This window comes from Streptomyces sp. AK02-01A, from assembly GCF_033795305.1.
In the GTDB taxonomy this organism is placed as follows: Bacteria; Actinomycetota; Actinomycetes; order Streptomycetales; family Streptomycetaceae; genus Streptomyces.
Map to the genome: position 1 here is coordinate 55992 of NZ_JARBAE010000024.1, position 55799 is coordinate 111790.

A 55799-nucleotide genomic window follows, 5' to 3' on the forward strand; every position below is an offset into this window, starting at 1 on the left:
TCAGTTGGGTACTGATAGTGATGTAACGCACCACGCATCGTTGGGAGTCCCATGCGCAACCGTCACGCCCTCCGTTCCGCCGTCACCGCCGCGGTGATGACCTCCGTACTGGCCCTGGGCACGAGCACGGCCTTCGCGAGCAGCTTCCTGAGCTGGGAGGGCCCGCAGGACACCGGCCGCGCCAAGCAGATCACGCCGTGCGGCTGCAGCAACATCGATCCCAACTTCCGCGCGGCCTACCGGTTCGACCACACCGGCCAGGACGCGACGATGTACAACAGCAGCGGTTGTCGGGGGGTGAGCCATTACACCTTCAGGGGCGACTCGCACAGTGCCAAGCCGTTCGGCTGGCGAAGCATCTTCATCCACTGCTGACCGGTTCCGCTGACCGGTTCCGCTGATCGGTTTCGCTGACCGGGCGACACGGTCGGCGGAGCGGCGGCGGTGAGACGAGTGCCTGGCGCGGCAATGGCCGGCCGCTCCCCATCCGGATCGGCAGGGGACAGCCAGGTGACCCGTCTCCGCATCTGGTCCGGGCTCTCCGGCGCTCATTCGCCGAGGGCCGTACGGACCACGGCTCGCCGGGTCCGGCCGTCATCCGGCCTGGACCCGGACCGGCGCCTACGGCCCTGCTCCTCCTCCAGGGGGCAGGGCCGTAGGTGTCTTCGCTGCGCCGCCGGTCCATTGCGGCTGACGGCACGCGCCGATCCGAGAAGACCGACCGGACGGGATGTGGCGCCCGCGTCCTGGCCCGTCCCGGAAGACCGTTCCAGGAGCATGGCGTTTCCGCAGGTCAGAGGTCGTTTTTTCATTCCAGCGTCCCATTCTCCCGGTGGATGGTTGCCGCCAGGACGGTGCGGGCCGAAAGCTGTGACCAGACAGCGGCACCGGCCCGGGAAGCGCTCGTCGCTCCAGCGACCGAGTCCCGTGCCGTCGTCACACTTCTGTCTCTCCGAGCCCGCCGCGCCGTCGCAACACCGCGTCCGGTGTGGGCAGCAGGCTCGATCCAACCGACACGGGAAGAAGAATCATGCGCAAGCACCGCATCCGTACCACCGCCCTGGCAGCCACCGCTCTTGTCGCCGCCCTGTCACTGACCGCCTGCCAGAACACGGACACAGACGCCGCGAAGGCCTCTTCTTCCGCTCCCGCCGACGGCGCGGCCACCACAGCCGGCCCGTCCTCCGACGCCACCGGCCCGGACACGTCACAGGACTCCGGCACAGCGGGCAAGGAAAGCGCGAACAAGGGAAACGGCAGCAGCACCGGTACGGGCAGCAGCGCCTCGGGCAGCGGTGGCGCCTCCGGCACCAACGCGGGCTACGCCAGTGGCGGCTCCGGCAGCGGTGACAAGACCGGTTACGGGCAGAGTTGCGGCGCCAACGACATTTCCTGGAGCACCAAGTCCGAGAGCCAGGCCGGCGGATACATCCTGATCATCGCGAAGGCCAAGCGCGGCATCACCTGTGTCCTGCCCAGCGGGCTTCCGACGGTGGCCTTCGGATCCGACGGTACCGAGGCGCACCCGGCGGAGCAGGTCGCCGGTGACGCGATCACACTGACCGGAGGCCGCACCGTCTACGCGGGAGTGAACCCGAAGACCACCAAGGACAACGGTGGCAAGGAACTGGACAGCATCATCGTCGCCGTCGGCAACGACGACCCGAACCCGGTCTCTCTGCCGGTCGGCACGATCACCGTCGACAAGCCGATCGTCACCAACTGGCACACCTCGGTGGCGGACGTCGTGCCCTTCCTCTCCTGATTCTGAAACTCCTGAAACTCCTGAAACTCCTGAAAAGACTCGCGATGAGCAGACCGGAACCGTTGCGGCCGGCACAACGGCCGCAACGGTTCCGCCCGAGGGCTGCGTTGTCTCTCCCGGGCGCGGGTCGTGGTGGCAGGTGCTCCGGCATGATCGATCCGTGGAGCATCGATGGGACGGGCGGAAGTCCACGGGAGAAAGGCGGTAGATGGATATGCCCAGGGGCTGGGAGTGGGACGACACGCTGTTCCTGGGCGCGGCGCCGTATTACCAGCGCGGGAGACTTCCGTACGCACCCGGGCTCGCGGACATGCTTGCCGAGGTGCTGACACTCGACGGCCGCGGCCGTCTGATCGATGTGGGCTGTGGGCCCGGCACACTGGCTCTCGGTTTGGCGCACCTGTTCAGTGAGGTGGTCGGTGTGGACCCGGACAGCGGGATGATCGCTGAGGCCGGACGCCGGGCCGCCGAGGCAGGAGTGACGGACAAGGCGCGATGGGTTCGGATCCGCGCCGAATACCTGCCGGCGGGCCTCGGGACGTTCACCATCGCGACCTTTGGCCAGTCCTTTCACTGGATGGATCGCGATCTGGTGGCGGCGACCGTCAGGGACATGCTGCGGTGGGCCGGTGCACTGGTCCACATCGCGGACCTGAAGACGGAGACGCGAGCCGTCGACGGTCTCCCGCATCCGGCTGTTCCGTATACCGCTGTCCAGGATCTGATCAGGCAGTATCTGGGACCGGTCCGACGAGCCGGCCGTGGAGTACTGCCGCACGGAACACCAGGCGGAGAGAGCGCTGTTCTCAGCCGGGCGGGCTTCTCCGGCCCGGAGCGGTATGTCGTGCCCGGAGGGCAGGCGCTGGAACGCACCTGCGGTGATGTCCTCGCATGGGTGTTCTCGCTGTCTTCCTCCGCGCCGCATCTCTTCGGCACGCGGCACGGCGACTTCGAGGCGGACCTCAATCGGCTACTGCGGGATGCGTCGCCTTCGGGCCGCTTCTCCGAGCGCCGGCCTGGCACCGAGATATTCGTCTGGCGCAAGAACCCGGCGGCGGCCGGGCAGCTTCGCTGAGACATCCACCGTGTCCCGTCTCTGCCGACCCGCTGACCTGCTCCCTGTCTCAACTGATCCGGTCTGGTTCGCTCGTCGTGTCAGACGGTCTCGTTCTGGTCCGGTTCGCCGCGAGCGGTGGGAAAAGGCGGTGGACAGAGACCGCGCGAGCGGCAGACTTGCTCCATGACCGCATCGGACGCCAAGGCTGACCTTCACTTTTACCTGCAGTCCGCCCGCGATGCCCTGCTGTGGAAGCTCGAAGGGCTCTCGGAGTACGACATCCGCCGTCCGCTGACGCCGACCGGCACCAACCTCCTGGGCCTGGTGAAACACATGGCCGGCGTGGAGCTGGGCTACCTCGGCGACACCTTCGGACGGCCGTCCGGCGAGCCGCTGCCCTGGCTCGAAGACGCCGCTGAACCCAACGCGGACATGTGGGCCACCGCCGGTGAATCGCGCGAGCACATCGTGGAGCTCTACCGCCGGGCGTGGGCGCACGCGGACGCCACGATCGACGCGCTGGCTCTGGACACGACCGGCAGGGTGCCGTGGTGGCCGAGCGGCAGAGACGAGGTGACGTTGCATCACGCCGTCGTGCGCGTGATCGCTGATACGCACCGGCACGCCGGGCACGCCGACATCATCCGGGAACTCATGGACGGTGTGGTGGGGATGAACAAGGGCAACGACAGCATGGCGCCGGGCGATTCGGCGTGGTGGGAGGAGTATCGAAGCCGGCTGGAGCGCGCGGCTCAGGAGGCCGACCGTAACGTGTGACGCCGGACCGGACAGAACGCGTGACGCCGACCGCCTGAGATGCCTCAGGTCGAGCGAGACGCCCGGTGTTCGTCCGTCTCGCTCGACCTGATGTCTTCTGTCACGATCCGTCGGGTTTGTGGGCAAGGAAGAAGGCTTGCCGGCCCTGCCGGGGTTTCTCGCTCTCGTCAGGTTCGCGGATCAACTGGGCGTCCAGGACGAGTCCGGCTCTGCTCATGAGGTCGGCGACGTGATCGGGAGACATCCAGTAGACATCGAGCGACAGTTCATGGCCGTATCCCCGGTCCAGATGCCGACGCAGGTCTCCAGCCTTGAACGCCAGGAGCATATGGCCGCCAGGGGCCAGCACCCGGTGGCACTCCGCGAACACGGTCGGCAGCAGCTCCGGTGGTGTGTGGACGGTTGAGTACCAGGCGACGACGCCGCCGAGAGCGTCGTCCTTCAGGTCCAGAGCGGTCATCGATCCCTCTTCGAACCGAAGTCCTGGGTGCGTTCGACGGGCGACCGCGATCATCTCGGGTGACAGATCGATGCCGAAGATGTCCACGCCCAGAGCGTGGAGATGGGCCGTGACGCGACCGGGGCCACAGCCGAGCTCGGCGACCGGCCCGCTGTCTGGCGTCCGCACGGATTCGGCGAACGCGGCGAGCATCGCGCGGTCCAGCGGTTTGGTGTTCAGTTCGTCGCGGAGGAGTCTCTCGTAGTCGATGGCGACGATGTCGTAGGCGGTCCGAGTGGCGTGCAGATAGGTCGCTTCGGTCATGGCGGAGGACTCTAAGGGCTGGGTGGCTCCCGCCGGTGGCCTCATCCGCCGGATTCGGCGTGAGGCAGAGTTCAGCGTGAGGCAGAGAAGAGAATGGCCCTTGTCGCGCAACGAACACTGCCCCGGCCGCACGGAGGCTCGTCACCCACCGCGCTGAGACATATGGCGGTGTGACGCGCGAGGGGGAGGAGGATGTCCGTATGCGGCGGACGAAGAAGGAAAGGGGCGCACTCGCTCCTTTCCACTCTCAACGTATAGCGCACTGGGGGGCTTGCGGCAAGACCCCGGTCGTGCCGCAGAATCGCCGACCGAGGCCGGAATCCATGGAAATCGAGACTCGCGACATGTGCGTGGTGCCACCTCGGGCGGAGCGTGGACCGTCATGGCCAGCGGGGTCGGCACACCGTTCCAGACGCCTCACCGCGCGCAACGCCGCAAGCGACCTCATATCGGAGCTGATGAGTGAACCCCCTGACTACCAGCGCGTTTGACCTTCCCGACCATCTCTCGCCCAAGGCCGACCCGACGCTGATCGCCGGCGATGAGCAGCACTTCGCGGCCATCGCGGAGTGCCTTGAGGAGTCGATCGCCGATCTGTCCGACCTCCTCGCCGCCGAGCGCAGGGCTCCCGGCGGCGCGGGCCGGCAGGCGATGGACCGGGACATGGAGATCCACCGGCTGACCGCTCGCCTGCGCGCACTGCGTCGCTTCGGTCTGGACCTGTGTCTCGGACACATGGTCAGCGCGGACGACCCGGAGCCCGTGTACGTCGGACGACTCGGCCTTACGGACCGCACGGGTCGTCGGCTGCTGCTCGACTGGCGCTCTCCGGCGGTCGAGCCGTTCTTCGGAGCCACTCACGCCAACCCGATGGGTCTGGCGAGCCGCCGCAGATATCGTTGGACCCGCGGCCGGATCAGCGACTACTGGGACGAGGTGTTCACCTCGGACGGCTTCGCCGGGCACGCCGCGCTCGATGACCAGTCCGCCTTCATCGCCAGCCTGGGCGGCAACCGGTCGACCCGGATGCGAGACGTGCTCGGCACCATCCAGGCCGACCAGGACGCCATCATCCGCGCGGGATCCCGTGGCGCGCTCGTCGTCGACGGCGGTCCGGGTACCGGCAAGACGGTCGTCGCTCTGCACCGCTCCGCCTACCTCCTCTACTCCGATCCTCGCCTCGGTCACCGCCGGGGCGGCGTACTGTTCGTCGGTCCGCACCAGCCCTATCTGGGCTATGTCGCCGACGTCCTTCCCAGCCTCGGAGAGGAGGGCGTGCAGACCTGTACTCTGCGGGACCTCGTCGCCGAGGGAGCCGCGGCAGCGATCGAGGCCGATCCGGACGTGGCCCTCCTGAAGTCGTCCGCGAACCTGGTGAAGGCGATCGAGACGGCCGTCAGGTTCTACGAGGAGCCGCCCACCACGGGGATGACGGTCGTGACCCACTGGTCCGACATCCGGCTGAGCGCCGACGACTGGGCCGTGGCGTTCGAAGCGGCGGAACCCGGCACGCCGCACAACGAGGCCCGCGAGCAGGTCTGGGAGGAACTGCTCGCGATCCTGGTGGACAAGCACGAAGGTGATGTCTCGCCGGACCTGCTCCGCAAGTCGCTGCGGCAGAACCGGGAGCTGCTCACGGCCTTCAACCGCGCCTGGCCGCTGATCGAAGCGGCGGACCTGGTCAAAGACCTGTGGTCGGTACCCGCCTACCTGCGCAAGTGCGCTCCCTGGCTCAGCCCCGACGACGTCCGGCGGCTGCGGCGCGCGGAGAACCAGCCCTGGACGGTGTCCGACCTGCCTCTCCTGGACGCGGCGCGGCAGCGGCTCGGCGATCCGGAGGCGTCACGGCGTAAGCGCCGGCACACCGCCGCCGTCGCCGCCGAAAGCGAGCGCATGGCCAAGGTCGTCGACGCCCTGCTGCAGACGGATGACGACGGCGAAGGTGTGGTGACGATGCTGCACGGACAGGACATGCGGGACACCCTGGTCGACGACACCGCACCGACCGGCATCGAACCGGACCTGCTCGCCGGCCCGTTCGCGCACATCGTCGTGGACGAGGCTCAGGAACTGACCGACGCGGAGTGGCAGATGCTGCTGCTCCGGTGCCCGTCGCGGAGCTTCACCATCGTCGGGGACCGTGCCCAGGCCAGGCACGGCTTCACGGAGTCGTGGCAGGAACGGCTTGAGCGGATCGGTCTCGACCGGATCAACCTGGCCTCTCTGAGCATCAACTACCGGACGCCGGCGGAAATCATGGCGGAGGCCGAGCCGGTCATCCGGGCCGTGCTGCCGGACGCCAATGTGCCGACCTCCATCCGCAGCAGCGACATCCCCGTCGTCCACGGATCCGCTTCGGAGCTGAGCTCGATCCTCGACACCTGGCTGGCGGCACACGCCGACGGGATCGCCTGCGTCATCGGCGATCCCGCATTCCGGACGACGTCCCGCGTACGGTCGCTGACTCCGGAGCTGTCGAAGGGACTTGAGTTCGACCTGGTCGTCCTCGTCGACCCGGAGGCGTTCGGCAAGGGCATCGAAGGAGCGGTCGACCGCTATGTCGCGATGACCCGCGCGACCCAGCAACTCGTCATCCTCACAAGCTCCTGAGCCGGCCGCGCGCGGCTCGGACGTTCCGGGCGGCCTGCGCATCCGACGTCATCGGGCACAGGATGTCGGGTCCGGAGCGGTAGGCGCTGCCTAACGTGGTGATCGTCAAGAGGAAGGGTCCCGGGCATGCTGGAGCGGCGGGGCGGCAAGCCGCCCGCGCGCCCCGACGAGCCGCGTCCTGTCTCGGACGAGCCCGGGAAGTGCGGGCTCTGACCTGGGAGGCCCGGACGTGGCTGAGACGTTGGGGGTCCGATGTCTCGGAAGAGTCCGGGCCATTCTGGTGTTCGCCGTCATTCCATCGAGGTGATCGAGGTGTTTGACAGCGAACCCGGCCGTTCAGGCTTCCTTGTCAGCGAACCTGGCCGCTCTTCGGTCCGATGCCTTTGATCCTGTGATCGTGGTGGGCGTTTCGTCCGGGGCGAAGGAGCCGCGGAAGGTGAAGGCGTGCGGTGCGGAGTCGTGGTCGTGGAGGTGCTCCAGCCTGGAAACCCCGTCCCGCCAGGTGGGTGTCACACCGTCGGAGACCCACCAGAACACGTAGTTCGGGCGCCCTGTCCTCTCGAACCAGTCGTAACGCCTGTTCAGCGCCTCACGGTGCAGACCGGTGTAGACGGCGTCGAAGGCGGAGCGCAGGTCGGTTTAGAGCGAGAGGGTCGTGGCCAGTGCGGTGGTTTCCGGCGTATGGCCCTTTCCGTACCACGTCGGCACGGCGAATTCTCCCCATGCGCCCCAGTCCGCCTCGAAGAGCACGCCCCGCTCATCGTCCGCCGCTTCAGCGTGCGCGAGGTATCCGGGGTGCTGACTGATCTTCCGGTAGACGGTCCCGCCAACCATCCACCTGCCGACAGCACCGCATGCGCTGCTGTCCTCGCGATCGCGGAGCGGCTCCTCAACAGCTCCCGGCCGGCAGTACAGCAACTGATCGCCGACCTCCTCGAAGCGGCCACGAAGTCGGACCCGCGCAGTGCCAACGTGATGCGACTGAACAACCGGTGCTCCTGGCTTTAAGAGGTCTGCTCCTACGTCACCCATCGCGGCACTACGACAACCGATCAGTGGGTGACCGATAGGCCTCGTGGCTAGGCTGAGGGTGATCAATCGCCAGCTTTGAAGCGCAGTCATGTGCCTGGCGCGACACCTGCATGGCGGGCATCCTCCGGCCTGCGGAGGAAGATCCTGCGATGTGGCCGCTCGATGTCCGTGACGACGATTGTTATCTCGTCGCCGACTTGGAAGGCCTCCGGTGGACCGGCCGCAGGCCTGCCGTGGACCTCCTTGAAGGGCACCAGCCCGACGACTCCGTCCCCGATGTCGACGAAGGCACCGAAGGGAAGCGCCCTGATGACGGTCCCTCGCAGCGCCTGACCCACCATCGTGCGGTCGGCGAAGGCCTGGAAGGGGTCGGGCTGGAGTGCACGCAAGGACAGCCTGGCCTCCGCGTTGTAGGTGTCGAACTGGAGGAACTCGCAGGAGACACGTTGTCCGGCCTCGACGACATCGGTGGGAGCGTCGATGTGTCGCCAGGACAGCTCGGGGATCGTGATGAACCCGACGCCGGGCAGAGTGGGATGGCCGGGACCGTCGTCTAGCTCCACGAAGATCCCGAACCGTTCGATCGCCGCGACGGTGCCCGACAGGATCTCGCCGCGGTGCAATGACTCAAGGAACGCCCAGAGTTCTGGGCTCTCAGACTGCCAGTCCATGTCCGCCACCCTGGCACACGGCGTCGAACCGACGGTGCCGCGAAGCGGCAACTGGCTCCACTAAATCCGCTGCCCGCAGCCAGGTGAGCTGCCTCAGCCGACGATGGCTTGATCGTCCGGGCGGTCCACCTCCGATCAGTGGTGGGAAGAGAAGGGCATAGCGTCAGCCCATTCCCAGAACGCGCCGGCTTCGGCCACCTCGCGTTCCATCGCCGCGAACAACTTCGAAGGGTTCGCCTGCGGAGGGACATCGACCGCCACGTGGCGGTCTCCGTTCCATTCGCTCAGCAGACCGGCGGCATCGATTTCGGTCTTGATCCGAGTGGTTGCTTCAGTCACCCGCTCCGGGTCCGGACCAGCCGCGAGGAGCATCCGCAGGACACGATGCTGCGAGAGCCCCACAACCTCACTGACCTGCTCGTCCTCCGAGAGGACCACGTGATCTCCGAGAGCCAGTCCATATGTGCAGAACGGGATGCAGGCGATGGAGAAGGTGCCGTCGTTGAGGGGTTTCAGCCAGAGCTGTTCCATCTGGCCATCCAGCCCGAACGGCGCCAGATCCGCGTGGGCGATGTAGTTGCGCTGGGCCCGACCGACTGGCTCATCGTGGACGATGAACACTGGCATGTGATCCGCTCCCTGATCGGCTTCGCAGTAATAATGCCGTCGCCGTCCAGCGGCACGGTCAGGGGCTCGATCGAACGGGCCAGGGTTGGCCGTCAGGTAACTCTGTGCGCGGGATCAGGCCCCGCTGCGGTCGGGTACGGCTGCGTACTCCTGCCACTTGTTCACCAGGTGGCGGGCTTCGTCCAGGGCGGGATCGCGGCGTCCACCAGGTGCGTATGCCGGAGACCTGTCCACGTGCAGCGGCACGTGGGCGCAGTACCAGGCCCGTTTGGCACCCGCTTGCTCGGCGTCCGTGCCCGTCAGTAGATAGCTGAGCAGTGTCGCCATGACCCGGCGGCGTCCGAATATGTAGACCTCCGGCTCGACGAACCAGCGGCAGAATCTCGATTCGGGGTCGTAGACGGCCGCGACCATGAGCCGCGAGCAGTCACAGAGCGCTGTGACGTAGCACTTCATCTGGCGGATGGGCGGTCGAGTTGGCGGGGCTGGGGGCATGAGATGGCGGTCCGCTGAGCCGGGACACGATAGTTGGAACCTGGCCATGCATGTTGGAACCGGGGGTCACGCCCCCGGGCGAGCCTGGATGTCGGTGGCATCGGGTTGGATGAGCATGTGACTGTCTATGACGTAGCCCACCAGCTCCCCGCCATCGCCGATCTGCGGGACCTGTGCCGCTCACTGGCGATGCTCGATGCGATCCTGAGCCCCGATTGGGAGGGCCGGTACTACTCCTTCAACGCCGGTTGGGCTGAGGGCGAGGAGATGGCCTCGATGCGCAACGGGTCGGGAGACGAGTACTCGATCGTGTTCTCGGCGGTCGGGGCCTATGTGCGGGGCTTCGACCACGAATCGCCGATGAGCCCCTTCGGCAACGACGGTGAGCCCTGGCCGGGTGTGATCGACGAGGTCCCCGAGCTCTTCAGGGCCTTCGTCGAGGAGCCGGCGTTCACCGATGAGGAGGGGGTGCCTGTCGTGACGGCCTGCTTGTGGCGGGGACCGACGGACGTGCGGTGGCACCACGGGACGATCGACTTTCCCGAGGGTGCTGTCGATCCTGACGGGGCGACGAGCCTGTTCGGCCTCCTGGTCGACCGGTCTCCGGAAGCGTTCCAACGCTTCGCTGAGGACTACTACGAGGTCTCCATCGACCTGGGGGCGGTGAGCCAGGTCCATGCCTTGCGGCCGCTGAACCAGGAACTCGTATCGTTGCTGAACCCTGAGGTCAGCTTGACGGACCTGGCCCAGGACATCTCCGAGATCGGCTATCCGCAACTGGAGCAGGAGTCTGCCTGACCACTGTCGATCTTTCGGATGAGGTGCTCGGCGTGCTGGAGCAGGAGCCCGCGTAGTGCCGTGAAGTGATGGATACGGCCTGGGCGGGCGAGTTTGCCCCACGTGCTGCTGCGCTGGTTGAGCCATGCCCGGCGAAGTTCTTCGGGCTGTTCTGCCTCGATCGTCCGTGGCGCGAAGAGCGGCTCGCCGCGTGTGACCTGTGCCCAGACGAACGCGGATGCCTCTTGGCGCTTGCGGTCGTCCAGGTTGGGCTGGACGTGACCGGGGACGGGCGGTAGGCAGCTGGTGATCTCCAGCCAGGTGTCGCGGGTCAGAGCCCAGTTGTGCAGTGCTTCGCGGCCTCTGCGGTAGTTGATCGGGGCGGTGATGGCGTCCAGGTCGCAGGCCAGGTTGCGCAGGGCTCTGGTGAAGTCCGTCGACCCGTGGTCGTGCATCCACCGGTGGAACCCGGTTGTCGTGCTGTATTGGCCGCCTTTGGGGTTGATGCCGAGGTAGTCGGCTGCGTCGCCCATGGCTCCGCCGGCTGCCCACTGGACGAGGAGGACGGCTCCGAGACGGCGCATGGACTTGGCGTAGGGGCAGGGCTCAAGGAGGGCGAGGTGCTTGTCGAACCAGTCCCGTTCCATGAGTGCGGGGACGTTCTCCGGTCGGTAGCCGTCGGTGCGGTCGGGGACTCTGGTCCCGCGCGTGCTGGTGCGCCGGTAGGAGCGGGTGCTCGGTGCGGCCGCCTGCCGCATCCTCTCCGAGCACGAGAGCCTGTGCCGGTCGAAGACCTGCGTCCAGGGGGTTCTGCTGGGCCTCCCGTCCCATGCGTCCCGCGTGTGCCGGGCCAGTACTTCGTCGAGGTCGGGGGCGTCGAGCAAGGCCGACGCGGCGGTCAGCAGGCCGGCTGTCGCGATCGCGTCCCTGGGCGGCCTGTCGAGTGCCTGCTTCCCGCCGGCTCCGAGCGCCTGGACGTGTTCGTCGACTGCCTCGCGGGCCCGGGGATCGAGCATGTCCCGACTGTTTGGCCAGGTGGTGCAGAGCAATGAGGTGATCACGCGCAGGTCGGTGAACCGGGAGGAGGACTCCTCGGCGGGTCGGCCGGGGCTGAGGAGGTCGAGCAGGTCCCGCTGCGTCTTGAGCATGCTGGTGCCGGGACGGAGCGGTCCAGCGGGGTCGCGCCGCTCCAGCCGGGCTCCGCAGGAGCGGCCTGTCCGGCCTCTTCCCGGGGCTGTGTCCGGGTCGTCGGAGAGAGCCGGGAGCCGGCACTGGCCTGGGTGGAGGGGGCCGTCTGCGGCCTGGGCGATCAGGTGGGGAAGTGTCCTCTGGAGTTCGTGGCCCTGTGGGCAGCCGTGCTGGAGGAAGACCTCGTGGATGGGGCAGGCGAAGGTGATGGGCAGGTGCCAGGTCGTCTTCCAGATGCCGTCGTGCTGCCGCAGGGGGCCGCTGTCGCCGGCGAGGCATTGCGGGCAGTAGCGGGGGAAGTCATTGAACAGCCAGTCCTCCCGCGTTCCCCGGCGGTCGGGGGTTGAGAGTGCCCGGGCGATGGAGGGATAGCGGCCCTGCCAGGGAAGGAATGTCAGTCCTGCGGTTTCGTCCTCGGTCAGTCGGGTTGCCCGGGCGAAGCGGTCGACGTCGAGGTCGAGCAGGAGCCGTCGTCCCAGCGCCGTCTCTGTGGGCCCTTTGATGCCGGTCAACCGCGCCAGCCGGATGGGCGAGATGCGCAGGCGGTGGGCCAACCGCAGGAGGTAGCCGCCGAGCGATTCGTCGGGCAGGGGGTCCAGGGCCCGCCCCAGGGGACGCTCGTGCCGGGGGTGCTCAGCCATCGGCGGCCTGCTGTTTGCCGTGGTCGTCGAAGACCGTGTTGTGTCCTCGTCTGGGCTTCTTCGGCGGCTGGACGTTCGGTGGAATCTCGGGGACCTCGCCGGGGTCCAGATCGGCGAGGTTGCCCAGGCGGATCGAAGTCCTGGCCAGCAGTTCCGGAGTCAGCCTCTCCTCTCGGCTGGCGATCGCCTCGGTGCAGCCGTCCTCGATCAATCGCCGCAGCAGGCCGACGATGCCGTGCGTGCGCCGGAACAGGTACTCGGGCATCTCGCCCCTGGTGAGCATGCCGTCGAAGGAGCGGAACAGCCGCAGCTGGTCCTCGATCCCGGCGAGGTGGTCCAGGAAGGCGGTGATTCCGGCCGGGGTGGTGTAGTCGAACGGGTCGAGGTCGACCATGTCGAAGCGCCGCTCGGTCTGGGTGGAGGCGGCTTCGTTGTGGCTCTTGCCGCGTTTGACGTCGGGGAAGACCCACTGCTTGGTGCGCGGGTCGATGTAGGCGCCGCGCAGGAGACCGGAGTTGGGGATGTCGACGCCGATCAGCACCAGCGTCACATTCTGGTCCATCAGCTCGCGGACCAGGCCCAGGGTGTCCTGATCGTCACCGCGATGGAGCCGGAGTCGGGTCACATCGTCGATGAGCAAGGCGGTGGTCTCGTGGTCCCTGACCGCGTCGCGGACCGAGCGGATCAGGTCGTCCAGGTGCTTGGGGTGGGGGTCGCCGTAGATGTCCAGGATGGTCTTGCACAATGCCTTCGGCGTCGCCCGGACCGGCAGTCGACAGTAGGCGACCGGAACGAACACATCACGGGTGCCGGGGAGTTGGAGCTGGTCAGGGAGGACCTGCTGGTGGACCGAGCGCCATAGGTCCTCGAAGATCGCAGCCGCGTTGCAGGCGGTCTCGGTCTTGCCCTGGAAGCCGCCGCCGTTGACCATCAGGCCGTCGCGGGTGCCGGGCATGAACTTCAACGCGTTGTTCTCCAGCCGACCGCGCATCAGGTCGGAGACCCGGATGCTCATCGGTGTCTCCTGCAGGCGCATGTTGACGTGCGTGGCCGTGCGGTGCAGGTTGTGCAGGCCGCGACGCCGGGGAGTGAGATCGGAGTATTCCTTCAGCGAGAGCCGTGGGGCGGGGACGAACGTGTCGCGGATCTGCCTCCACTGCTGCCAGCCCTCCCACCTGGTGCGGTCCGGGGGCGGCCCGACCCGCAGGAACGGGACGATCGGACTCTCGTCCTCCTCTGGCCGGTCGGCCACTGCTGCCCCTCCCCGTCGCTCCGGTCGTCGTCGGGCAGCAGGAAGACGTTGCGCTCCCGGAAACTGGACCCCAGCGGTGGCGGGATCTTCGGGTGTCGGGGACGGCGGCCTCCCGCCTGCGGCGGCGCTCGGCGTCGAGGCTCTCCTGGGTCTGCCGAGCGCGTTGCGGCCACTGCAACGTGGCCACCGTCGTCTGTTCCTCGGCCCGGGCGGGTGCCGTGGCGGGGCGATCGCTCTCGGCTGCTTTGGCCTGGGCGACCTCGCGGGCGTGCTCGGTGCGCTGCGACTTGTTCAGCTGGGTGGGCCACTGGCTGACCGGGATCTTGGAGCCGATCAGTTCCAGCAGCACCGGCAGCAGTTCGGCGTCGGTCTTGGGCTTCATCCCGCAGGCGTCGGCCTTCTTCAGCAGGTCGTGGACGCGGGCGTCCCCGAAGGCCGGCATCTGCCCGACCGCCGGCAGGCCGGTCCAGGGCAGGGAGTGCCAGGCGTGGGTGATCGGATCCTGGAAGAAGACGGACCGCCGGTCGCGCGGGTCGCGCCGGATCAGCCACCGGCCCTTGTGCGTGCCGCCGCGTGTCGAGCGCTGGCCCCGGTAATCGCGCAGGGCTTCCTGGTCGTCGTACCAAAGTCCGCGGATCTTCACCCCGCGTCGGGCGTCGATGCGCACGTAGTGCGGCGGCAGCAGTTCGTAGAACAGCTCCGGGGAGGGGATCTCCATCGCGAGGCCGGCCTGCGCGAACGAGGCCGCGAACAGGGAGTTCGGGCTGTGGATTCCGTCCGGGTCCCAACTGGGGGCGTATTCGCCCAATTGCCGCCTTTGCCAGACTGAGACGGTCCAGGTCGCGATCAGGTGTTCCATCTCGTCGACCGTCAGCACGGCGTCGGCCGCCGGATCGACGCCGCGGTCGGCGATGTCGACCCCGGTATAGCCCGTCAGCAGCTCGAACAACAGCTGCCGGCAGGTGCCGAACGCCCGTTCGCAGGCGGCCTTGTCCTGCGGGCGAAGGACGCGCGAGGGAAGGATGTTGCAGCCGAGAACGCGCTGCACTTCGACGAGATGATGGTTCCGGTAGACGGACCCGTGATCGGTGGTCACCGTCTCCGGGGCGAAGAACGGCAGGCCGGCGACCTTGTGCCCGGCGAACTCCGAGACCACGGCCGCGGGCAGCCCCGGATAGGGCCACTCCAGTTCCTCACCCCAGTCAGCGCGCATCGGCAGCGGCATCATCACGTCCCGCAGCAGCATCGCGGCGTCCACGGCAGTGTCGGAGACCAGCGTGAGCCGGAACGCGACCAGCGAATGCGTGTATGTATCGAGGGCGATCGTCAGGTGGGGCTTGACCGGGTCGCCGAAGACACCGTCGCGGACCATGACCGGCAGGACCGTGGTGTCCAGGGCGACGACCTGGCCCGGCCGGTGGACCACCACGTGTCCGTTCTTCATCGGCAGTTCGGCCGACCGCGCGTAGCGCTGACGCGCGCCGCCAGAGCCGAACCACTCCTTCCAGACCCGGCAGAGTGTGCGGTAACTGGGGACCTCCGTCGCGGCCTCGGGCTCCTCGCCGGTGTCCGGGTCCTTCGCGTCGAAGGTCTCCCGGACGTACTGCCGGATCAGGCGGTCCTTCGTCCGCATGGAGACCTTCGCCCCGCGCAGGGTCTCCTCGCGGACCGCGAGGATCGCCTCACGCACCTCCTCCGACACCGTCCGGTGTCCGCCGCTCTCCCGCAGCCAGCGGTCGTCCGCGCATCCGACCAGGCCGAACCTCCGGCGCCCGGTCTCCCAGCGGATGAGGGTGTGGACGCTGACTGCGTCCAGTCCCAGCAGCTTCGCCTGCTGCCGGTCCAGGGCTGCGAACTCGGCCGTCCTCGCCCGGCGCCGGCCCGTCAGCGTGGTGGTGTCCGGGTCGTACTCGGGCTTGGGTTCGCCCGGTCCCGGTCGCAGCGGGTCACCGCTGCGGAACCCGGTCGCCACTTCCAGGAGGTGGGCCATCCTCAGCTCGACGAGCTCCAGCCGGCCCTCTTTCAGGTCCTCGACGGACTTGGACTGGCGTCCCCGGTCGGCGCCAGCCGAGGCTGTTCGCGAAGAAGGCCGACAACCCGGGTGATTGGCCAGGAACCGGAAGCTCACCTGCTGGCGGACACCATCGGAGGCGACAAGCTGAACCCGGCCCAGGTGCGGCTCGCGCCGCTCGACCGTCCACTCGGTCCCGTCCAGGACCACTGCGGCCCCGGGCGAGAGGTCCAGCACCGTCCCGGTCGACCTCACGCCACCGCTCCAGGGGCCGCCACCACAGGCGAGCGGTCGGCCAGCGGCCGGGCGAGGTCGACGCCGAGCCGCCGGTGCCAGAGCAGGTGCAGCAACTGAGCCCGGGCCAGGGGTTCGTAGGTTGCCGCGGCTGTGAGTTCGCCGAAGGTCAGCTCCTTCCGCGCGGACGCCAGGAGCGCGGGTCGCAGCCCGAGCGGGTCGGACAGCGGTCGCCGCTGGGAGGAGAACGCGTCCAGAGACGAGGAGACGTGGTCGCGCCAGCGGGCGACCACCATATAGTGCCAGCCGCAGGCCAGGGCGACCTCGGCCGCCGCCGCGAAGGACTCCCGGTCCCTCTCCTTGATCAGGGATTCCGGGCGAACGTCGATCAGCCAGACCCCCTGCCGTGTCACCGCGAGGAAGTCCGGCGTGTGGCTCCTACGTTTGTCCGCGGTGCCGAACCGCAGCCTCATCGGCTGCGAGACGACATCGACCAAGTCCCCGGCGAAGTCCAGCGCCAGCAGCAGCCGGGCCTCCTCCAGGCTCTCGGCCCCGTGGTGACGGCCGGTACTGACCATGAACTGCAGGCCGGGCCGGTGGCGCTGTTCCCGCTGCCAGGAGAAACAGCGAATCGGATCACCATCCACCATCGGCGCCCGGACGAGGTCGCGCACCGGACAGCACACCTGATCCCCGCCGGTCTTCCACGTCACCGTCCACCGCTCGGGCCAGCCCTCGCCCAGGTCCAGGCCGACCCGGCCAGCCTCCACAGAGACCGGAACGAGGAGTTCGTCCCAGGCAGCGCGATGCGACCACAACGGCTCACCCCTCATCGTTCCCACCCCGCCGAGGACTCTCCGCGTGCGCTCGCTCGGTTCCATGCCCCCAGGAAAGCCGCCACGGACGCTGCGGGCCCGGGATGTCCGGAACTGGTTCCAACATGAATGGCAATTCATCGATGGTTGCAAGAAGCGTGGCCAGATGGTTCCAACAAGCGTGTCCCGCAGGATCAAAACCGCCAGGTCACCACATCGCACCGGTTCCAACTATCGTGTCCCGGCTCATCCGCTCTCTCACATGCGCCGGGCCGCCCCGGAAACCGGCTCCGGTTCGGCTGCGCCGGTGGAGTGTGCGGAGGGGTGGGTGACGGCCCATGCCGCCTCGATCATCCGGAAGGTCTCGTCGAGCGCGGCCTGCGGATCGGCCGCCTCACGGGCCAGCGAATAGGCGTCGATCACGAATCTGGCGATGGCCCGGCAGGCCGTGGTGGTCCGTGACAGGGCGGGATCGGCGGCCATGGCTGTTGCCAGTGCCTCTGCATGGCGCAGCCTCATGGACTCCTCGTACTCCCGCAGGGCGGGTGATGCGTCGATCATGTGCCAGATCGGGGTGGCGCTGTCCGCCGTGCAATGTCGCACCAGGGCCTGGACCTCGCGGCGCAGCGCGGGGATGAGCGGCTCGTGTGCCCGGTCGGTGACCGCCCGCGTGAGGCGTAGCTCGAAGTCTTCGTCCTGCTCGAACACCAGGGCCTCTTTCGAGGCGAAGTGGGAGAAGACCGTGGTGACGGCCACGTCGGCCTCGGCGGCCACGTCACGGATGCCCACCGCGTCGAAGCCGCGTTCCAGGAAGAGCCGCAGGGCGGTGTCGGCGATCTTCTGGCGGGTCGCGGCTTTCTTGCGCTCACGGCGCCCGTTCGGCACGGTCATGCAGTGACACTACCAGATACGAAACCACAACGGATTCGAAAGGCTATCCGTTAGTGTTAGTGTCTGCCGCATGAGGAAAGTGAGCTTCGCCGAGTTCGGCGGTCCGGACGTGCTGCAACTCGTGGACGCCGAGGAACCCCACGCGGGCCCCGGTCAGGTACGTATCGCCGTGCGGGCGGTGGGCGTGAATCCCGTCGACTGGAGGATCCGTGAAGGCCAGATCCTGGGGGCGCATCCGATCGAGTTGCCTTCCGGAGTCGGGCTGGACGCCTCCGGGGTGGTGGACGAGGTCGGCGAGGGCCTAGAGGGGGTCGAGGTCGGCGACCATGTGTTCGGCGAAGGATCAAGCACCTATGCCGAGTTCGTCGTGCTGTCGGCCTGGGCCCGTATGCCCGGGGGGCTGACGTTCGAAGAGGCGGCCGGGTACCCCTCCGTGGTGGAGACGGCGCTGCGCGTCGTCCGCGAGGTCGGCGTGCGGTCCGGACAGACACTGCTGGTCAGCGGAGCGTCCGGGGGAGTCGGATCAGCGGTTCTGCAGATCGCCCGCGACCGCGGCATCGTGGTGATCGGCACGGCTGGGGCCGCGAACCAGGACTATCTGCGCGGCTTGGGTGCCCTCGCCACGACATACGGTGAGGGCTGGGTCGAGCGAGTGCGGCAGCTCGGCCATGTCGACGCAGCTCTCGACCTGGCCGGCTCGGGTGTGATCCGCGAGCTCGTCGAGCTGACCGGGGATCCACAGAAGGTGATCTCCATCGCCGATCTCGGCGCGCCGGCGCTCGGTGTCCGGTTCTCCGGCGTAGCCGGGAGCGTGCCGGAAGCGCTCGCCGAGGCCGCCGACCTCATCTCGCGGGGAAAGCTCCGGATCCCGGTCGAGAAGTCGTACACGCTGGCCGAGGCCGCGGCGGCGCACATTGACAGCCAGGCCGGCCACACTCGCGGGCGCCGGGTCCTGATCATCTGAAAGCCGGCCCTGCCCTGCCCGCCGACTCATCTGCTCGGCCCCGCCAACTCGGCCACGCCTCCGCCAGATGAAGTGTCCTGTCCCAGATAACTGTGGGCAGGGCGAGGTTCTGACCTGCGGTGCTTACGGTTGAGTGGGACAGCTCGGCGGTCGGTGCCCCACTCAACCGTGGGCAGCGTGATGGTTCACCCGCGGAGCCAAGCCAGCAGGCGTCGTGGAGTCGGTCGCCATGTGCTGGCTGGCATGGATCGGCGGACCGATTTGGCCTTCCTGACTTGTTGGGCGAGTCGGTATTCGTCCGCCTCGCGGATGAGTTCGTGAGAGCGGATCTGGTGCGACTCGTAGTGCATGCCGCTCGCTCCTACTGCTGGAGCTCCATGACGTCGGCGACCACGCAGCTGACGTTGTCGGGGCCGCCGGAGCCGTTGGCGAGGGCGACGAGTTCGCGGACCGCCTGCTCGGGGTCGCTGATGTCGGAGAGCACTCGGCGGATTTCTTCGGTCGGCACGACGGTCGACAGGCCGTCGGAGCAGAGCAGGTAGCGGTCTTCCCGCTGTGCGTCGTGCAGACGCATGTCGGGGGTGCCGTCGACTCCTTGGCCCAGGGCCCGAATCAACAGTGACCGTTGGGGGTGGGAAACGGCCTCCTCCGGGTTGATGCGTCCTTCGTCGACCATCGACTGCACCATGGTGTGATCTTGAGTGATCTGGAACAGCTCTCCGTCGCGCAGGAGGTAGACGCGGGAGTCGCCGATGTGGACGAGGGCCAGCTGTGAGCCGGTCCAGAGCATCGCGGTGAGTGTGGTGCCGGCCTCTTCGGAGGAAGGGCCGGCTCCGGAGACGCCGTGCACGGCCTGCTTGGCCTGGTCGATCGCGTCTTCGAGGACGTTGAGGAGATTGCCCGCCGGGATGCTGTCGGTTTCGAGGCTCTTGAGCGCGTCGACAGCGGCGGCGCTTGCGGGGGCACCTCCGCTGCCGTAGCCGTCGGCGACGGCGAGCAGGCGGGACCCTGCGTAGACGGTGTCCTGGTTGCTCTCGCGGACAAGGCCGGTATCGGAAAGGGCGGCGTAACGGATGCCCAGGGGCTTGGAGATCGGGGACATGGCAGGGTCCTTCCAGGAGAGGTGGTCGATGAGGAAGGTGGCCAAGTCCCGCCGTGCGGCGATGTCGGCTTCGACCTGAGACCAGAACGCGCGGATCTCTTTGGCTGCCGGACCTGCATCCAGCGTGCAGACCTGCTGGATGCGGGCGAGAGGCATCCCGAGCCGTCGGAGCCAGGCAACCAGCCGGGCCTGATCCAGTTGCTCCGGTGCGTAGAGGCGATAGCCGGTCACCGGGTCGACGCGAGCGGGAGTCAGCAGGCCGAGCTCGTCGTAAAGACGCAGCGCCTTCGGCGACAGCCGGGACGCCTTCGCGAACGCCCCGATGGTCAGCAACCCCATGCTCGTTCCTCCTCATGCCAGGCACGTCGCCTGGCCCCACTGATGCTGTGGGCTCCCCCAAGGTGAAGGTCAACCAAAGGCTCCGTTTGGCCCGTCTGAATGGTCTCCCATTCGGTCGGAGGCTGCGTGACCAGCCGAGGACGCTGGTCCACCGTTGGGCTCGCCGGGCGGGCCCAAGAGGGCTTCGATCTGTGTTGCTGTGGCTGTGATGGTTGTGCTCAGCCATGTGCGGCTGGTGCCTCGGAGGGGCGTCTGCAGAGGGAAACGGCGGTGGAACTCGGCGAGGGCGTGTGTGGCGGCGAGGAGGTCGTCGCTGAGAATGGACCGTCTCCGGTGGGCTGATGCGAACAGGCTTATCAGGGTGATGTGTTCGGGGTATCCAGCTGCGATCCGCCAGGGGGCCGTCTTGTCCGGTTCGACTGTCGGTCCCTTGACTCGGACCAGGTCGTGGAGGAGTTCGACCCGGCGGTTGAGTCGGTAGTGGCGGTGGGCCAGGCCGCTCCAGAGCTTGCTGGTGGCTCCCTGGCAGACACCGGTGACGGTCGGGCCGTAGCGTCGTCGGAGCCGCCAGTAGCGGTGTTGAGCGCGGATGACGTCGGGGGTTCGGGACAGGTCGAGCTGCTGCTCGGGAGCGAAGACGTCCTTGCCGATCCAGAGGTTGTGGCGAAGACGGACATCGTCGTGGACGAAGCCCAGACCTGGGCGGGGAAAGTCCAGCCGGTTCGTGCGACGACGCAGTGGCGGCAGGCCCAGCGGAGAACGTGGATCGTCCGGAACGGCGGGCGGGGCCGGGCGGCGCCCTTCTGTGTAGAGGTCGGAGATCGTGTGGGCCAAGTGCTGTCGGGACTGCCCGCTGAGGATGCAGAGAGCATCGGCGCTGGTCAGACGAGACTCCAGCCAGCGTGACGGGGCCCGCAGCCGGGCTAGGGGGACATGGTTGGCTTGGGACAACCGAGCCCAGTAGGACGATTCGCATTCGCCGGGGAACTGCGGCAGGCCGATGGGCAGAGGACGGATCAGGGCCGGACCACGAAAAGCCGGGAACCGACGCTCGGGCCGCACCGACTCGAACGCCACCGGCCACAGCCGCCCCAAAGATCCCCGCTCACGGACCCCGGCCGCGCTGACGTACTCCAGCCCAACGTCCTCCGCCGACACCTCGCGCACATCCACCCGGACCTCCGGTACGACGCCAACCAGCCACTTCGACCGTAGAAGCGCCGTGACGCCGTACCTACACAAGTCCGGAACACTCCAGAACTTGCCTACACATGACTGGGACCCTGCCGTGCATGCCTACAGGAGCGGGACTGCCCACACATCGCAGAGACAGGACAGAAGTGTCCGTTCCCAGAAGATCTGAGTCGATGAGGTGCTCCTGATCTGCGCCTTGTCATTTCAGCTGGGACCCTTGGGAGCGTGGAGGGCCCAGTGGATCTGAACAGCGGTGAGCCTGTTCGGGCGTGAGGTCGGGCCGTCCCAGTAGTTCTGTCGGCCGAAGGGCTCTGGCCTGGGTCTTCTCAGTTCCACTGGGAATCATCTCGTAGGGCGTTGTGGTCCTCCGGCGTCATCACCAGCATCAGTGATCTCCCCAATGAGTCGGTCCAGCGGAAGAGGGCGTCGTTGGAGAAGGTGTGGGAGTGACGCTTCTCGCGGAGAGAGGGGACGTTGAGTCGGCGCTCGGCTTCTGCGTAGACAGTGTTGATTGTGCGCCGGTGCTGGCTGAGGTTCGCCCATCGGCGAGGCGCCCGTCGTGCTCGCCAAGCAGGGTCAGCCACCATGCCGAGCATGGTCACGAACTCCGGGTAGGTGGCGATGTACTCCCGCTCGTCGACGCGTCGCCTGATGATGTTCTCGTAGACGGCGTCCTTGGGAGGTAGCTGAGCGAGACGGTCGTTCCAGCGTGAGAGCTGGTGGGGCTGCTTCTTGTTCAGAAGCCAGGACCGGACCATGTGCTGCGTTTCCTTTGTCGCTGCTTCCAGGGTGTCGGGGAAGCGGCGGGCGATTCGCTGGTGTCGGTGTTGAGCGGTGACGAGTTCTGGAAGGTGGCCGACGCGGTATTGGCGGTTGCCGTCGAGCCAAATGCCGTGTCGGCGGCATAGCTGGAGATCGGCGGGGCGATGCGCGAGGACTGGTCCGGTGATTCCACGGCGGTGCATGCAGTGCGAGCACGCGACGTAGAGACGCCGCCGGTAGCGAATCACCTCGCCTCCGGTACGCGCCTCAATCCGGGAGATCGCTGGCAACAGCATCCGAAGGGTCTCGTGAGTGAGACCCGTCAGGAGTGCAAGCCGCGGCAGAACCATCGGAGTCCAGCGCCATAACGTGTCCGTCGCTTGCCGATCAACGCGTTCTTGAAGGGCGTCAGAGTCTTGGCCAGTTGGCCCGACGTCACGTGGTTGGCGGCGGCGAGGCGGTGCAGATACCAGCCGAAGACCTCCCCGTGGACCGGCGGCAGAGGAAGGGGCAGGAGCCGGACCGGGGCTTCCCAGGGTTCCATTACTCAGGCCGCCTTCGGCCTGCGGGCGTACTTGGCACGGGGGCGATCGGGCCGGGTCTTCTGGACGGCGTGGTCGAGCTCGATCTCGTCGAGCATGCGCTTGGTGATCTTTTCTGTGCCGGTGTCGATGGCGTCGACTGCAGCTTCTCGGACGAGCTGCGAAAGGCTTCCGATCAGCCCGCCGGTGCGTTCGTGGAGGTAATCGGTGATGGCGACCAAGGTGCCGGGACGATGAGCGTGTAGTCGCAGGGAGTTCTCCATGGTCGCCACCAGGGCCTGCCAGCGGTCTCTGTCCGCGCGGTTCTTGTGGCCGAAGGGCCGGGAGGGGATGACCGTGTAGCGGCCGGCGATCTGCTGCCCGCGGGTGCCCTGGAACAGACTGCTGGTCTCGACGTCGAGACCAGCAAGCACGAAGGTCGCCGCGATCCGTTCCGAAAGGCACTTCAGCTGATCGGATGCCTCGGCTTCGTTGCGGGTTGTCAGGTCGAGGTTGTGGATCTCGTCGACTTTACCGACTGCAGGAGCTCGGATACCGGCTCTGAACTGCGACGATTCAAAGACTATATGTCCGCGACGGCGGCCGACCACCGTCTGGTGTCGCCCGATGGGGTGGTTCTCAAGTTTGCGGAGTCGGTTAGGGTCTGTCCGGTGAGTCGGCAGGGTCCCCTTGCCTGCCTTCTAGGCTGGTGCCATGGACAACGGGCTCGCTCACGAGGAAAGCGCCTTCATCAACTTTCGACGCTATGTCCCAGATCCGAAGGAGCACGGGTTTCGGTGGGTTGACATCAAGCAGCTCCGCTTCTCCGCGGAGTCGGTGGATGATAGAGGGCTGCTTGCCGCACTGATTGGGCATGAGCAGTTCCGGGACGGCTATGCAGGTGGTGGAGTGCTACCTGACGGGTCCCGACACGGTCCGTATTGGCTTCGGTTGATCACTCCCGGCCTGTATGAGCCCGTCAGCCAGGAGAAGGCCGTGCAGATCCTGCGGGAGTGGGTGGATCCGCTCTGGGACGTACCCACCGAGCTGGAGGCAGATCTGCAGCGGGAGGTGTTCGCCCGCCTGGCCGCAGCCGATGGCATCTACTACCTCAGCGAGCTCGGTGATGAGGCAATTCATGACTGGGGACGCGTGCACGACTACTTCCACGAGTTCGTGGTCATCGACCGCTCGACTGGGCGGATCACGCTCTTCGTCGCCGCCGACGACTGAGGCAACCACGGGGCATCCTGACTCACATCAGTAGTGGAGCCACAACCGAATCGCCGCAAGAGTGACCCTGCCCTCGGCCGCTCCACCGAAGGGTGAGGCGGCCGAGGCCGTCGCGAGTCACAGAGCTGCGATCTGTGCTTCGAGGTCGGCGACGCGGCGGTCCTGGAAGCGGAGGTTGGATCGGGCGGCTTTGAGCCGCTCGTCGAGGGTGCGGTTGTCGGTGGTGAGCTGGCGGACGCGCTGTTTGAGGGTGGTGTTCTCGGTGGTGATCCGTTGGATGGCTTCCTGGGTCCATTCGGCTTCCAAGTCGCTTATTTGACCGAGGAGTTCACCGATCCGGGTGCGCTGGGCGAGGATCTCGGTGTGGGCGGCCTTGAGGGCGTCCTCGGCGTTCAGGGCGCGTTCGCGCCAGGTCGCCTCGCGTTCGTCGTCCTGCTCGGCGAGCATCTGGGTCCGGCGGTCTCCGGACTTGGCCATCGTCGCAGCGACCGCCGCTCTGGCCTCGGCGTTGTCGTAGAGGAAGGTGCGGGAGACGTCCGCGCGGCGGGCGACGGCGGCGACGCTGACCTGGGCTTTCTCGCGTCGGAGCCGGGCGATCGCCTGGTGCACGCGCTCAAGGGCGGCTTGGGTCTTGCGGCGGCGGGCGGCCAGGGCCGCCGCGGTGCGGGGGTCGGGATCAGTGGTGCTGTTCATGCGCCCTCCTGTTCGGGGTTCTCGCCGTCGGCTGTGCGCGTATCGCTGTACTCGTCCGGCTCGTCGCTGCCCGCGTCAGCGAGGTCGGCGGCGCGGAAGGCGGTGGACCACACGCGGTGGAAGTAGTCCTGGGGTTTGCGCAGGTCCAGGGCGAGGGCGTCGTCGAGGAGGCCGAGGCCGGCCAGGGCCTTCTCCAGGCCGTCGATGGCGCGGGCGGTGGGCTCGAAGTAGCGGTGAAGGTAGTCGGCGGTGGCGTCGTCGGGGGCGCCCTCGGCCAGAAGCCGCCATTGTTCACGCTTCCGCCGCCAATACAGCAGGTCGGCGCCGGACAGGACGAACTTGTCGCAGTTGTGGCAGTCGAGGTTCCAGGGGCAGGCGCCGCCGTTGACGACGGGCTGGAAGGTGCAGAACCCGCCCTCGGCCGGGGTGCTGCGGCGGGACAGGTCGATCGCCAGAGCCTGGGCCTGCTGCCGGGTGAGCGGGGTGGTCTCCCCGGCCAGGAGTTCGCCGGGCTGGGCGGCGCCGGGACCGGCAACCCAGACGTGCTGGAGCACGTTCTCCAGATCGGAGCTGGTCAGATGGACGTAGTGCTCCGCCATCCGGTCACTGACCTGCCCCAGATAACGGCGGATGTGGGTCAGGGCGGCGCCGTGCCGCAGCAGGCTGGTGGCCAGAGTATGACGGGCCTGATGGGGGACGTAGTGGCCGAGGTCCATCGCGTCCACCCAGGGCCTGAACCGGCTGTAGAACCACTGGTGGGTCAGCGACACCGTTCCGTCGTGGCTGCGGTAGGCCGTGGGGAATAGGGCCAATCCGGCGCGTTGGGTCCCGGTCGGCCGGTAGCCGTAGCGGGCGGTGAAGCGGTCCAGGGTCTTGCGCTGGCGCTCGGCGAGGATTTCGTAGAGGCGTTCGGGTATGCGGATCGCGGCGTCATAGTTGCCGACCTTGGTCTGGTCGTGCCAGAACATCGCGAGCCCGCCGTAGCGGCCGATGCAGTCCCACCGCACCTTGATCACCTCGCCGATGCGGCGGCCGGTGATGACGGTGGTCTCCCAGATGTCACGGGCCCCATTGTCATTGAGGTCATAGGCGGCGGCGAGCTCTGCGAGGTTGGCTTCGGCAGCCAGCGCCTGAGCGACTTCGTCGGGGAAGGGCCAGCGGGCGGTCCTGCCCGTGGTGGCACCGGCGGTGGGGAATCCGGTGATGAACTCCCTGTCCAGGCCCAGCTTGTCGGCGACGCCGGTGTCCAACGCGTCACGCAGCAGCTTGCGGATCGCGTTGAACACCACCGACCGGGTGGTCGTGGTCACGATGCCCGCAGCCCCGCCAGGCCGTTTGACCGCCAGCGATTCCAGTCTTTCGCGTTCACGGTGCCGCTGATCGGCGACGAACCGCTGGGCGTGCTCACCTCGAAGGACGGTGGGGTCATGACCACCGTCCGGAGCCTCAAGCTCCAGGAACACCCCCAACTCCAGCGCAGCCCGGCGATAGCCGTCGAACGGGCCACCCGATCTCGGACAGTGCGGCGACCGCAGCAGATCAGCCAGATAGTCCCAGGTCAGGTCCTGCAACGAGCGCTGCGGGATACTCGTCAGGTCGAAATGGCTCATGCGATGCGGGAACAACACCCCGAAGTGTTCGGTCTCCAGGAAGCCGGCCTCCCTGGCTTCGGCCGGAGTGAAATAGACGAGTCTCAGCTCGTGCAGGATCTCCTTGGCGATCGCGCCGGTGGCCGCAGAGGAACCGCCGGTCCCGAACTCGAAATCGACCAGAGAGTTCACCCTCGAGTTCCCGACACGTGGCCACCAGGGCGCGGATCCAGCCCAGATCCCATCGAGAGGGCCGGGTCCTCTGGGTGTGGACGAACAGCCCCCATTGGATCTCGGCTCGCACCAGGGGCCGCAGCCCGCGCAGATTGATCTGGCCCGGCCAGTGATGCGCGGAAACGGCAGCGCACCAGCGCCGGAATGCCGCCTGGTCGCCGTACTCGATCGGGACCGTCTTCCCGAATTTCTCGTATCGCTGCCACCAACTGTCCGGCATCGCGGCCCCGCCGGGCCTGCCGTCACGGCGGTAGCGGCTGCCGTGCCACGAGCACAGCCCCAGCGGGGAGTCGGCCAGATCCGGGCAGACGACCGCGCTGCAGGGACCGTAGCCGGGGCACGGCTGTTCGCCGCTCACCCAGGCGGCGAAGGAGTAGCTGTCGCCTCCCTCTTTCTTGAGCGCGGTCCACCGGCTCAGATGCCGCTGGCAAAGCCGCAGTTCATTGTGTGCGGCGGGCCGTTCAAGGCAGATCCGGCAGAAGGCCGCTTCCGTTCCGACATGCCGGTCCAGCCCCTGGGCGGCAACAACGAAAGCGGCTTTGCCCACGCCGCGTTCGCTGTCACCGGCCCACTGCCGCTGATGCTCCGAGCACAGGTCCGACCCGCCCGTCCGGGTGCGTTCACAACCAGCGACGACACACTCCCACCGGTAGATCGCGTGGCCACGCGGGATCACGATGATGTCGGGCCGGTAGACCGGGTCGAAGGACGGCCCGCCGATCAGCGCGGTCAGGATCTCCAACCGGTCGCGGCCGACCCGGTCCGGGCGCTCGGTGAACAGCGGCCGAAGGTACTCCTGCCGCCGCATCACGCCTCACCCCAGACCGCGCGCAGTGCGGCGTCGAACGCCGGGTCGTGGACATCGACGTGTCCGTAGACCTCATCCACCATCGCGGCCGATGCCCAGCCGCCGGCGTCCCGGGCGATCAGAGTGTTGCCGTCGGCGGCGTCGAGCACCGCGGACGTAAACGTGTGCCGGAAGGCATGGGGTTTCACGAGCCCCAGACCCGCGCGTTTCCCTGCCCGGCCGAGCATCCGCCGGGCTCCGACCGGCGCCCAGGGTTGCCCGGCGTCGGTGCCGTGCATCTGGACCAGGAGCATGCCGTGTCCGACCCCGCGCGGGTACTCGGTGGTGATGTACTCGAAGTAGGAGTGCACCATCGCCGGGCTAACTCGCTTGATCAGCCCGCCGGTTACCGCCCCGCGCTCGACCCGCCAGGGGTGTTTGGTCTTGGCCTCAGCCCGGTTCGGATTGTCGGGCCGGTGGCAGACGTGCAGGTGCGGGGTGCGGCACTCACCGCAGGCCGCGTTCTCCCGCAGGTGCAGGTCGACCAGGTGAAGCCCGCAGAGCTCACCGATCCGAAGCCCTCCGTCGGCAAGCCAGTCGACGACCAGCCGGTCCCGGGCGGCGTTCACCGTCTCCAGCAGCCTCTCCCTCGCCCCGTCCGGCAGCATCTTCGGGTGCCGGCGGTGCGGCCCCGAGGGCGCGAGCGGATTGGTCGGCAGCGTGTTCTTCACATGCCCGAGGAACGAGCGGCGCTTGTCCACCCGCGACGGCAGCCGGGACTGATCGAGCTTCTTGCCGAGCTCGCCGTTGACGCCGCGAGAAGCCTGCTGCAGGTAGAAGCCCTTCAGGCAGGCCGCCGCGGTCGACAGCGCCGAGCGGCCGTAGGGGCGCTTGCCCACCCGCCACGGTTCCCCGAGTGGCATGCGGACCTCGGCGCCGACGATGCCCATGTACCGTTCAAGGTCCCGAAGTTGGACCGTGCCGAAGCCCAGGCACTCGCGCTCCAGCCACCGCAGGTGGTCCACCAGGTAGTACGCGTAGGTCTTCTGTGTGCCCGATCCCTCGTGCTCACGCAGGAACCGGTCCGCCTCCATGTGCAGCGTCCCCTCGGGCCAGACGATCGTCCACGACCGCCGCCCTCCTTCCGCTCGATCCGCTGGACCCTCAGATCCCCAACCACCACGTGCCGTACCACTTGTCCTCCGTACCGACTCCAGAACATGACAGACGTCCCGGACACGGTCGGTAAACAAGCCCAGGACGTGCTGGTCACAGTCCCAGACGGACAACACGGGCAGGACTACGGGCGGTCGGTAAAGTCGACCAGGACGAGCGTGGTGCCGAGCTTGCCGAGCAGGTCACAGACGGCGTTGGTGATCTGGACCTGGCTCATGCGGTACTCCAGCGGGATGCCGAGGAATCGGGCGAACTCGCCTGCGAGCATCTTCGGAGTGGCGGCCGGGGGAACGGTGACGAAGACGACCGGCAGTCCGCCCACGGAGGCAGGGTTGCGGCGCCGGGTGATCTGTTCGACGTTCTTGCCCAGATGGGTGATCGCCGTGGTCTTGCCGGTGCCCGCTGAACCGGACACGATCAGGCCGCGCCGGGCGGAGACCTGGTGACGGTTCAGCACGATGCGTTTGCGGCCGGTGGTGACGACGCCACGGATCGTGGGGGTGTTCACGATGACGGATCGTGTGTGGTAGTCGATGCGTGCTTCCCTGTAGGACTCCAGTTCGTCCTCGTCCAGGACGGTGCCGGACGGGAGGGACGGCGGAGGCTCCGGGTTCTCGTCGACGAACGCCCGCCAGCCTTCCTTCGTGGTCAGCGATGCTTGAGGATTGGCGATGTCCTGTGGCGGGGCCTGGCTCACAGGCGGCTCCCGTCAGTGAAAGCGTCGAAGAGGCCGAACGGGATGACGTTCGATGGCTGCTCAAGGCCGGTGGTCTCGTCCTCGGCGTCTTCCGGAGCAGGTGCCTGCGGCAGCGCGGCGACGGGCCGAGGGGGTTCCAGGGCGGCGCGGGTGCGGGCCGCGATCCGGCGGTCCGGCCCGCTTTCCGCCCGACTCAGCAGTTGGTCTACTGCGGCGGCCACGGCGGCCTGGTCGGTGTCGTCCCGGCCTCGCATCGCGAGCAGGTCCCGGGCCCGGCGCCAGGTGAAGTCCGCGAACGGCGCGGAGACCAGGTGCCGGTGTGTCCACGGAACTGTGATCCACTCTCCGGTGCGCGCGTCGCGTACCCAGACCTGGGACAGGTCGTAGGGGTCGTAGTGGACTTCCCAGAGCCCGCCTTTGGCGGTCACTCCCGAGGAGCGGCGCCGTAGCGGGTTCAGTCCGGGGCAGTTGTAGGTGCGGTGGTCGATGCGGATGCCGTAGTCGTTGACCGACCGCCAGAGTGCTGGCAGCAGCTCCAGGTAGTCGGGGCCGCTCAGCGGCATCGGCAGGTAGCCGGTGCGGGAGACCAGTAGGGCATATGCGTCGTTGGGAGACATCGGTCGGCCCGGTAGGAACGGACTGCGTAGTCCTTCGTGTGGCCGCTGCTGCCAGCAGGCCACGATCCACTCCTGCAACAGGTCGTCCAGTTCTGCGAGCGTCCAGACGGCCTCGACCCCGGCGCCACGGCGGGTCGTGTTCGAACCGGTGTAACCAGGGATGTGCTGGCAGAACAGCGTGTTGATCGAGGAAAACGTCCGCTCGACGATTCCCTTGTCAGTCGGGGTGGCCGGGCGCGACGGCTGGACGGAGACGCCCAGCGACCGACAGGCGGTCAGAAAAGTGTCGGAGACGAACACCTTGCCGTGATCGATGCCGATCGTCTCCGGCACGATCACCGGCTTGGCGGCTTCTTGCTCCAGGCGTGCGTCGATGTCCAGCAGCCTTCGGTGGGGGATCAGCGTCGCCGACAGCGCCAATGCGTCCGACCAGCCGGGCCGTAGCGGCTCCGGGAGCAGCATCTTAGAGGTCATCTCATTTGGTCGACTCGGTATTCTGTGAGTCATGGTGGGGATCGTTGAGCGGCTGGTGCCGGACGAGTTGTGGGAGTTGTTCCAGCGGGTGGTGCCGGAGGCGCCGCGCGGCCGCAGGGCGGTGGTCGCCGTCGGTACGGCGACCGGGAAGTGCTGGCCGCGATCGTCTTCGTGGCCACGTCGGGTTGTACCTGGCAGCAGCTGCCTTCGGCGTCGTTCGGCCCGTCCGGAGCGACCGCCCACCGGCGGTTCTCAGAGTGGTCGAAGGCCAGGGTGTGGGCCAAGCTCCACCGCCTGGTCCTCGACGAACTCGGTGCCCGCGGCGAGCTGGACTGGTCGCGTTGCGCGATCGACTCCGTGAACATGCGGGCCCTGAAAAGGGGGACCTGACAGGTCCGAATCCTGTCGACAGGGGCAAGTACGGCTCGAAGATCCACCTGATCACGGAACGGTCTGGACTGCCCATATCCGTCGGCATCTCGGGGGCCAACCTGCACGACAGCCAGGCCCTGATCCCGCTCGTGAAGGGCATTCCGCCGATCCGCTCGCGCCGCGGCCGGCGACGGCGCAAGCCCGGCAAACTCCACGCCGACAAAGGCTACGACTACGCCTACCTGCGGCGATGGTTACGCGAGCGCGGCATCACCCACCGCATCGCCCGCAAGGGAGTCGAGTCCTCGCAACGGCTGGGCCGCCACCGCTGGACCGTGGAACGCACCATGGCCTGGCTCGCCGGCTGCCGCCGCCTCCACCGACGCTACGAACGCAAGGCCGACCACTTCCTAGCCTTCACCAGCATCGCCTGCACCCTCATCTGCTACCGCAGGCTCGCCAAATGAGATGACTTCTTCTTAACTGACTTCCGGTGCGGCGCACGAGAAGCCATACACAGCCCAGTCGGCGAGCGTGCGATAGCCGAGGCGCTGGTACAGGGCGTTGCTGGTGGGGTTGGACAGGTCCGCGAAGAGGACGACGTCCCTCGCGCCCGCGGCCAGCGCGGCCCGGCTCACCTCCGCCGCCGCGGCGCATGCGTAACCGCGACCTCGCAGGTGGGCTGGGGTGTAAACGATGTCTATCTGGACCTGGCCGCCGATCATCGGGTTCATCCCCGCGATGGAGACGGGGGTGCCGTCTGGGGCCTCCCAGAGCGTGTAGCGCTTGTCGGCGAAGCGAGTGTCGGCCCATGTGTCGGCGTCGATGGTGACGTCTTCCCCGACAGCCTTGGCGAACTCGCGGCACCAGGACATGACTTGTTCAAGGTCCTGCTCACCCAGGACGCGGCCTCGGCCCGCTGGCATCGGTTGCGGTGGGGTGAGTGTGCCGAGGTTGTATAGGCGGAGCTGCGTGTCGCGGAGTTTCGGTGTCGCGCCGGTGTGCCGCTGCCAGGCTTCGGCGAAAGCGGTGGCCGAGCTGTGGTCCGCGCTGACGGAGGGAAGGGTGTATCCCAGGGTGGCCAGGCGGGCGGCGAGGGCATCGGCCTGCTTGGCTGTGAGAGGGGAGAGGCCGAAACCGCGGGGCGGGAGGCGGTAGAAGGTGGCTTGGACCTCGCCTGCTTGCTCCAGCACGCCGAAGATAGGGGCTTCGGTGCCGAAGGCCTCCGCTCCACGCGCTCGCACTCTTTCGGCCCAGGTCAGCTGCATGACGTGCGGGCCGGGCCGAGAGCGCAGAAAGTCTCCGGCGCGGGCGAGAAAGTCGTCGACGTCTTCGGTGAGGTGCCAGTCATCCGGTTGCATGCTTCATGATTCCCCGTGCTGTAGGTGTGCCCTGCTGTTTTCCGCCAGGGCGAGGAAGCATGCCTCCGCAGGGTCATTCAGGCTTCCGCGCAAGGAAGGTGGCAATCGCCCTCTTCGCTCCTTCGGCGGGCTCCTCCAACAGGCGTGCGGTGATCACGAGCCCAGCTTGACCCAGTAGCGCGACGATCCGGTCCGCAGGGAGCAGGTGGGACTCGTAGGACACCGGATGGCCGCCGTACGCCTGTGTCGGACGTAGACGCGCGTTGTCACCCACCCACCCGGCCACCATCAGATGGCCCCCGGGTGCGAGCGTGCGATGGAATTCGGCGAACACGCGGGGCAACGACTCCGGCGGTGTGTGGTGGGTGGAGTAGTAGGCCAGGATGCCGCCGAGCTCGTTGTCCTGAATTGCCAGCGAGGTCATCGAGCCCACCTCGAAGCGCAGACTCGGATGGGCCCGCCGGGCCAGCTCGATCATCTTCGGAGACAGATCAACGCCGAACGCGGACACCCCCAGGTGCGCCAGATGTGCTGTGACCTTGCCGGGCCCGCATCCAAGGCCTGCGACCGGTCCACGGTCGGCCACCCGCACGACTTCGGCGAAAGCGGCCAGCATCGCGCGTGACAACGGATCCAGCTCCCCAGGGGACTTGACGAGTTCCGCATAGTCGGCGGCGACGGCGTCGTATGACTCCTGGACCGCGGCAAGGTAGGAGGGCTCAGTCACGCAGGCGACTGTAGAGGACGCCGACGGCCGGACGATGGGTACCACCCGTCGCGGCTGAAAGCCGCAGGGAGGTGGCTTGGGTAGGGCAGCTTGCTACGCAGGTCGTCCGGGACTCGTTCACTTCACATCGCAGATCCGGCGGGAAACCGCAGAAATACCGGGAACGGACAACAAATGACCTGTCTCGCTGGAGGTGAACCACGTCGGGGCTGTGAACAGCGGTGGTTCAGATTGAGCGAGACGGAGGCGCGGTCGGCGTCTCGCTCAATCTGAGTTGGGTGCAGCTCGTTTGCAGGGAGAACGAGCTAGACGGCCGCAAGGAATGCCATGCAGCTGTACGCTCGCGAGGTGCCGAAGAGTTTCAACTACAGCAAGCCGTTCTTCAGTTCTGAAGACGATGAGCCGCCCGTGTGCCCGCACTGCAAGCAGCCCGTTGAGGTGGGCGACGACGTCCACTGGTATCAGGACACGCTTTGGCACACCAAGCCCTGCCCTAGCTGATTGGGGCAGTCGAATGCCGCCTTTGGCTGCGCCCACTCCGCCATCGGCGCCCGCCGAGGCCTGCCCGGAGAAGAAGCCGTCCTGCGGCTCCGTGCGCCGTTCGCCAACCGCGGCCTCGATCCCTACCTACGCTTCCACGCCCCCCGCGAGCACGAGCGCACCTACCCCGACCCGCAGAGGTTCGCCCTCACGGCTTGATCAACGTCGTCCCTCGAAACGAACTGCACACATCTGAGTTCTGAGCGCCAGGACTTTCCTCGCGTTCGGCGGCGAACTCGTCGAGAAGCTGGAACAGGATCTTGATCCCGTGCTTCTCGTCCTCGGGCGGCAGGTCGGCGATGTTGTTCCAGCCCTCTGGGAGCGCGATATGCAGAACCTGTCCGGGCCAGGCATGGTTGCAGTCGCGGCCGCGGCGGGCGATGAGCCACTCGTGCCAGCCTGTGAGCCCCTTTCCGCCGTGGCGCATTGCGTGTTGGTCGTAGCCGGTGAGGAAGGCGGTCAGCTGATGGAACGAGGAGGCTGTGCCGACGAACGTGCCGGGACGCCGGCCGACGCAGGCGAAGTACTCACGCTCGCTCATTTCCCTGATCGACGTCACTTGGATTCGCTGTCGACGGGGTGGAGAACGGCTTCGGCGATTTCACGGACGCGCTCCATCGTGATGCCGGTCCGCTGTTCGACTGCGAGAGGGTGGTCGGTCGGCTCCAGCTCGATGAAGGGACGCTGTCCGATGGGGCGGGTGTGGACGTGGGTCTTCAAGGTGATGGTGCTGGGCGAGTAGAGGAAGAGGTCGGTGGACAGCCACCCGAAGTACGGCTCCTCGGTCTCACGTCCCGGGGTGTCCCAAAGGTCTGCGGCTCGGGCGAAGTTGTCCCGGCTGAGGGAGACCCATGCGGCCCAGGAGAACACCTCGTCGCTGCCGATGATCGGTATCTCGATCAGACCCTTGACGAAGTAGTGCTGTGCCTGGATGACGCACTGATCCGACGAGAGCAGGCAGTCCGCAGAGTCGGCGAAACGCGGATCCCAGACGTAGGGGGCCGTGGCCGAGTAGTTCATCGGCAGCTCGGCGTGATGGCTGCCGCAGCACGAGCAGGTGAATCCGGGGTCGCTGGTCATGAGCGGAGCCTAATGATCGGCTCCGACGTTGCTGACGTCAGTTCCCCTGCTCCGTCGGCCCCGTGTGCTGCCGGTAGGCCCGCGGCGGCCTCAACGGTGTCCGCGATCATGCGGAGCTGGTGGATGAACCACGGCTTGGCTGTGGTGCGGAGGGAACTCTCGTTGGGGAGCCGCCGGATGAATTCGGAGTGGAAGGCCCGGAAGTCCTCTTCAGCGCCGGAGAGTGCCAGGCTGCGCCAGTGCGGAGCTGCGTAGAACACCATGGCTTTGACGATCTCGGGATAGATCGCCGCGTAGCGCTTGGGATCCCACGGCCGGACGGAGCGCGCCGCGCGGGGCTGGAGCCGGGCGAGCCGCTGAGTGAGGTCGCTGATCCGGTATCCGTGCTGGAGGAGTTTGGTCCAGAAGTGGGAGGTCTGTTCGTAGCATGCGTTGATCACGTCGGGGCCGTAGCGGCGAAGGAGCCGGTAGTGGCGCTTCTGGGCGGCGACGATCTCCGGTAGATCGGCAAGGCCGAACTGGTTGGCGGGGGCTTCGACGGCCCGGCCGATCCAGAGGCGATGCGGAATGCAGACCTGGTCGTGGTGTTTCGACATCCAGACCATGACGCCTTGGCCGGGGGCGCCGGTCCTGCGGGCAACGCAGCGTCGGCACGCCCATCGGGGAGTTGCGGCGAAGGGGCCCTGGGGGATGTTCCATGCCTGTCGCTCCCAGCGGGGGATCGCGTACTGGATCGAGGTCCGGGGCTGTCCGCTGAGGACGCTGATCCGGTCGACCGGATCCAGACGGGAGTCCAGCCAGTGGGAGGGCCGCTGAAGACGTTGGACGGGCATCGCATTCGCCGTGGCGAGACGGTCGAGGAACGAGGCTTCGGTCTCCTGCGGCAAGGGCTTGAGAGGACGCGGCAGCGGGCGAAAGACGACGGCCTCGAACGACATGTTCATCCTGCTTCCCTGCCTGCGTCGGGCGGGGAGTCCGATTCGCTGTTGTGGTCGATCCGGATGTTCCGCAGGGCGGTCTTGGTGATGCGCTCGCTGCCGTCGAGGATGGCGGAGATGGCCGCGGCCCGGATCAGGTGGGAGAGGCTCCCGATCATGCCGCCGGTTCGCTGGTGCAGGTACTTCGAGAGACCGGCCAGGGTGTCGGGCGTGTGATGGTGCAGGCGGAGCGTGCTCTCCAGCGAAGCGATCAGGGCCTGCCACTCGGTGTTGCGGGGGAAGGCGCCGGTGCGGACCAGGATGCAGCGGCCTCCGAGCTGCTTGCCGCGTATCCCGGTGAACAGCCCGGACTTCTCGACGTTGATGCCCGCATAGACGAAGGTCGCCGGCAGGTGCTCGGTGAAGTACTTCAGGTGATCTGAGAGGTCCTCGCCCGCGGTGGTCGCGTGGTTGAGCAGGTGGATCTCGTCGACCAGGACCAGCTCGGTGCGGGCCTCGATCATCACCTGGCAGACGGCGCTGGTGACATCGATGGTGTTGTGCCGCGGGTTGATCACGGGCAGGCCCAGGAACCGGGCGAACTCCAGGGCGAGTTTGCGCGGGGAGCCTTTGGGTGGGGCGGTGATGTAGACGACGGGAATGCGGTCGCTGCCGGGATATCGCTGCTGGACACGCAGTTCGTGGGTGCGGCCGAGCTGTTTCAGTGCCGTGGTCTTCCCGGTCGTCCACTGGCCGGAGACGATCATCCCGCGACGGGCTCCATGCTCACGCTGGTTGAGCAGGGTCAGCAGCCTCCCCTGATGCGCGATCTCCTTGACCGCGGACGTGCGCACGACCTGCAGCTCGGAGTGGTAGGCGATCCGGGCCTCGTCGTAGGGGGCCCGGAAGGGCGGAGAGAGTGCCTGCCACTGCTGATCGGGCAGCAGCTCGAAGGCGGCAGGGTCGGTATCGACGAAGCGCCGCCAGCCCTGCAGCCGGGTGGAGGGATCGGTCCAGTCGTCCGGCAGGCCGTCTCCTTCTCCTGCTGACGGTGCAGGGTTCACCACCATTTCTTTGCCTCCTTGCGGGCGTCGAAGATCTCCAGCGGGACGACATCGGCAAGCTCATCGGCGTCCTCCTCATCCGGGGACACGGTTTCCGTCTCCGGATCCTGCCGCGGTGCGGGTGCTGGACGGGGCCAGGCGGGCTCGCTGGTGGCCCGTGTGCGGGCGGCGACCTTGCGGTCACGCCGCTGTGCCGACCGACCCTTCCCCTCCGGCCGGTGGCCGGGCTCGTGGCCGGGTCCGTCCCCGGCCCGGTCCAGCAGGCCCTCCGCGACTTGCGCAAGGGCTTCCTCGTCCGGCGTGCGCTGTCCTCGCTCTCTCAGGATCTGGTGGGCACGGTCGAAGACCAGCTCGCCCATCGGGACGGGAGTGGTGCGCAGGTGGCGCCAGGCCGCGGCGATCCAGCCCGTGTCGTGGTGGTTGCGAATCCAGACGCAGGAGATGTCGTAGGGGTCGTAGTGGACTTCCCAGCGCTTGCCGTCCGGGCCCGCGCCCGAGGGCTGTCGCCGGAACGGGGTGAGCGCGGATGCGTCGTATGTGCGGTTGTTGATCCGCACCCCACTGCGGCCGATGACCCGCCATTCACGGGGCATGAGCTGGATGTACTCCTCCGGACTGAGCGAGACCGGGACGTATCCGGCCGCCGACACCAGCGCGGCGTACTTCTCATTCGGGCTTAGCGGCCGGTCCACCATCAAGGGATCGCGCAGCCCGTCGTGCGGCCTGGACTGCCAGACGACGATCCACTCCTGAAGAAGCTCCTGGAGTTCGTGGATGGACCAGGCCGCCTGCGCTGCCGGATCCTTGCCCCGCATCTCGACGCTGCGTCCCGTGTAGCCGGCCACGTACTGGGCGAACATCGTCGACACCGAACCCAGAGTCCGCTCGATATGAGGCTTGTCGGTCGGCGTGTCCGGGTGCGCAGGCTGGAACGAGATCCCCAAATGGCGGCAGGCGTTGCGGAAGTTGTCCGAGATGAACGCCTTGCCGTGGTCGCAGACCACCGTCTCCGGAACGATCACCGGGACCGCGGCAGCCTTGTCCAGCCGCTCGTCCAGCGACAGCAAGGAGGCGTAGGGCAGTACCGATCGCGACATGCGCAGAGCGTCGGACCAGCCCGGACGTACCGGTTCCGGGGTCATGGCACGGGCCAGCAGCAGCGCCGCATCCACCGCTTTCGTCGACGGCCGCAACACCACCGCGGACAGCGTCCTGGTCGCCAGGTCCACCAGTCCGGTCACCTCGCAGCGGTCCACCGTCCCGTCGTCGTGGATGACCATGACGTCGAGCGGCGAGGAATCGATCTCCATCACCTCGCCCGGCCGGGCCGCCGTCAGCTGTCCGAACATCCGCTTCGGCTGCTTGCCCAGCGAACGGCGGGTGCGGGCCGACCCGAAGAGGTGTTGCCCGGCCGTGACCGCATCCAGCAGGCGGTAGAACGCCGCTCTGGACGGCAGCCGGACCGTTCCGGCTCCGTGTTCGGCGACCAGGAGCCGTTCGACCTGGCGCCGCAGCACCTGCGCTGAGACGGTCGGCTCGTTGGTCCGGCTGCCCGCGACCCTCGCGATCGCGTCGACCACCCGGGGATCGGCCCGGCCCGTGCCCGTGGCCGGCCTGCGCATCCTGCCGTCCACCAAACCCGTTACCCCTTCGCGCTCGAAACGCGACCGCATCCGGCGCAGCGTGCTCAGCCCCACCTCCTCACCGGTGGCCCGCAACTCGGCCACCTTGGTCAGCTCCCGTTGCCGCAGCGAGTGCACCATCGGGTCGTACTCGGCCCGCCTGGCGGCGGCAGCATCGCCGTCCGGGTGGCCGGTGAGCAGCTCGGTCAGGTGCCTGCGCCACCACTCGGCTCGCTCCACCGCTTCCTCCGGCAGACCCTCCAGCACCCCGGCCTCCGGCAGCGGCGGGCGGCTCAATGCGGTGCCGAGCACGGCGAACCCCTCGGACGCCAGGAGATGCCCCAGCAGCACGACACTGGCGGCCTGGGCATCATCGACCAGCCGGACCGAGGTGCCGTGCAGGGCGGCAACCGTGTGTTCCCGCCCGTCATAGTGAACCCGGTCACCCAGCGACAGCAGCTTCGGACGCGTCGGCATCTCCACTCGCCTCCCCCGCGACTGCGGATGACGGGCGAACCATCGTCGCCGCCGACAACAGGCCGGCCTGCAAATCCACCGCCAGTTCCCGACACCACACCAGGTGGAAGAGCACCGGCAGCACGGCAATCGGATCGCCCACCGCACGAGCCCCGGCCAGCAGCCCCCAGGGACGGGTGAACACCGCCCGCAGCCCCGCCGCCACCGGCTCGCGCCGTACCCGCGGATGCCGGTAGCCCGACAGCCAGCGCAGATTCGCCGCCAACACCGGATCGAGCACACCAACCCGCTCGAAATCCCAGCCCACCACGGCGCAGGCCGCCGCCGTGGCCGCGAACTTCACGGCATCCTCGGGCTCGATCCGGTCATCAGGGCGCACATCAAGCACCACGGCGGTGCCGTCCCGACGGCGCACGAAGTAGTCCGGCGTATGACTGATCCGCCGGGCCTGGTCACCAGGCCGCCATGAGAGCCGGAACGGCTGTGACGCGACGGCCACCACGTCCGGCTCGGAGTCCAGCCGCATCAGATGACCGAGCTCCACCCACGACTCGAAGCCCACTAACTCGCCACTGGTAGCAGCCCAGTACCAGCCGGGAAAGTTGCGCTGCCCCCGGTACGACGGGAACGTCCGCACCTGGCCGGCAGCCTCGAAACGCGTCGACCACATCGCCTCAAATGGCCCGCTGTGCAGCTCACCACGACCGTCGACGTACTCCAGCGAGAAGTCCTCAGCCTCCATCAGTCACCCCCACCCGGCGCTGACCACGTACGACGACCATAGGAAGCCGGGCACGGCAGTGGCTCAGAAAGAGCGAGACGGATCGGTAGATGACCCAGATTGACCGGGACGCAAGACCAGATGACTCGGATAGACCGAGACTGGCCCACCTTCAGCGAGACAAGTCACGCAGCAGCGGCACGACAGATGTCCTGCAAAGACGACACCTATCGTGCTCAGGCTCAAGCCGGTGCGGAAAGAGGCGTAACACTATTGCAAGCATGCGCTTGCAATAGTTAGCAGAGGTGGCGCACTATGGGCCCATGGCATCACTCAACGTCGGCAATCTCGGTGAGTATCTGCGCGATCAGCGGCGCAACGCGCGGCTGTCGCTTCGGCAGCTCGCCGATGCCGCCGGGGTGTCCAATCCGTATCTGAGCCAGATCGAGCGCGGTCTGCGCAAGCCGAGTGCGGACATTCTGCAGCAGCTCGCCAAGGCGCTGCGGATCTCCGCGGAGACGCTGTATGTGCAGGCCGGGATGTTGGACGAGCGGGAGCGCGAGGAGCTGGAGACGCGTGCCGTCATCCTCGCCGACCCCTCGATAAACGAGCGGCAGAAGCAGGTGCTGCTCCAGATCTACGAGTCGTTCCGCAAGGAGAACGCGCTCGATACGGACGGTGCCCAGAGCACGGACGGTGCCCAGAGCACGGACGGTGCCCAGAGCACGGACGGTGCCCAGAGCACGGACGGTGCCCAGAGCACGGACGGTGCCCAGAGTGCCGACAGTGCCCAGAGCGCGGACAGTGCCCTGAGTACGGAGAGCTCGGAAGGTAAGGAGTCCACGCAACGGACGGCCGGTGCGGACGTCGGCGTTGCCGTGGTCTCCGAGGACACCTCCACCGACGGCCCCGGCGCCACGGCCGGCGGCAGTGCTGCCACCCCACCCTCAAACTGATCCGGGAGGACCACAGTCATGGCCATTGCCGATGACCTGCGCAAGACCCTCACCGACCCCACCCCTCTCTACTTCGCGGCCGGCACCGCCGATATCGCCGTGGAGCAGGCCAGGAAGGTGCCCGGCCTGATCGAGCAGTTCCGGGCCGAGGCTCCGGGCCGGCTCGACGCCGTACGCAATTCGGACCCCAAGGTCGTCCAGGACAAGGTCACCGTCCAGGCCAGGGAGGCCCAGGCGACGGTGCAGGCCAAGGTCTCCGAGGTGTTCGGCTCGTTCGACTCCGACCTGAAGAAGCTGGGCGAGACCGCTCAGGACCTGGCGCTGCGGAGCCTGGGCGTGGCCGCGGAGTACGCGGTCAGGGCCCGTGAGACATACGAGAAGGTCGCCGAGCGCGGCGAGCAGAGCGTGCGGTCGTGGCGCGGCGAGGCGGCGGACGAGATCACCGAGATCGCCGTCGCCGTCGAGCCCGAGCCCGCGCCGAAGCCGGCGCCCAGGACGGCCGAGGCGAAGCCCGTCTCCAGGACCGTCACGTCTCCCGCCAAGCCGGCCGGTGCGAGCTCCGCCAAGCCGGCCGCCGCCGCCAAGCCGGCCGCGGTGAAGAAGTCCACTCCGCGCAAGGCGACGCCGGTGAAGAAGTCCACGCCGCCGTCGGCCAAGTAGCGGCCGCGTAGCGAATACGTATCAAAGGCGACGGGCCGGGCACCGCACGGGTGCCCGGCCCGTTGTCCGGGTAGCTTGGCGTACGGGCCGCGAGGCGTTTCCTCCACTGATCAGGCGGTGCTCTGCATGTTGCTCTCGGGATTCGGCACTTTTCTCTGGCTGCTCAATATGGCCATGCTTGTCCTCGCCGTCGTGGCGTTCGCGTTCTCGGTGCTGGCGCGCGACGACGCCTACCGCGCCGCGGACAAGCAGTCGAAGAAGTTCTGGCTGATCCTTCTGGGTGTCACGGTCGCCGTGAACCTCTTCGTGCCGGTTCTGTTCCTGCAGATTGCCGGGCTCGTCGCCACGATCGTCTTCATGGTTGACGTACGGCCCGCCATCCGGCAGATCTCCGGTGGCGGCGGTCGCCGCGGCGGTTCCAGCAGCGACGGTCCTTACGGGCCCTACAACGGCGGTCGCTGAGCCGACGCGGCCCTGACGGCGTCCGGCGCCCGGCCCCGGCGTCGCGCCCGAGCGGCTACGCGCCGCGGTCCAGCAGCAGCACCGCCACATCGTCGGTCAGCTCACCGCCGTTCAGCTCGCGCACCTGAGCGACCGCCGCCTCCAGCAGGTCGTCGCCGAACAGCCCTCGCGCGAGCTGCTCGTTGATCATCTCGACCATGCCCTCCTGGCCCAGACGCTGCGTAGAGCCCGGTCCGACCCGGCCCTCGATCAGGCCGTCGGTGTACATCATCAGACTCCAGGATCCGCCCAGCTCCACCTGGCGGCGCGGCCAGCGGGCGCGCGGCAGCAGCCCCAGGGCCGGGCCGCCCTCCTCGTCGTACGGCAGCAGTTGCGCCGCCCGGCCCTGCCGGGTGATCAGCGGCGACGGATGACCGGCCAGGCACAGCCCGGCCTGCCGTCCGTCCGGCGCGATGTCCACCGTGCAGACCGTCGCGAAGATCTCCTCGCTCTCCCGTTCGTGCTCCAGCACCTGCTGGAGTGTGGAGAGCAGCCGGTCGCCGCAGAGCCCGGCCAGGGTCAGCGCCCGCCAGGCGATCCGCAGCTCCACGCCGAGCGCGGCCTCGTCGGGACCGTGTCCGCAGACGTCGCCGATCATCGCGTGGACCGTGCCGTCCGGCGTACGGACCGTGTCGTAGAAGTCCCCGCCCAGCAGCGCTCTGGAGCGGCCGGGCCGGTAGCGCGCGGCGAAGCGCAGGTCCGAGCCCTGGAGCAGAGGCGTGGGCAGCAGACCGCGTTCCAGTCTGGCGTTCTCCTGCGCGCGCAGCCGTGACTCGGTGAGCTGGCGCTGCGCGATGTCCGCCCGCTTGCGCTCGACGGCGTACCGGATGGCTCGGCTCAGCAGCCGCCCGTCCAGTTCGTCACGGAAGAGGTAGTCCTGTGCGCCGACCCGTACGGCGGCGGCCGCGCGTTCGGCGTCGCCCTCCGCCGCGAGCGCCAGGACGGCATGGCGAGGAGCGAGCCGCAGGACATGCTTCAGCGGGGCCAGCTCATCGCTGTCGTCCGTGCCCGGCAGCGCGAGATCCACGAGGATGCAGTGGATGTCGTCCGTGAGCAGCCGCTCCGCCTCGGTGAGGTTGCGCGCGGTACGGATACGGACACGTGTCCCGGCTCCCTCCGGCAGCTCCGGAGCGGTGAACGTGCCCGCCGGGTCGTCCTCGATCACCAAAAGCATGAGGTCGCCCTTGGCGTTCTCCGCGGCCGGGGACCTCTCGGCTGTTGGGCTTGTGCGCTGCCGCGGTACGGGTACGGACATCGGTCTGCGTTTCCTTCCCACCCCCCGAGGGCGCGGTGGACGTCGATCGACGTCCCGCCAGACGGGGACCTTAGCGGTAGCCAACGCTCCAGCGGAATGGCGCACAGACGAAGCGCCCCCGTCATATGCCTCTTCTGGTAAGCGCGCGGGGGTGTTTCCGGCCGCTCCCATGACAAACATCACGCGTGAGGACCGCCCCGGGCGCACCGGAACATGAGCCGTGTCACCTGGGCGCCATGGCCCGGATCACCCTGTTTGTTCGGGTCTGCGGCCCGGCGGCTCCGCTGCGCCGTTACTTGTCCGGCCGGACGACTCCGAGGATCCGCATCGAGCCCGCGCCCGCCAGCGTCACATTCCGGCCCGGCCTCGGCGCGTGCACGATTTTGCCGTCGCCGATGTACATCCCGACATGGCTGGCGTCCTGGTGGTAGATGATCAGATCACCGGGCCGCATGTCCTTGATGTCGATGCGCGGCAGCAGTCGCCACTGCTCCTGCGAGGTGCGCGGAATACCTCGGCCGGCCGCCGCCCACGCCTGTGAGGTCAGCCCGGAGCAGTCGTACGAGGACGGGCCCTCGGCGCCCCAGACATACGGCTTGCCGATCTGTCCCGTGGCGAACTGGATCGCCTTCCTGCCCTGCGCGCTCGACCGGCGGTTGATGTCGTCGAGCACACCGGAGCCGAGCCAGGCCGACTGCGCCCGGAGCGCCGCGTCGCTCTCCAGCCGCGCCAACTGCGCCAGCTCGTCCTTCGCCAGGCTCGCTTCGAGCTTCTCGGCGGCGGCGATCTGCTTGGTGATCTCCCGCTTCGCCTTTTCCTTCCTGGTCCGGTTGTCTTCGAGTTTCTGCCACTGCGTGCCCGCGTCCGCCGTGTACGTCCGCAAATCCTCCTGCGCTCCGGACAGTTCGTCGATGAGCGTCTGGGTGGCCTTCTGGGCTTCCTGGATCCGGCCGGCGCCGTCCAGGAAGAGCTGCGGATCGTCGGTGAGCATCAACTGTGCCTCGGGCGGCAGTCCGCCGCCGCGGTACTGGGCGCGCGCGGCGGCGCCGGCGCGCTCCTTCAGCTCGTCGATACGGAGCTGGCCGCGCACGATCTCCTCGGCGAGCGAGACGACTTCGGCGGACTGCTTGGCGGCTTGCTCCTCGGCGAGGTTGTACGCGTCGGTCGCGGCGGCGGCCTTCTGATAGAGGCCGTCTATCTCCAGGCGTATGTCTTCGAGGGACTTCTCGCCGGAGGCGGCGGGCGGCCGGACTCCGGGCGGGAGTTCGACCGGAGGCGGCGGGACGGCCGGCGGTGAGGACGACACGGGCGGCGGGACGGGAGCCGCGTACGCCTGGTTCATCACATCCGGCGAGGCCAGCACGGCGAGCGCGCAGACCACGGTGATCGCGGCAGCGGCACAGCGGCGACGGTTCACGAGCTCCCCTCCAAGCCGACCGGCGGTGGACATAACTGACTTAGTGTCAGCAATTACCTGTCGTCGCCGCGATCGTGCCATGTCCTACGCCAAAACGACAGAGCGAGGCGGAACCTCACAGGTCCCACCTCTTACGTAGGACGAACGGCCGCCCGGCGGCGTTCCCATGGCCGTGTGCCCGTGGTCACACCTGACCGCTCCGGCCGGAACGCGGCGCGAGCGCGGCCCAGTTCACCGTCACCTCGCCCTGTCGCCGGCGCCTCGGATCGTCCATGAGCGGCCAGTCGGTCCCGAGATCCCGTACGGCTCTGATCCAGCGCTGCCGCGCGCCCAGCGACGCGTACGGAGCGGCCGCCGCCCACGCCCGGTCGAAGTCCCGCAGAAACGCGTGGACCGGCTCACCCGGCACATTGCGGTGGATCAGCGCCTTGGGCAGCCGTTCCGCCAGATCGGAGGGCCGGCCGAGAGAGCCGAGCCGCGCCGCGAAGGTGACCGTCCGCGGTCCCTCCGGGCCGAGCGCGACCCACACATGCCGCCGGCCGATCTCGTCGCACGTCCCTTCCACCAGCAGTCCGCCGGGCGCGAGGCGGGCGCACAGCCGCGCCCAGACCGCGGCGACCTCGTCCTCCTCGTACTGCCGCAGCACATTCGCCGCGCGGATGAGCACCGGCCGCCGCCCGTCGGCCAGCGGGATCTCGAAGCCGCCGTGCCGGAAGCGGAGTCCGTCCCGCTCGTACGGCTTCGCCGCCGCGACCCGGGCCGGATCGATCTCGATGCCGACGACTTCGGTACGCGGCTCCGCCGTGCGCAGCCGCCGCAGCAGCTCCACGGCGGTCCAGGGAGCGGCGCCGTATCCGAGGTCCACCACGACGGGATCGGTGTGACGGCGCAGCGCGGGCCCATGGACGGCGGTGATCCAGCGGTCCATGCGGCGGAGCCGGTTCTGATGGGTGGTGCCACGGGTCGCCGTGCCCACCGGGCGGGAGAGCGGCTGTCCCGCCGAGCGGGCCGCCTGGCGGGACGAAGGAGACGCGGACACCATGAGGTGAGCGTAACGAGCCTGGAGAGAGCGACGGTCCCGGAGTGCGAGAGCCCTGGTGACTCCGGCGGGCCGGTGAAAGCGGCGAGGGCCCTGGCCGACGGGCCGGGGGTTGAGCCGTGGCGGTAATGATTTGGCAAAGCGGAATGAAGGAGCGCACCGCACTGTTAGAGGGCTTCGGAGGGCGAGTACACCCTCGTTTTGTCGTGCTCCGAGCTCCGAGCGAGAGGACCGTGGACGTGAGCCAGTACGTGTCCCGTATCGCAGGCACGTTGGTAGGTCCACCCCGTCTCCGGCTCCCCGGTCAGCCTCGTCGGCCCCGGCGGATCGCCATGCTCAGCGTCCACACCTCCCCGCTGCACCAGCCGGGCACGGGCGACGCGGGCGGTATGAACGTCTATATCGTCGAGCTGGCGAAACGGCTCGCGGACATCGACATCGAGGTGGAGATCTTCACGCGCTCCACCGCCGGCGGACTGCCGCCCGCCGTGGAGCTCGCGCCCGGCGTGCTCGTGCGGCATGTGGACGCCGGTCCCTACGAGGGCCTGGCCAAGGAGGAACTGCCGGCGCAGCTCTGCGCCTTCGTCCACGGCGTGATGCAGGCGTGGGCCGGTCACCGGCCCGGCTACTACGACCTCGTCCACTCGCACTACTGGCTGTCCGGGCATGTCGGCTGGCTCGCCTCCGAGCGCTGGGGCGTCCCGCTCGTCCACGCCATGCACACCATGGCGAAGGTGAAGAACGCCGCGCTGGCCGAGGACGACACTCCCGAGCCCGCTGCCCGCGTCATCGGCGAGACCCAGATCGTGCGCGCCGCGGACCGGCTGATCGCCAATACGGCGGAGGAGGCCGACGAGCTCGTCCGCTTCTACGACGCCGATCCGGCCAAGGCGGCCGTGGTCCATCCCGGCGTCAATCTGGACTGTTTCTCTCCGGCGGACGGCCGCGCCGCCGCCCGCGCCCGCCTCGGGCTGCCGCAGGACGCGTTCATTCCGCTCTTCGCGGGCCGTATCCAGCCGCTGAAGGCGCCCGACGTGCTGCTGCGTGCCGTGGCCGTACTGCTGGAGCAGGATCCCTCGCTGCGTACGAAGGTCGTCGTGCCGGTCGTCGGCGGTCCGAGCGGCAGCGGTCTGGCCAGGCCGGAAGGGCTGCAGAAGCTCGCGGCGCGTCTCGGCATCGCCGATGTGGTCCGGTTCCGGCCGCCGGTCGGCCAGGACCGGCTCGCCGACTGGTTCCGCGCGGCATCCGTGCTGGTCATGCCCTCGTACAGCGAATCCTTCGGCCTGGTCGCGATAGAGGCCCAGGCGGCGGGCACGCCGGTGGTGGCCGCCGCGGTGGGCGGTCTTCCGGTGGCGGTGCGGGACGGGACGACCGGCTTTCTGGTCACCGGCCATGACCCGGCGGCGTACGCACGGGTGCTGCGCGTCTTTCTCGACCATCCGGAGCTGGTCAACCGGATGGGTGAGGCGGCCTCGCGCCACGCGCAGTCCTTCGGCTGGGACGCGGCGGCCTCGGCGACGGCGGACGTCTACACGGCGGCCGTGCGCGCTCACCGCCGCCGCGTACCCTCGCACCATGGCTGATGTACAGGGCACTGGCGACAACACCCGGGCCTCGGCTCGGGACGCGGGCGCCGCGCGGGTCGTCGAGCGGACACTGAAGGACGCCGGGCTGGAGTGGGAGAGTCCGGAAGCGGGCTCGTACGTCGTCACCCTGCCCGGCACCCGCAAGCTGTCCACCACCTGCTCTCTTCTCGTCGGCCGGCACGCGCTCTCCGTCAACGCCTTTGTGATCCGGCATCCCGACGAGAACGCCGAGGCTGTCCACCGCTGGCTGCTGGAGCGCAATCTCAAGCTGTACGGCGTGAGTTACGCGGTCGACCGCCTCGGCGACATCTATCTGACCGGCAAACTCCCGCTGTCGGCCGTCACCGAGGAGGAGATCGACCGGCTGCTCGGCTCGGTCCTCGAAGCGGCGGACGGTTCCTTCAACACGCTGCTGGAGCTGGGTTTCGCGAGCGCGATCCGCAAGGAGTACGCCTGGCGGGTGTCCCGGGGCGAGTCGACTCGGAACCTGGACGCGTTCGCACATCTGACCGAGCGCGCTTCGGGCTGAACCGGTCCGCTGTCCGCCACGCCGAACCGGCCCTCCGTACCCGGCTCTTCCTCCGCGCCATGGTGCAGGGCACGCTCATTCCAGACGCGGTCCTGAACGTCGTTCGTTTACATGGCGGCGGTCATGAGGGACGGTCAGCGCTTGCGCTGACCGCGCGGTGAGCGGCAGCCGCGCGGGCAGGACCGCTCCGATCAGCGGAAGCCCGCCGCGTCCGTCCGTGCAGCCGACTCCGGCCCAGCCAGGGACTTCGGCTCCGGCTCCGGCTTCGGCTCCGGCTCGGACTCCGACAGGCCCCGCATCAGCAGCCAGTACCCGAGGCCCGCCGCCGTACCCAGTACGGCGCAGGCGCCCCACAGCCACTCCGCGCCGAAGCGGTCGATGACAAAACCGGACATCAGCGGCGCGACCAGGGCCGCCACCGACCAGGACATGGTGTACATGCCCTGGTAGCGGCCCCGGCCGTGTACGGGAGAGAGCCGTACCACCAGTCCTGTCTGCGTCGGGGCGTTGACGATCTCGGCCAGTGTCCAGACGCAGATGGTCAGGATGTAGACGGCGATCGACCCGGCGAACGCCGTCAGTCCGAAGCCGTAACCGGCGAGCACCGACGAGATGATCAGCAGCCGGCGCGGGTCGCGGCGCTGGAGGAAGCGGGTGACCGGGATCTGCAACACCACGATCAGAAAACCGTTGACGGCTATGGCCATGCCGAAGTCGGCGCTGCTGAACCCGTCTCTGCCCATCGCCACCGGCAGACCGACGTACCCCTGCTGGAAGATCAGCGAGACCACGAAGGACAGGGCGACGACGCTCATGAAGCGGCCGTCCCGCAGGACCGTCCCCAGTACGGCCTCCGCCGCCGCGGGCTTCTCCGGTGTGGCCTTCGCGCGCTCGGGCCGGGACTCGGGCACCTTCAGGAAGACCAGCACGGCGCAGAACAGCGTCATCGCGGCCTCGCCCAGGAAACCGGCGAGATAGCTGTGCTGCGCGATGAGGCCCGCCGCAACCGATGAGACCGCGAAGCCCAGATTGACCGCCCAGTAGTTGAGCGAGAACGCCCGCACCCGGTCCTCGGGCCTGACGATGTCCGCCATCATCGCCTGGACCGCCGGGCGTGACGCGTTCGAGGCCATACCGACCAGGAACGCCACCGCCGCGATCGCCGCCGGATCGCGCATGAAACCGAGCAGCGCCACCGAAGCGGCCGTCGACGACTGCGCGATCAGCATCGTGGGCCGGCGGCCCAGCCGGTCGGCCATCACGCCCGCGCCGAGCGAGGAGACCACTCCGCCGAGGCCGTGGAGCGACGCCACCAGGCCCGCGTACGAGGCCGAGTAGCCCTGGTCGAGAGTGAGATACAGCGCCATGAAGGTGGCGACGAACGCTCCCAGCCGGTTGACCAGAGTGCTCGTCCACAGCCACCAGAACTCCCGGGGCAGTCCCGAGACGCTCTCGCTCGCGGCGCGTCTCAGACCGGCGACAGACATGCGTATCCCCCGTGGCGGCTTCGGTAAGTGGTCAGATGGCCACAGGCACCTTACGGGTGGTCGTGTGGCGGGCGCCAGTCAATTGCCGTCAGGGCCTGGTGGACGAGCCGGTCAGGAGCTGTCCCATGGCCGACGCACCCGCGTGAGGCGGGTCCATTAGGCTCTGGCTCATGGCCGACGCACCGTACAAGCTGATCCTCCTCCGCCATGGCGAGAGCGAATGGAACGCGAAGAATCTGTTCACCGGCTGGGTGGACGTCAACCTCACCGACAAGGGCGAGAAGGAGGCAGTCCGCGGCGGTGAGCTGCTCAAGGACGCCGGCCTGCTGCCCGACGTGCTGCACACCTCCGTGCAGAAGCGCGCCATCCGCACCGCGCAGCTCGCGCTGGAGGCCGCCGACCGCCACTGGATCCCGGTCCACCGCTCCTGGCGGCTGAACGAGCGCCACTACGGCGCGCTCCAGGGCAAGGACAAGGCGCAGACGCTCGCGGAGTTCGGCGAGGAGCAGTTCATGCTGTGGCGCCGCTCGTACGACACTCCGCCGCCGCCGCTGGAGGACGGCGCGGAGTTCTCGCAGAGCGACGACCCGCGCTACGCCACGATCCCGAGCGAGCTGCGTCCGCGCACGGAGTGCCTCAAGGACGTCGTCGAGCGGATGCTGCCGTACTGGTACGACTCGATCGTCCCGGACCTGCTGACCGGCCGCACGGTCCTGGTCGCAGCCCACGGCAACAGCCTGCGTGCGCTGGTCAAGCACCTGGACGGCGTCTCCGACGCCGACATCGCGGGCCTCAACATCCCGACCGGCATCCCGCTCGTCTACGACCTGGACGCCGACTTCCACCCGGTCAAGCCGGGCGGCACCTACCTGGACGCGGACGCGGCGGCGGCCGCCATCGAGGCCGTCAAGAACCAGGGCAAGAAGTAGCAACCAGCGCGACCAGCACGGAGAAGGCCCTCTGCCCGCGGTTCTCCGCGCGGCAGAGGGCTTTTCGCGTGGTGGCGCGGGCAGGGCAGCGGGTCGCGTGGCGGCTGTCGCGGCGGACGAGGAGTTGTCGGCGGGAGGCCGGCGGAGCCGAGGACGTAGCGGACCTGGCGAGGCCGATGGTGTCCGGGGCACAGCGCGGGTTCATGGGAAAATCGGCGCTGTGAGATCCAGCGAGACAGGTGCCGCATCCGCGCGAGTAGCTGGTATCGGTGCGGGAGGTGTGGTTGCTCGCCCGGCGCTGTTCGGGCGGCTGGGCGGGGCGGCCCGGGTGACAGCGGTGTCGGCGTCGGCGGGGAGCGGCAAAACGATGCTGCTGCGATCGTGGCTGTCCGAGGCGGGCCTGGCCGAATACGCGGCGTGGGTGCCGGTGCGGCGGGATGAACGGGATCCGCAGCGCTTCTGGCTTGGCGTCGTGGACGCGCTGCGCCGGACTACGGCGGGCTCGGCGCTGGTCGGGACCCTCACGGCGGCTCCGGACCTGGACGGGTGGACGATCGTGGAGCGGCTGCTCGCGGACCTGGCCCCGCTGCGGGACCGGAACTACCTGGTGATCGACGACGTGCACGAGCTGGACCCGGAGGCGCTGCGACAACTGCAACTGTTCATCATGCGGGCGTCGCCTCAACTGCGTTTCGTGTTGGCCACGCGGCACGACGTGCGCCTGGGCCTGCACCAACTGCGGCTGGAAGGCGAGCTCGCCGAGATCCGCGATCCGGATCTGCGGTTCACCCTGGCCGAAACCGAGGAGCTGTTCAGAGCGGCCGGGCTGGCACTGCCCGGGCCTGCGGTCGCAGTGCTCCACGAGCGGACCGAGGGCTGGGCAGCGGGGCTGCGGCTGGCCGCGCTGTCCCTGGCGGGGCACGCGGATCCGGACCACCGGCTGGCGGCCGAGTTCTCCGGCAGTGAGCGGACGGTGGCCGAGTACCTGTTGGCCGAGGTGCTGGATCGGCAGAGCGAGCAGGTGCGGGGGCTGCTGCTGCGCACCAGCATCCTGGAGCGGGTCAACGGCGAGCTCGCGAACCTGCTGACCGGGGGCGAGGGCGGAGAGCGGGTGCTGCAGGACCTGGTGGCCGCGAACGCGTTCGTGGTCTCGCTGGACACCTCGCGGACCTGGTTCCGCTATCACCAACTGTTCGCGGACCTGCTGCGGCTACAACTGCGGCGCACCCGCCCCGGCGAGGTCGCCGCACTGCACCGGGCCGCCGCCGACTGGCTGGCGGGCCGGGGCATGGCGGTGGAGGCGATTCGGCACGCCCAGGCCGCGCGGGACTGGGGGCCGGCTGCCAGGCTGCTCGCCGACCAGTGGCCCGGCCTGTACCTGGACGGGAAGACCGCCGTCATCCACGGGCTGCTCGCCGGATTCCCCACCGAGTCCCGCACGGCGGACGCGGAGCTGGCGGCGGTGGCCGCGGCCGACGAGCTGGCCGGCGGGTCGCCGGCGGCGGCGGAACGATACCTGTGCCTGGCGGAGCGGGCGCCGGCGTCGGAGGGTCGGCTGGGGCAGGCGCGGCTGCTGGTGGGGATCGTCCGGCTGCTGATCGCCCGCTGGCACGGGAGCCTGGCGGCGGTGACCGAGCAGGCGCAGCGGCTGCAGGACGCGGCGGAGGCGGCCGAGACGACGCAGCCCGGCCTGGGCGAGGAATTGCGCGCGCTGGCGCTGATCAGCCTGGGCAGCACCGAGTTCTGGATGGCCAGGTTCCAGGAGGCCGTGCGGCACCTGGAGCAGGGCGTCGCGCTCGCGCGCCGGATCGGGCGGCCTTACCTGGAGTTCACCGGCCTTGTCTACCAGGCGAATCTTGAGTTCTTCCGGTCGGTCCCGTTGGCACTGGAGCACAGCAGGCAGGCGGCCGAGCTGGCCGAACGGCACGGCTGGGCCGAGGGGCCGGCCTTCGGCCTGGCGAGCATGAACGTCGGGACCATCCTGGCCTGGCAGGGGCGGCCGGAGGAGGGCGAACCTTGGATGCGGCAGGCCGAGCGCACCCTCCGGGCGGAGACCGAGCCCGCGGACGCGCTGGCGATCCGCTCCCTGCGCGGAGTGCTGGCGCTGGCGCGCGGCCGGGACGCCGACGCGCTGGCCGCCTTCCAAGCCGCCGACCAGGTGGCCGAGCGCCTGACCGAACCGAACCTGATGGTCCACGGGAACCGGTCCTTCCTCGTGCAGACCCTTGTCCGCCTCGGTGAGACCGACCGCGCCGAGCAGGTCCTGGCCGGTCTCTCCGACCAGGACCGCGATGGCGGGCAGATGCGTCTGGGCCTGGCAACTCTGCGGCTTGCCCAAGACGATCCGCAGGCGGCGGTCGCCGCGCTCGCGCCGGTGCTCGACGGCTCCGCGCAGCTGCCCTGGCAGGGCTGGCTGGCCCAGGCGTTCCTGCTGGAGGCGATCGCCCGTGCCGCGCTCGGTGATCCCCGCGCCGCCGCCGGAGCCCTGGAGCGCGCGCTGGACCTGGCCGAACCCGACGGAGTGCTGCTCTGGTTCCTGCTGCACCCGGTGCCGGGTCTGCTGGAGAGCCTCCCCGGGCACCGCACCGCCCACGCCGCCCTGATCGCCGAGATCCTCGGCCTGCTCGCCGGTCACCAGCCCGCGCCGTCGACCGCCGGGCGGCCGCTCGCCGAGCCGCTGAGCCGAAGCGAGCTGCGGGTACTGCGCTACCTGCCGACCAACCTGACCACGCCGGACATCGCCGGCCAGCTGAATGTTTCGCCCAACACCGTCAAAGTGCACATACGCCACTTGTACGCCAAGCTCGGCGCCCACCGCCGCGCCGAGGCCGTCGCCCGAGCCCGCGACCTGGGCCTGCTTGCGCCCGGCACCCGCTGAGCGGTTCTCAAGGACGTACCCGTCGGCGAGCGCCGGCGCGTTATCACCCGGATCGGGTGACGCTCGATAACCCGACCGGACCGTAATTTGCGGTGAGGCGAGCGCACCATCCCCATCGACACCGGAGCGCCTCGGGCAGCGCACGCCGTTCCCCTGCCCAGGGCGCCCGTCGTAAGAGACAGAGAGTCTGACTTGACTGCCAGCAAGCCCACGCAAACCACGCAAACCACGCAAACCTTCGTCCTCGTTCCCGGCGCATGGCTGGGGGACTGGAGCTGGTACCCGGTGGCTCGCCAACTCACCGAGCGCGGCTACCCGACTCTGGCGCTGAGCATGCCCGGACTGACCTACGACGGCTCGCCGGCCGGGCTCCGGCTGGCCGACGCGGTCGACCACGTGGTGAGCGAAGTCGAGAGCCGCGATCTCACCGATGTTGTCCTGGTCTGCCACAGCTGGGGCGGATACCCGGTCACCGGCGCGGCCCACCGGCTCGCGGGCCGCGTCGCAAAGGTGATCTACTTCGCCGCGGTGGTCCCGGAGCAGGGCACGCCGATGATCGATGAGAACGAGCAGTACGCCGCGATGATGCGGCAGGCTATCGCAGCGACTCCCGACGGCACCGTCCCCGTCGGCCTCGACGCGGTCCAGGGCGTGCTCATGCCCGGAGACCCCGCGCCGCTCCAGAAGCTTGTCAGCCAACTGCTGCTGCCGCAGCCGGGCGGTTATATGACGGACAGCCTCGACGTGCCCCCGGTCACGAAGATCGGGCTGGACGCGGCTTATGTGCAGTGCGCCGACGACATTGCCCTGGCCCGGCCCAGCGCCGAGTTCGCGGCTCGGCTGGGCGTCGAGCCCGCGGTCATCCCGGGCAATCACATGGCGCTGCTGACTGATCCGGCCATCGTGGCCGACGCCCTCATCAGCGCTCTGGAATCCCGCCGGTGAGCAGTACCGGCTGAAGGCTCATCCGAAGGCGGTGTCGTCATGACACAGCGGTCAGCCGCTGGGCCGTCCCTGGGCCGTCCGAGGCCGCTCAACAGGGGCCAACGACGACCAGCAACGACCGCTCAGCTACCCATGAGACCCGGCCTGAGCTGCGCAAGAGCGGTTCGCGAGGTGGCAAGTTGTTTGGTGCCTCGCTGGGCAAGGGGCACCCCAGCCGGTAAGTCTGGGCCGTACGGGGCCGCGAGGGCGGAGCCGTGATCGGCGGCGACAACCGTCCGGCCCTCGGGCGAGCGGGAGGAGCCGTGGGCCCTGGAGTCCAGGCTCATCTCTGAAATCGACCTACCGCTGAACCTCGACCAGAACCGTCACAATGCGTTCCACAGCCGACTGAAGGAGCTGAGGGCCCAAGCGCGCGAGCGAGCGCGTGCGTTGCCTGTCAGCGCGTAGGCCCAGCTCAGTGAGACCCGGGCAAGACCCGGCGCAAGAAGCCGCCTCGCCTCTCGCCGTACGCCACACGGAAGAGCTCCGTCCAGGCTTTCGGACGGAGCTCTTCCGCGTGCGTGTGCGGTGGTGTCCGTAGCGCGGCGCGTCAGCCCGAGCAGCTTCCGCACTGGCACGGCGCGCCCGACTGGCAGCCGCAGCCGCAGCCCGAACCGCAGCCGCAGGCGCCGAGGACGGGCAGGTGCGTCAGTTCGACAGGCGCTTCCTGCTGGGGGTCGGTCGTAGGGGAATCGGCCATGGGATCCTCCTCAAAGGCGTACAACGGTGTCGCCGCTGCCCATTGCATGCCCACTGAGGCGGGCGCATCAACGGCGCATACGGGCAACCGCCGCGATACGCCCCTCGCGCCCCTTCGACGTCCCGCGGCGCGGGCCGGCCCCGCGCCCTTTTCGGCGCCTTCCGGTACCGGCCCGCTCAGGCTCCTTCGACCGGGGTCTCCACGGACTGGATCTCGTCGGCGTGCTCGCCGGTCACCAGATAGACGACCCGCTTGGCGACCGACACCGCGTGGTCGGCGAAGCGCTCGTAATAGCGGCCCAGCAGCGTCACATCCACCGCGGTCTCGATGCCGTGCTTCCAGCGGTCGTCCATCAGGTGCTGGAACAGCGTGCGGTGCAGCAGGTCCATGTCGTCGTCGTCCTGCTCAAGCTGGAGCGCCAGATCGACATCCTTGGTGATGATGACCTCGGCGGCCTTCGCCATCAGACGCTGGGCGAGCTGCCCCATCTCCAGGAGCGTCGTGTGCAGATCGTGCGGCACGGGCGACTCCGGGAAGCGGAGCCGGGCCTGCTTCGCGACATGCTGGGCGAGGTCGCCCGCGCGCTCCAGATCGGCGCTCATCCGCAGGGACGTCACCACGATCCGCAGATCGGTCGCGACCGGCTGCTGCCGCGCCAGCAGCGCGATGGCCCGCGCCTCCAGGTCGTGCTGGAGCTGGTCGACCTTGTCGTCCGCCGCGATCACGCTCTCGGCGAGCTTCAGGTCGGCGTCGAGCATGGCGGTCGTGGCACGCCCGATGGCGGAACCGACCAGCCGGGCCATCTCGACCAGGTCCTCGCTTATCGAGTCCAGTTCCTCGTGGTACGCGTCCCGCATGGGATGTCCCTCTCTTGACCTCTTGACGTTCCTGCCGGTGCCGGGGCCTGGGCCGAGGCTGTGGCCCCACGTTCCCACGTTCTGTCGAGCACGCGTCCTGCGCCTCCCTCCCAAGTGAACCGGCACTTTCTCCTCAGTGAACTCTGGGCGACGAGTGTCGGAGGAGACACCTTGACGGCTGGGAGAGTGTCCTTGACCGCGCATAACCTGGGCTCATGGACGTGAACGCGGCGGTCGCCGCATTGGCAGCGATCGCCGGGGTGTGTACCGGCGTGATCGCCATGCTGGCGTTTCGCTGGAGTGAACGCGACCAGGCGAGGCCCACCCGTACCTCCCTGCATACGGATGCCGTGCTGCCCCCGGGCGTCGACACCGTGCTTTCCGTGCTCCGCTCCTCGGCGGTCGTTCTCGACGAGAGCGACTCCGTGGTGAAGGCCAGCTCCGCCGCCTACGCACTGGGCCTGGTCAGAGGCGGCAAGCTCGCGGTCGAGCCGATGCTGCACATGGCTCGCGACACTCGCCGGGACGGCGAGATACGACAGGTGGAGCTGGACCTCCCGCGCCGCGGTACCGGCCGCGGCGAGGCCCTCGCCGTCTCCGCCCGGGTCGCTCCGCTCGGCTCCCGCCTGGTCCTGCTCCTGGTCGAAGACCTCACCGAGGCGCGCCGTATCGAAGCGGTACGGCGCGACTTCGTCGCCAATGTCAGCCACGAACTCAAGACGCCCACCGGTGCGCTCTCCCTGCTCTCCGAGGCCGTGATGGACGCCTCCGACGACCCCGAGGCGGTCACCCGCTTCGCCGGCCGGATGCAGATCGAGGCGACCCGGCTCACCAATCTCGTACAGGAACTCATCGATCTCTCCCGGGTACAGAACGACGACCCGCTGGAGGACGCCGAGCCCGTACGCGTGGACGAACTCGTCGACGAGGCCATAGACCGGTCCCGGCACGCGGCGTCCACCAAGCAGATCAACATGGCCGCGGGCGGCACGGTCGACCTGTATGTCTGGGGCAACCGTGGCCAGCTCGCAGCCGCGCTCGGTAACCTCGTGGAGAACGCGGTCAACTACTCTCCGGCCCGCACGCGCGTCGGCATCGCCGCACACCGAGTCCCCGCTCCCGGCGGGGACCTGATCGAGATAGCCGTGACCG

At 68.5% G+C, this 55799-nt stretch carries 51 protein-coding genes and 3 pseudogenes (1 of these 54 only partly in view); 22 read left to right on the top strand and 32 right to left on the bottom strand.

Features of this window, described 5'->3' with window-relative positions; translation table 11 throughout:
* The first annotated feature begins 51 nt into the window (after positions 1 to 51).
* From PV679_RS21980 to PV679_RS21995, 4 genes are all read left to right on the top strand, one after another.
* A complete protein-coding gene (locus tag PV679_RS21980; RefSeq protein WP_319682062.1) occupies positions 52 to 375 on the top strand; it encodes a MiAMP1 family antimicrobial peptide in 324 nt (107 codons plus the stop codon).
* 655 nt (positions 376 to 1030) lie between these two features.
* The gene (locus PV679_RS21985) at positions 1031 to 1765 is read left to right on the top strand and encodes a DUF4232 domain-containing protein (protein ID WP_319682063.1); all 735 of its coding nucleotides are present in this window, start codon (positions 1031 to 1033) and stop codon (positions 1763 to 1765) included.
* A 214-nt stretch (positions 1766 to 1979) separates the two neighbouring features.
* The gene (locus PV679_RS21990; protein WP_319682111.1) at positions 1980 to 2840 is read left to right on the top strand and encodes a class I SAM-dependent methyltransferase; all 861 of its coding nucleotides are present in this window, start codon (positions 1980 to 1982) and stop codon (positions 2838 to 2840) included.
* 165 nt (positions 2841 to 3005) lie between these two features.
* Positions 3006 to 3599, top strand: coding sequence for a DinB family protein (locus PV679_RS21995; RefSeq protein ID WP_319682064.1), 594 nt, complete (start codon positions 3006 to 3008; stop codon positions 3597 to 3599).
* A 100-nt stretch (positions 3600 to 3699) separates the two neighbouring features.
* On the opposite strand, the gene PV679_RS22000 is transcribed toward PV679_RS21995, so the two are convergent.
* On the bottom strand, positions 3700 to 4362 hold the full coding sequence (locus PV679_RS22000; RefSeq protein WP_319682065.1) for a class I SAM-dependent methyltransferase: 663 nt from the start codon (positions 4360 to 4362) through the stop codon (positions 3700 to 3702).
* Positions 4363 to 4824: 462 nt separating this feature from the next.
* Here PV679_RS22000 and helR point away from each other — a divergent pair, with 462 nt between their 5' ends.
* Positions 4825 to 6972: an RNA polymerase recycling motor ATPase HelR gene (gene helR / locus PV679_RS22005; RefSeq protein ID WP_319682066.1), complete on the top strand. Its 2148-nt coding sequence runs from the start codon at positions 4825 to 4827 to the stop codon at positions 6970 to 6972.
* Positions 6973 to 7308: 336 nt separating this feature from the next.
* Here the strand turns inward: helR and PV679_RS22010 are convergent.
* The 4 genes and pseudogenes from PV679_RS22010 to PV679_RS22025 all read right to left on the bottom strand — a co-directional run bounded on the left by PV679_RS22010 (position 7309) and on the right by PV679_RS22025 (position 9758).
* A pseudogene (locus PV679_RS22010) lies at positions 7309 to 7890 on the bottom strand (DUF3291 domain-containing protein).
* A 200-nt stretch (positions 7891 to 8090) separates the two neighbouring features.
* Positions 8091 to 8675 (bottom strand): S1 RNA-binding domain-containing protein, encoded by a 585-nt coding sequence (locus tag PV679_RS22015; RefSeq protein ID WP_319682067.1) that lies wholly within the window; start codon positions 8673 to 8675, stop codon positions 8091 to 8093.
* Between the two features lie 135 nt (positions 8676 to 8810).
* Positions 8811 to 9302, bottom strand: a complete 492-nt coding sequence (locus tag PV679_RS22020) for a DUF4265 domain-containing protein (protein ID WP_319682068.1) — start codon at positions 9300 to 9302, stop codon at positions 8811 to 8813.
* A 114-nt stretch (positions 9303 to 9416) separates the two neighbouring features.
* Positions 9417 to 9758 carry a hypothetical protein gene (locus tag PV679_RS22025; RefSeq protein ID WP_319682069.1) on the bottom strand — a complete coding sequence of 114 codons (342 nt, stop codon included), beginning with the start codon at positions 9756 to 9758 and terminating at the stop codon, positions 9417 to 9419.
* A 156-nt stretch (positions 9759 to 9914) separates the two neighbouring features.
* Between PV679_RS22025 and PV679_RS22030 the strand changes: the two genes are divergently transcribed.
* The gene (locus tag PV679_RS22030; RefSeq protein ID WP_319682070.1) at positions 9915 to 10595 is read left to right on the top strand and encodes a hypothetical protein; all 681 of its coding nucleotides are present in this window, start codon (positions 9915 to 9917) and stop codon (positions 10593 to 10595) included.
* On the opposite strand, the gene PV679_RS22035 is transcribed toward PV679_RS22030, so the two are convergent.
* The 4 genes from PV679_RS22035 to PV679_RS22050 all read right to left on the bottom strand — a co-directional run bounded on the left by PV679_RS22035 (position 10565) and on the right by PV679_RS22050 (position 17606).
* Entirely contained in the window at positions 10565 to 12403 is a 1839-nt protein-coding gene (locus PV679_RS22035) for a TniQ family protein (protein WP_319682071.1), read from the bottom strand. The genes PV679_RS22030 and PV679_RS22035 overlap by 31 nt on opposite strands.
* Entirely contained in the window at positions 12396 to 13418 is a 1023-nt protein-coding gene (locus PV679_RS22040) for an AAA family ATPase (RefSeq protein WP_319682072.1), read from the bottom strand. Before PV679_RS22040 ends, PV679_RS22035 begins: the two co-directional genes overlap by 8 nt.
* A 2499-nt stretch (positions 13419 to 15917) precedes the next feature.
* Positions 15918 to 16733, bottom strand: a complete 816-nt coding sequence (locus PV679_RS22045) for a TnsA-like heteromeric transposase endonuclease subunit (protein ID WP_319682073.1) — start codon at positions 16731 to 16733, stop codon at positions 15918 to 15920.
* Between the two features lie 240 nt (positions 16734 to 16973).
* Positions 16974 to 17606: a helix-turn-helix domain-containing protein gene (locus tag PV679_RS22050; protein WP_319682074.1), complete on the bottom strand. Its 633-nt coding sequence runs from the start codon at positions 17604 to 17606 to the stop codon at positions 16974 to 16976.
* Positions 17607 to 17676: 70 nt separating this feature from the next.
* Here PV679_RS22050 and PV679_RS22055 point away from each other — a divergent pair, with 70 nt between their 5' ends.
* On the top strand, positions 17677 to 18570 hold the full coding sequence (locus PV679_RS22055; RefSeq protein ID WP_319682075.1) for an NADP-dependent oxidoreductase: 894 nt from the start codon (positions 17677 to 17679) through the stop codon (positions 18568 to 18570).
* Positions 18571 to 18931: 361 nt separating this feature from the next.
* Here PV679_RS22055 and PV679_RS22060 read toward each other — a convergent pair whose 3' ends face one another.
* A complete protein-coding gene (locus PV679_RS22060) occupies positions 18932 to 20011 on the bottom strand; it encodes a MerR family transcriptional regulator (protein ID WP_319682076.1) in 1080 nt (359 codons plus the stop codon).
* Positions 20012 to 20458: 447 nt separating this feature from the next.
* On the opposite strand from PV679_RS22060, the gene PV679_RS22065 reads away from it, so the two are divergent.
* Positions 20459 to 20917 (top strand): hypothetical protein, encoded by a 459-nt coding sequence (locus PV679_RS22065; RefSeq protein WP_319682077.1) that lies wholly within the window; start codon positions 20459 to 20461, stop codon positions 20915 to 20917.
* Positions 20918 to 21531: 614 nt separating this feature from the next.
* Here PV679_RS22065 and PV679_RS22070 read toward each other — a convergent pair.
* A complete protein-coding gene (locus tag PV679_RS22070; protein WP_319682078.1) occupies positions 21532 to 21963 on the bottom strand; it encodes a hypothetical protein in 432 nt (143 codons plus the stop codon).
* Here PV679_RS22070 and PV679_RS22075 point away from each other — a divergent pair, their 5' ends adjacent.
* Complete coding sequence (locus PV679_RS22075; RefSeq protein ID WP_319682079.1) at positions 21964 to 22113, top strand: hypothetical protein; 150 nt, start codon at positions 21964 to 21966, stop codon at positions 22111 to 22113.
* 401 nt (positions 22114 to 22514) lie between these two features.
* Here PV679_RS22075 and PV679_RS22080 read toward each other — a convergent pair whose 3' ends face one another.
* Positions 22515 to 23099, bottom strand: a complete 585-nt coding sequence (locus PV679_RS22080; protein WP_319682080.1) for a hypothetical protein — start codon at positions 23097 to 23099, stop codon at positions 22515 to 22517.
* A 103-nt stretch (positions 23100 to 23202) separates the two neighbouring features.
* Here PV679_RS22080 and PV679_RS22085 point away from each other — a divergent pair, with 103 nt between their 5' ends.
* Positions 23203 to 23721 carry a hypothetical protein gene (locus PV679_RS22085; RefSeq protein ID WP_319682081.1) on the top strand — a complete coding sequence of 173 codons (519 nt, stop codon included), beginning with the start codon at positions 23203 to 23205 and terminating at the stop codon, positions 23719 to 23721.
* Positions 23722 to 23838: 117 nt separating this feature from the next.
* On the opposite strand, the gene PV679_RS22090 is transcribed toward PV679_RS22085, so the two are convergent.
* From PV679_RS22090 to PV679_RS22115, 6 genes are all read right to left on the bottom strand, one after another.
* On the bottom strand, positions 23839 to 24414 hold the full coding sequence (locus tag PV679_RS22090; RefSeq protein WP_319682082.1) for a DUF6262 family protein: 576 nt from the start codon (positions 24412 to 24414) through the stop codon (positions 23839 to 23841).
* Positions 24411 to 26024: a tyrosine-type recombinase/integrase gene (locus PV679_RS22095; RefSeq protein WP_319682112.1), complete on the bottom strand. Its 1614-nt coding sequence runs from the start codon at positions 26022 to 26024 to the stop codon at positions 24411 to 24413. The genes PV679_RS22090 and PV679_RS22095 overlap by 4 nt, the downstream gene beginning before the upstream one ends.
* A complete protein-coding gene (locus tag PV679_RS22100; RefSeq protein WP_319682083.1) occupies positions 25954 to 27045 on the bottom strand; it encodes a hypothetical protein in 1092 nt (363 codons plus the stop codon). Before PV679_RS22100 ends, PV679_RS22095 begins: the two co-directional genes overlap by 71 nt.
* Positions 27045 to 28118 (bottom strand): tyrosine-type recombinase/integrase, encoded by a 1074-nt coding sequence (locus tag PV679_RS22105; protein WP_319682084.1) that lies wholly within the window; start codon positions 28116 to 28118, stop codon positions 27045 to 27047. The genes PV679_RS22100 and PV679_RS22105 overlap by 1 nt, the downstream gene beginning before the upstream one ends.
* A 206-nt stretch (positions 28119 to 28324) precedes the next feature.
* Positions 28325 to 28897 carry an AAA family ATPase gene (locus PV679_RS22110; protein WP_319682085.1) on the bottom strand — a complete coding sequence of 191 codons (573 nt, stop codon included), beginning with the start codon at positions 28895 to 28897 and terminating at the stop codon, positions 28325 to 28327.
* Positions 28894 to 29988 carry a Mu transposase C-terminal domain-containing protein gene (locus tag PV679_RS22115; protein WP_319682086.1) on the bottom strand — a complete coding sequence of 365 codons (1095 nt, stop codon included), beginning with the start codon at positions 29986 to 29988 and terminating at the stop codon, positions 28894 to 28896. The genes PV679_RS22110 and PV679_RS22115 overlap by 4 nt, the downstream gene beginning before the upstream one ends.
* A gap of 31 nt (positions 29989 to 30019) precedes the next feature.
* On the opposite strand from PV679_RS22115, the pseudogene PV679_RS22120 reads away from it, so the two are divergent.
* Positions 30020 to 30827: pseudogene (locus PV679_RS22120) on the top strand (IS5 family transposase).
* A 12-nt stretch (positions 30828 to 30839) separates the two neighbouring features.
* Here the strand turns inward: PV679_RS22120 and PV679_RS22125 are convergent.
* Complete coding sequence (locus PV679_RS22125; protein WP_319682087.1) at positions 30840 to 31721, bottom strand: GNAT family N-acetyltransferase; 882 nt, start codon at positions 31719 to 31721, stop codon at positions 30840 to 30842.
* Between the two features lie 73 nt (positions 31722 to 31794).
* Positions 31795 to 32448 (bottom strand): class I SAM-dependent methyltransferase, encoded by a 654-nt coding sequence (locus tag PV679_RS22130; RefSeq protein ID WP_319682088.1) that lies wholly within the window; start codon positions 32446 to 32448, stop codon positions 31795 to 31797.
* A 327-nt stretch (positions 32449 to 32775) separates the two neighbouring features.
* Here PV679_RS22130 and PV679_RS22135 point away from each other — a divergent pair, with 327 nt between their 5' ends.
* A complete protein-coding gene (locus PV679_RS22135; RefSeq protein ID WP_319682089.1) occupies positions 32776 to 32949 on the top strand; it encodes a hypothetical protein in 174 nt (57 codons plus the stop codon).
* Positions 32950 to 33136: 187 nt separating this feature from the next.
* Here PV679_RS22135 and PV679_RS22140 read toward each other — a convergent pair whose 3' ends face one another.
* The 6 genes from PV679_RS22140 to PV679_RS22165 are packed head-to-tail and all read right to left on the bottom strand — an operon-like array spanning position 33137 to position 38890.
* Positions 33137 to 33529 (bottom strand): hypothetical protein, encoded by a 393-nt coding sequence (locus PV679_RS22140; RefSeq protein ID WP_319682090.1) that lies wholly within the window; start codon positions 33527 to 33529, stop codon positions 33137 to 33139.
* 14 nt (positions 33530 to 33543) lie between these two features.
* A complete protein-coding gene (locus PV679_RS22145; RefSeq protein WP_319682113.1) occupies positions 33544 to 34008 on the bottom strand; it encodes a DUF2199 domain-containing protein in 465 nt (154 codons plus the stop codon).
* A gap of 56 nt (positions 34009 to 34064) precedes the next feature.
* Positions 34065 to 35012 (bottom strand): hypothetical protein, encoded by a 948-nt coding sequence (locus PV679_RS22150; RefSeq protein ID WP_319682091.1) that lies wholly within the window; start codon positions 35010 to 35012, stop codon positions 34065 to 34067.
* A complete protein-coding gene (locus PV679_RS22155; RefSeq protein ID WP_319682092.1) occupies positions 35009 to 36055 on the bottom strand; it encodes an ATP-binding protein in 1047 nt (348 codons plus the stop codon). Before PV679_RS22155 ends, PV679_RS22150 begins: the two co-directional genes overlap by 4 nt.
* The gene (locus PV679_RS22160; protein ID WP_319682093.1) at positions 36046 to 38148 is read right to left on the bottom strand and encodes a Mu transposase C-terminal domain-containing protein; all 2103 of its coding nucleotides are present in this window, start codon (positions 38146 to 38148) and stop codon (positions 36046 to 36048) included. Before PV679_RS22160 ends, PV679_RS22155 begins: the two co-directional genes overlap by 10 nt.
* Entirely contained in the window at positions 38114 to 38890 is a 777-nt protein-coding gene (locus PV679_RS22165; protein ID WP_319682094.1) for a TnsA-like heteromeric transposase endonuclease subunit, read from the bottom strand. The genes PV679_RS22160 and PV679_RS22165 overlap by 35 nt, the downstream gene beginning before the upstream one ends.
* 302 nt (positions 38891 to 39192) lie before the next feature.
* Between PV679_RS22165 and PV679_RS22170 the strand changes: the two genes are divergently transcribed.
* The 3 genes from PV679_RS22170 (at position 39193) to PV679_RS22180 (ending at position 40947) form a co-directional block, all read left to right on the top strand.
* Positions 39193 to 39825: a helix-turn-helix transcriptional regulator gene (locus tag PV679_RS22170; protein WP_319682095.1), complete on the top strand. Its 633-nt coding sequence runs from the start codon at positions 39193 to 39195 to the stop codon at positions 39823 to 39825.
* 18 nt (positions 39826 to 39843) lie between these two features.
* Entirely contained in the window at positions 39844 to 40485 is a 642-nt protein-coding gene (locus tag PV679_RS22175) for a hypothetical protein (protein WP_319682096.1), read from the top strand.
* A 126-nt stretch (positions 40486 to 40611) separates the two neighbouring features.
* Complete coding sequence (locus PV679_RS22180) at positions 40612 to 40947, top strand: DUF2516 family protein (protein ID WP_319682097.1); 336 nt, start codon at positions 40612 to 40614, stop codon at positions 40945 to 40947.
* A gap of 55 nt (positions 40948 to 41002) precedes the next feature.
* Here PV679_RS22180 and PV679_RS22185 read toward each other — a convergent pair whose 3' ends face one another.
* The 3 genes from PV679_RS22185 to PV679_RS22195 form a co-directional block, all read right to left on the bottom strand.
* Positions 41003 to 42241: a PP2C family protein-serine/threonine phosphatase gene (locus tag PV679_RS22185; RefSeq protein WP_319682098.1), complete on the bottom strand. Its 1239-nt coding sequence runs from the start codon at positions 42239 to 42241 to the stop codon at positions 41003 to 41005.
* A gap of 292 nt (positions 42242 to 42533) precedes the next feature.
* Positions 42534 to 43658 carry a C40 family peptidase gene (locus PV679_RS22190; RefSeq protein ID WP_319682099.1) on the bottom strand — a complete coding sequence of 375 codons (1125 nt, stop codon included), beginning with the start codon at positions 43656 to 43658 and terminating at the stop codon, positions 42534 to 42536.
* A 184-nt stretch (positions 43659 to 43842) separates the two neighbouring features.
* Entirely contained in the window at positions 43843 to 44700 is an 858-nt protein-coding gene (locus PV679_RS22195) for a class I SAM-dependent methyltransferase (protein WP_319682100.1), read from the bottom strand.
* A 236-nt stretch (positions 44701 to 44936) separates the two neighbouring features.
* Here PV679_RS22195 and mshA point away from each other — a divergent pair, with 236 nt between their 5' ends.
* Together mshA and PV679_RS22205 are read left to right on the top strand one after the other, a co-directional pair.
* Complete coding sequence (mshA, locus tag PV679_RS22200; protein WP_319682101.1) at positions 44937 to 46280, top strand: D-inositol-3-phosphate glycosyltransferase; 1344 nt, start codon at positions 44937 to 44939, stop codon at positions 46278 to 46280.
* Entirely contained in the window at positions 46273 to 46812 is a 540-nt protein-coding gene (locus tag PV679_RS22205; protein WP_319682102.1) for a YbjN domain-containing protein, read from the top strand. The genes mshA and PV679_RS22205 overlap by 8 nt, the downstream gene beginning before the upstream one ends.
* Positions 46813 to 47003: 191 nt before the next feature.
* On the opposite strand, the gene PV679_RS22210 is transcribed toward PV679_RS22205, so the two are convergent.
* Positions 47004 to 48299, bottom strand: a complete 1296-nt coding sequence (locus PV679_RS22210; protein ID WP_319682103.1) for an MFS transporter — start codon at positions 48297 to 48299, stop codon at positions 47004 to 47006.
* Between the two features lie 170 nt (positions 48300 to 48469).
* On the opposite strand from PV679_RS22210, the gene PV679_RS22215 reads away from it, so the two are divergent.
* The 4 genes and pseudogenes from PV679_RS22215 to PV679_RS36225 all read left to right on the top strand — a co-directional run.
* Positions 48470 to 49228: a phosphoglyceromutase gene (locus tag PV679_RS22215; RefSeq protein ID WP_319682104.1), complete on the top strand. Its 759-nt coding sequence runs from the start codon at positions 48470 to 48472 to the stop codon at positions 49226 to 49228.
* A 367-nt stretch (positions 49229 to 49595) separates the two neighbouring features.
* The gene (locus tag PV679_RS22220) at positions 49596 to 52106 is read left to right on the top strand and encodes a LuxR C-terminal-related transcriptional regulator (RefSeq protein WP_319682105.1); all 2511 of its coding nucleotides are present in this window, start codon (positions 49596 to 49598) and stop codon (positions 52104 to 52106) included.
* Between the two features lie 192 nt (positions 52107 to 52298).
* Positions 52299 to 53051, top strand: coding sequence for an alpha/beta hydrolase (locus PV679_RS22225; protein WP_319682106.1), 753 nt, complete (start codon positions 52299 to 52301; stop codon positions 53049 to 53051).
* A 303-nt stretch (positions 53052 to 53354) separates the two neighbouring features.
* Positions 53355 to 53498: pseudogene (locus tag PV679_RS36225) on the top strand (GIY-YIG nuclease family protein); the annotation flags it as partial.
* A gap of 142 nt (positions 53499 to 53640) precedes the next feature.
* On the opposite strand, the gene PV679_RS22230 reads toward PV679_RS36225, so the two are convergent.
* Entirely contained in the window at positions 53641 to 53790 is a 150-nt protein-coding gene (locus PV679_RS22230; protein WP_319682107.1) for a hypothetical protein, read from the bottom strand.
* Between the two features lie 176 nt (positions 53791 to 53966).
* Complete coding sequence (phoU, locus tag PV679_RS22235) at positions 53967 to 54647, bottom strand: phosphate signaling complex protein PhoU (protein WP_319682108.1); 681 nt, start codon at positions 54645 to 54647, stop codon at positions 53967 to 53969.
* Positions 54648 to 54862: 215 nt separating this feature from the next.
* Between phoU and PV679_RS22240 the strand changes: the two genes are divergently transcribed.
* Positions 54863 to 55799, top strand: partial view of a sensor histidine kinase gene (locus PV679_RS22240; RefSeq protein ID WP_319682109.1) — the 5' portion only. It continues 320 nt past the right edge of the window; only the first 937 of its 1257 coding nucleotides appear in the window; the start codon lies at positions 54863 to 54865; the stop codon falls past the right edge of the window.

Bases quoted from the DNA above. Each gene is read 5' to 3' on its own strand.
- PV679_RS21980 (WP_319682062.1), top strand. From the start codon at position 52: ATGCGCAACCGTCACGCCCTCCGTTCCGCCGTCACCGCCGCGGTGATG.
- PV679_RS21985 (WP_319682063.1), top strand. From the start codon at position 1,031: ATGCGCAAGCACCGCATCCGTACCACCGCCCTGGCAGCCACCGCTCTT.
- PV679_RS21990 (WP_319682111.1), top strand. From the start codon at position 1,980: ATGCCCAGGGGCTGGGAGTGGGACGACACGCTGTTCCTGGGCGCGGCG.
- PV679_RS21995 (WP_319682064.1), top strand. From the start codon at position 3,006: ATGACCGCATCGGACGCCAAGGCTGACCTTCACTTTTACCTGCAGTCC.
- PV679_RS22000 (WP_319682065.1), bottom strand. From the start codon at position 4,362: ATGACCGAAGCGACCTATCTGCACGCCACTCGGACCGCCTACGACATC.
- PV679_RS22015 (WP_319682067.1), bottom strand. From the start codon at position 8,675: ATGGACTGGCAGTCTGAGAGCCCAGAACTCTGGGCGTTCCTTGAGTCA.
- PV679_RS22020 (WP_319682068.1), bottom strand. From the start codon at position 9,302: ATGCCAGTGTTCATCGTCCACGATGAGCCAGTCGGTCGGGCCCAGCGC.
- PV679_RS22025 (WP_319682069.1), bottom strand. From the start codon at position 9,758: ATGAAGTGCTACGTCACAGCGCTCTGTGACTGCTCGCGGCTCATGGTC.
- PV679_RS22035 (WP_319682071.1), bottom strand. From the start codon at position 12,403: ATGGCTGAGCACCCCCGGCACGAGCGTCCCCTGGGGCGGGCCCTGGAC.
- PV679_RS22040 (WP_319682072.1), bottom strand. From the start codon at position 13,418: ATGAGCATCCGGGTCTCCGACCTGATGCGCGGTCGGCTGGAGAACAAC.
- PV679_RS22045 (WP_319682073.1), bottom strand. From the start codon at position 16,733: ATGAGGGGTGAGCCGTTGTGGTCGCATCGCGCTGCCTGGGACGAACTC.
- PV679_RS22050 (WP_319682074.1), bottom strand. From the start codon at position 17,606: ATGACCGTGCCGAACGGGCGCCGTGAGCGCAAGAAAGCCGCGACCCGC.
- PV679_RS22055 (WP_319682075.1), top strand. From the start codon at position 17,677: ATGAGGAAAGTGAGCTTCGCCGAGTTCGGCGGTCCGGACGTGCTGCAA.
- PV679_RS22060 (WP_319682076.1), bottom strand. From the start codon at position 20,011: ATGGGGTTGCTGACCATCGGGGCGTTCGCGAAGGCGTCCCGGCTGTCG.
- PV679_RS22070 (WP_319682078.1), bottom strand. From the start codon at position 21,963: ATGGTCCGGTCCTGGCTTCTGAACAAGAAGCAGCCCCACCAGCTCTCA.
- PV679_RS22085 (WP_319682081.1), top strand. From the start codon at position 23,203: ATGGACAACGGGCTCGCTCACGAGGAAAGCGCCTTCATCAACTTTCGA.
- PV679_RS22090 (WP_319682082.1), bottom strand. From the start codon at position 24,414: ATGAACAGCACCACTGATCCCGACCCCCGCACCGCGGCGGCCCTGGCC.
- PV679_RS22095 (WP_319682112.1), bottom strand. From the start codon at position 26,024: ATGAGCCATTTCGACCTGACGAGTATCCCGCAGCGCTCGTTGCAGGAC.
- PV679_RS22100 (WP_319682083.1), bottom strand. From the start codon at position 27,045: ATGCGGCGGCAGGAGTACCTTCGGCCGCTGTTCACCGAGCGCCCGGAC.
- PV679_RS22105 (WP_319682084.1), bottom strand. From the start codon at position 28,118: ATGGAGGCGGACCGGTTCCTGCGTGAGCACGAGGGATCGGGCACACAG.
- PV679_RS22115 (WP_319682086.1), bottom strand. From the start codon at position 29,988: ATGACCTCTAAGATGCTGCTCCCGGAGCCGCTACGGCCCGGCTGGTCG.
- PV679_RS22125 (WP_319682087.1), bottom strand. From the start codon at position 31,721: ATGCAACCGGATGACTGGCACCTCACCGAAGACGTCGACGACTTTCTC.
- PV679_RS22135 (WP_319682089.1), top strand. From the start codon at position 32,776: ATGCAGCTGTACGCTCGCGAGGTGCCGAAGAGTTTCAACTACAGCAAG.
- PV679_RS22140 (WP_319682090.1), bottom strand. From the start codon at position 33,529: ATGAGCGAGCGTGAGTACTTCGCCTGCGTCGGCCGGCGTCCCGGCACG.
- PV679_RS22145 (WP_319682113.1), bottom strand. From the start codon at position 34,008: ATGAACTACTCGGCCACGGCCCCCTACGTCTGGGATCCGCGTTTCGCC.
- PV679_RS22150 (WP_319682091.1), bottom strand. From the start codon at position 35,012: ATGAACATGTCGTTCGAGGCCGTCGTCTTTCGCCCGCTGCCGCGTCCT.
- PV679_RS22155 (WP_319682092.1), bottom strand. From the start codon at position 36,055: ATGGTGGTGAACCCTGCACCGTCAGCAGGAGAAGGAGACGGCCTGCCG.
- PV679_RS22160 (WP_319682093.1), bottom strand. From the start codon at position 38,148: ATGCCGACGCGTCCGAAGCTGCTGTCGCTGGGTGACCGGGTTCACTAT.
- PV679_RS22165 (WP_319682094.1), bottom strand. From the start codon at position 38,890: ATGGAGGCTGAGGACTTCTCGCTGGAGTACGTCGACGGTCGTGGTGAG.
- PV679_RS22170 (WP_319682095.1), top strand. From the start codon at position 39,193: ATGGCATCACTCAACGTCGGCAATCTCGGTGAGTATCTGCGCGATCAG.
- PV679_RS22175 (WP_319682096.1), top strand. From the start codon at position 39,844: ATGGCCATTGCCGATGACCTGCGCAAGACCCTCACCGACCCCACCCCT.
- PV679_RS22180 (WP_319682097.1), top strand. From the start codon at position 40,612: ATGTTGCTCTCGGGATTCGGCACTTTTCTCTGGCTGCTCAATATGGCC.
- PV679_RS22185 (WP_319682098.1), bottom strand. From the start codon at position 42,241: ATGTCCGTACCCGTACCGCGGCAGCGCACAAGCCCAACAGCCGAGAGG.
- PV679_RS22195 (WP_319682100.1), bottom strand. From the start codon at position 44,700: ATGGTGTCCGCGTCTCCTTCGTCCCGCCAGGCGGCCCGCTCGGCGGGA.
- PV679_RS22205 (WP_319682102.1), top strand. From the start codon at position 46,273: ATGGCTGATGTACAGGGCACTGGCGACAACACCCGGGCCTCGGCTCGG.
- PV679_RS22210 (WP_319682103.1), bottom strand. From the start codon at position 48,299: ATGTCTGTCGCCGGTCTGAGACGCGCCGCGAGCGAGAGCGTCTCGGGA.
- PV679_RS22215 (WP_319682104.1), top strand. From the start codon at position 48,470: ATGGCCGACGCACCGTACAAGCTGATCCTCCTCCGCCATGGCGAGAGC.
- PV679_RS22220 (WP_319682105.1), top strand. From the start codon at position 49,596: ATGCTGCTGCGATCGTGGCTGTCCGAGGCGGGCCTGGCCGAATACGCG.
- PV679_RS22230 (WP_319682107.1), bottom strand. From the start codon at position 53,790: ATGGCCGATTCCCCTACGACCGACCCCCAGCAGGAAGCGCCTGTCGAA.
- phoU (WP_319682108.1), bottom strand. From the start codon at position 54,647: ATGCGGGACGCGTACCACGAGGAACTGGACTCGATAAGCGAGGACCTG.